Raw genomic sequence first — 57,671 nt, forward strand, 5'->3', positions numbered from 1 at the left:
TACCATTCCGCATAAAGAAGTGCCCACTCAGAAATCACCAGCCATTTTTGCACAAGGCGTCACTATGCAGGAATGGCAAGCCCTTTCAAATAGTGAGAACGAAGTGCAAGAATGGCTGGTGCTTCCCCTTTAGGGCGAGTTTTAAAAGGGCTTACTCTGCGTTGCTCGAATTCGCAATAGAATAACTATTACTTCATTCAAGCGCCTTGATTAAGCCCTTTTAAAATCTCGCTGAGAGGTCACTTCTTTATGCGGATTGGTATTAAAGGTAGGTTTGTTGTGAATAGTGGTTCGCAGTTACTCATACTAGATAATGAATCATTAACGGGTAACTCATTTGTTTTCTTACTGCTTTGATAATTAATGTTCACAGCTTTTGATTCAAGCTGTTAGTAAAATAACAAATGGAAAAAGTGGGTTTGAAATCTACCTTGATGGATAGGCTACGTACGTAGTTTAAACTCAAAAAAGCACAAGGTTTGATTATAGAAAATCGTTTAAAGAAGGTTGGTCACTTTAAGTCAGATGTTTTCTTATACATTGTTCAAGTTATATAACTAATTTGATTTTTTTATTGTTATGGGTTATTACAGCAGTACGGTTTTTGTACTGTCCCAATAGCCGTATCACTAAAACCATGGAGAACAACACATTGAAACTTAAAAATATAAAACTAAGAAATGCAATACGAAACGCACTTGTGTTAGCTGTATCAGCAAATGTAATGTCAGCAGCAAATGCACAGGATAATGAAGATAAAGATAATCAAGAAAAGATAGTTATCACGGGTTCTCGTATATCAAATAACGAATTTGCATCACCATCACCCATTCAAATACTTAATGTTGATGATGCTAAACAAGCTGGTATTACGAGTGTAGCAGGCATGCTACAACGTCTTTCTCTTGTTAACGGTACGCAGATTGATAATACAATTAATACTAACTCAGGAAACTCAAATGCCACAGAGGCCCCGCCGTCCGGTGGAGTTGGTTCCGTTAACGTTGGTCTACGTGGCTTAGGTGCTGAGAGAACGTTAATACTTCTCAACGGGAGTCGATTAGGTGCATCCGGTGTTCGTGGTGCTCCATCACAGCCTGATTTAAGTTTGATACCATTAGATATGGTTGATCGAATCGAAGTGTTATCAGACTCTGCATCTGCTATTTATGGGGCTGACGCGGTGGCAGGCGTTATTAACGTTATTTTGAAAAAATCATTTGATGGCGCTCAAATTAGCGCGAATATCACTTCGCCTTCTGATCCAGGTGGCCAAACAAAACAATTGTCGTTTGTGACAGGGGGGGAAGGTGAACGTTTCAAGTTTATCTTTGGTGGCGAATATTATGAGCGTGAACGAATTTCTTTAGGTGACCGAGTTGACTGTATTGAACGGAGAGAAATTAACGCCGCAACGGGTGAGGAATATAACTATTGCTGGAATGGTTTCCCAGACAATGCCGCACTAACAACTAATGACTCCTCCGGTAATATTTGGAATTTTTATACTCCAGGGCAATCAAATCTAACGAATCCACTAACCGGACAGCCCGTTGCGAATTGGAGCAATCAAGCTAACATTCCTGACGTATGGAGTACTCAATATCCCTTTTTAGGTACTCAAACTGGTAATGATCGTTTTAATCTTAATCCTGATTACAGTGATTCACCGGATCGGTTACGGTCTGATCTTGTGTCGCCAGTAACTCGTTTTTCATTAATGACTAGTGGTAGTTATTTCCCTGAATGGGGTGAAAAGGAGAATATCGAGATATCATTTGCCACATCCTACTTTCACCGTCATCTAACTAATAGAGCGTCGACCGAGCAGGTATATATAGGTGTCCCAGCATTCATTCCTTATGAAAATGCGCAAGGTAATGTGGCGTTAAATGAAGATGGTACTAGAGACTTAGTTCCTAACCCATTAAACCCATTTGGGACTGATGCTTTACCCATTATTACTATTGATAACCTTAAACAGGAACGTGACGTTGAACTTGATCATTTTCGCTTTTCTACGGGTATCTCGGGTGATTTACCTGGCGAATGGGCTAAAGATAATGGTTGGACATTTGATGTTAGTATGAGTTATGACAGAGGTGATGGGGCTGCAAGTCAACCCTTAATGGATGAGAGAAACCTAATCTTTACTGTAGAAACTCTCCGTCTTGATTCAAATGGCGACTTAGCTTGCGGTGTCCCTATTTTAGCGAACAATACTTGGGGCGGTATCATTAGTGCTCAAGATTGTGTGCCTGTTGACTTTTTTAACACTGGACTTTATGGTAATTCCGGTGACAGTACTGGCTCTCTCACTGCAGCAGAATCAGACTACCTAATTGGTGAACGTGTTAATAGAACTGTTGTGACACAGTCAATATTATCTGGTTATGCTACTGGTGAGCTGTTCTCATTCGATAATGGTGGAACAGCAAGTTTAGTATTGGGTGTTGAAGCACGTCGAGATACTATCGACTCACAAGCTGATTTTAATGGCGCTAATGGTCTTCTAGTGGCAGAAAGCCCCGGAACTGAAGGTATTACAGCTGGTGCCCGTACAATCAGTGAAGTATTTGGTGAATTGAGTTTACCGATACTTCGTGAAGTTGATGGAGCACACGAACTAACGGTTGATTTAGCCATGCGCTATACCGACGAGTCTAACTTTGGTGGCGAAAATACCGAACGTCTTCGTGTTACTTATGCTCCTGTAGATTGGGTGTCTATTAGTGCTGCTTATGGTACCTCTTTTCGTACACCAAATTTACGTGAGCAGTTCCTAGGTAATCAATTCACTGGTACTGGCGGTGGTAGTGATCCTTGTAATGCCGCTGCTTTTACTGATGGCTCTCCAGCGGTATATGACCCAAGTTTAGAAACGCGTACCCAGCAAACTTTGGATAACTGTGTATTAGATGGTGCTAATCCATTTGTTCTTGGTACTCAAGGCTCTACTACTATACCAGTAAGAGTGGGGGGGGCAGTTGATAACCTACTACCGGAAACATCTGACCAGACAACATTTACGGTGAAAGCGCAGCCAATTGATAACGACGATATGAGCTTCGATTTCTCAATAACGTATTTTGATATAGAAATTGAAAATACAATTCAATCTGTATCGGCTGGATTCATTTTAACCCGCTGTTTCGAAGATTTACCGGGGTTAGCAAGCCCGTTCTGTGATTTAGTTGGCCCTAGAAATCCAGAGCTTGGGGAAGCTTCTCGATTTGTTGCAGATGTCGATGCATCGTTTGTTAATATTGGTGCTGAAGTATCAACGGGTTATGACGTGAATACACGTTTGGGACTAAACTATGAAGGTTTTGATATCGTTTGGACAGTACAAGCAACATTCCAGGACGAGAGAAGTCAAACTATTATCAAAGATGAATCGCTGGTAAATGGTGGTAAAGATGACTTTGTTGGCACTTTTGGAACGCCTGAAATACGACTAGTTACCCAGTTAATGTTCAATATGGGGGATTTCTCAATAGTCTATAGTGGCCGATTCATTGATGAAACGTCAGTCTTTATTCGTGATCCCTCGACTTCAGGAAGTTCATGTCTTAAAAGCAATGCAGGTGCAAGTGCTGCGACTATTACAGGTGACCCTGATGTATACAGAGATTGCGTCGCAGAAGCCGCATTTTACTCAGATTTATCTTTAACCTGGACGCCAAATGATACCTTTAGCACGACAGTTGGCATTAGTAATATTACGGATGAGTCGCCTGCGCAAGTTTCTAGTGGTTTAGGAAACGATCGTGGTGGTCGTATGACTGGTTCTGGTTATGACCAGGTTGGACAAAGCCTATTCTGGTTGGCTAAGTACAAATTCTAATCAGGCATCAATGTAATAGCGGCTCATACTTAGTTTAGGAGCCAGAAAAACCCACGTCTTCTTTGGATGTGGGTTTTTTTTGTGATTTTCTTATTATTTAGCGAGTTGTTTAAGTGTGTTAAGTGATTCAAGGTGCGAACTATAATTGGATCCACAGCGTTGAATGAAATTATCCAGTTCGTCCATATTAACAGATTGATTGCCTATATTTTGTGGCTTTACATTTTCAGGTGGTGGGAAAACGCCATATCCAGCAAATAATATTTGCCAAGAAGCTAGAGGAAAGAAACTGCCGGTATCATACTTTTTAATTTCATCAGCTAAGTTATTCTGTGACGCGCCTAACCAGCTTTGTACTATGGCCAAAAACGAAGGCGTTATGTTTTGATTTTCAGCATTATCACGCCAATAATCTGTATCACGTCTAGAGTTCATCCGATAATGGGCTAAAATATAATCGACTACACCGTCAAATGCGCGGTCATTGATTGAGTTATATTGTTGTTGATTTTGATTGCTGAAATTTCCACTCTCAAATTCAGTTATAAAGTGACCAATGCTGTTGTAAACAAGGTGCAGCGCCATTGCCTCAATAGGCTCTATAAACCCTTGTGATAGTCCAATGGCTAGACAATTTTTACTCCAACTTTTTTCAAGTCTACCTTGCTTCCACTTTACTGTTCTAACGTTAACATCTGCATCCAATAGTCCTAAATGGGTCCTAAATTCAGTTTCAGCATCATTAACCGAACAGTACCTTGAACTAAACACGTAGCCATTACCGGTTCTATTGGTAAGTGGGATATCCCAAGCCCAACCATATTTTAAAGCGGTACTTTTAGTTTGTGAATTTAAGTCATCTTTATTTACGGGGGTGGCGACTACAACAGCGGTGTCATTGAACAACACTTTATCTAAATTGATAAAGGGTACTTTTAATGTCTTTTGTAATAAAAGACCTGCAAATCCCGTGCAATCAACGAAAAAATCGGCCTCTATTATTTCTCCCTCTCTAAATTTCAGACTGCTAATGTCCCCATTTTCTTTCTGAATAACTCCGCTAACATGTCTTTGCAAATGCTCAACACCGCGTTGCTTAGCTTTCTTTCTTAAAAAACTTCCTAATAAATTTGAATCAAAATGATAGCCATTAGGGTGATCAAATGGAAAATTATGATTGGCTTTAGGACTTCTTTGGTTTTGTGATAGATAGGATCCGAGGAAAAAACGATCTGGATGCGCCTCCACATCAAAATTATGCCTTCTCAATTGACAATTGTTATCAAACTTTGGAAAAGTATGGATATCCATCTGTGATGGGAAAGGATGACAATATTTTTCAAATCCTGGAATGGATGTCCAGCCCTCAAAGGTAATCCCATTTTTATATGTGGCATTACATTCGGGCATCCATTCTGATTCTTCTACGCCTATTTCATGAAAAAAGTTTTGCATGGAAGGTGTCGAACCTTCACCAACACCGACAATACCTACGTCAGGCGATTCGATTAATGTAAAATGTATATTTCTATCTTTCCATCTAGCAGCCATTAGATTAGCAGTCATCCAACCTGCTGTGCCACCACCCAGAATGACTATTTTTAGCTTTTCATGATTCATTATTGACCTCTAAATAGACGTTTTCCTTCACTGCTAAATACTATAGGTTACTGTCTTGAATTAACAGGTCACGAACTAACTTGTCAGCTAAGATAAATGTTGTTTTTACATGTCTTTTACTGGCTTAAATTGAGGTCGTGATGCTTATTAATCTTAGAAATAACATAGTCAGAGTCAGCATGATTTGTAATCTAGTGAAATATAATGGTTAGCTAAAACAATAAGAAGTCTGGGCATAGGCAAGATAAGCCTGAAGACACATCGCTAGGTATTAAACATATTCTTGAACTGCTAAAGAGTCAGTTACCTAACACAAAAGTTTAGTTGCTGGCTATATTCCCCGTGGTGCTAATGTGGATTATCCGCTTCGTAAAATAAACAACGATATTAATGACATTATTAAAGATTATGGTGATGCCAAGCGTGTTTATTATTTAGATATAAATCCTATATTTCTTGATGAGAATGGCAATTTAAGTCAATCGGTGATGCAGGATTTACTGCACCCCAATAAAGACCAATATAAGATTTGGGCTGATGCAATGGAGCCTAAAAATACTGCTTTAATGGCACAGAATGGTTAACGAACCAACCACAATACAGCCTGTGGCTCATTGAATATTGCAGGGGGCGCGTTTTATCATGAAACTAATTTGCTCTACTTTTTCTAGCTGTAAGGAGTCATGTATTTCGGTGATTTGCATTAAGACTGCATAGCCATAATATTCTCTCAAATAAATAAGTTGATCAAAGTACTTAAAAGATTATGTCACAGCAAACTATTTAACTCATAGGCTTGCGGAGCCAAGCTCGCGCTTGCATCTTGGAAATTCATAAACCTCCCCTGAGGTATTTAATTTTTATTTACTGATAACTTCGTCATCTAAGACCAAGTTAGATTCCTAGATCGTGGTCATATTCATACTGAATCGCTAATTCATCAAAAGGAAAATTTGACAAGTTATATTGATTCGGAGTTAATGATAGCCGAAGGGTAATTTAATTTATCGATTAACTGAATTTGCTGTGAAAAAATATTTTCTAAAATATAAATCTTCACAGCTTCTTCCTAAAATAAAGACACCGACTTGGTGCAAAGAGTGATTATTTAAGTAACTGGAGGTTAGAGTGGCTCAATCAACTGAATCATATAAATTTTTAGAAGACTCTGCACAAACTCCAGAACCATCTCGAAGGCAGGTTAACCTTTGGAAAGTTCTCAGTGTTGAAGATGATCTAGATTATCAAAGTGCCCTTGTTTCCAGCTTAGAATCATTAATTTTACCTAACCACTCCAAGCTGCAAATACTTACAGCCAATTCTGCTTTTGAAGCCTCAACGATCCTAAGTACTCATAAAGACATCGGTCTTATTTTATTAGATGTGGTGATGGAAGAAGACGATGCCGGACTGCGTTTAGTCAGTATTATCAGAGAAGAATTGGGCAACGCCCTTGTTAGAATTGTATTGCTAACGGGTCAACCTGGTTTTGCCCCAGAAAAAGAAGTGATGAGTGCCTTAGACATCGACGAATATTGGAATAAAGCCGATTTAAAGTTGGATAAATTGCATTCTATAGTCGCCAGCAACATGCGCACATGGAATTACATGTCAGAACTTGCTGAAGCCAGTCAGGGGCTGCAAATAGTACTTGATGCCGCAAAAAGTATAAACAGTCGCTATGACCTAACCACCTTCACTCGTACAGTATTAGCTGAAATCGGCAATATTATTGGTGTCAAAGAAGGCGGCTTATTTTGTATGGGAAATAGCATGAATCCATTTGACGATGCTATGGTATTAACTGCTACAGGCTGTTTTGCAGATCTGGAGGGACTCAAACTTGCCGACGTTCAACTTAGTGAACTGTTCGAGGATTTACAAGCGGCACTAAGTGAAAAACACCATGTCATTACGCCAAAACGCTCAGTATTTTATTTTGAAACTAAAGACATCAACGAACAGTGCTATTTAATTGTGGTGAATTCCACTACGTCCGTAACAGAGGCTCATATTAACTTACTCAAGGTGTTTAGTGAAAATATCAGCAGTGGTTTTACCAACATAGCCCTACTTAATCGTGTTACCGAGCTTGCCTATACCCACAGTGATCTAAACATCCCAAACCGCAACTGGTTAAAAAAAGAAATTCAGAGTATGTGCCGTTTGGAATGGCAACAAACTCGTTTATTAATGCTTGAAGTGAATTATTTTGATGAAATGAAGTTCACTTTTGGCTATGAGTTTACTCAAAACGTATTGATTTATATTTATCAAAATTTAGTGCAATTATTGCCGACGGGCTCACGGATATCATTATCTGGGCACAAGCAATTTTCTATTTTGCTCGACAGTAATTTTGAGCTATCGCACGATTTGATTGATAAACTGACCTATAACGAAGTTAAAGTTGATGGCGTGGCACATGTATCATCCTTTACTTTATTAGATATACGCTTTGATACACTTAAGCAAATTCCAGCCGAAAGAATAGTCAGTATGGCGGAATCGGAACTCAAACAGGCCTCTATCAATAATATTAATTATCTGCAGCATTCACAGCAAGAAACTGACTTAATAGACCGCCGTTACCGCTTAATGGACGAATTACGCAACACTATTCGAGGGGGCAAACTGAGCGTTATGCTGCAACCCAAAGTGTGCCTGTCAACTGGTAAAGTTGTCGGTTTTGAGTCTTTAGCTAGATGGCAGCGTGATGATGGTTGTTTTGTACCACCGGATGAATTTATCGCTATTGCTGAAGCATCAGGACTGATTATTAAACTTGATTGCCTAATATTTGAAAAAACCATGGAAGCCTTAAAAACTTTGATTAGTTTGGGTTACAGGATCCCTGTGGCTTTTAATGCTTCTTCATTTGATTTGTTACACCCTGACTATTTCAACTTTGTCGCAAACTGCCTTGTTAGCTTTGATATAGCTCCGGAGTTACTTGATTTAGAAGTCACAGAAACTCAGTCCATGTCAGACTACGAGAGAATTCAAAAATGCTTACAACGTTTTGTCGCCTTAGGCATAAAAATAAGTATTGATGACTTTGGCACTGGTTATTCATCCCTTGCCCATATATCGAATATCACCGCCAACAGCATCAAAATTGATCGCAGTTTTGTCAGTAAACTGGAAACGGATAAAAACAGTGAACATGTCATCAATATGATTTTAAAATTAGGTAAACAATTCGATTTCAGTATAGTGGCAGAGGGTATAGAAACTGAATATCAAAAGCAGTGGCTTAGCAATGCTGGCTGTGACATTGGTCAGGGGTATTTATTTGCTAGGCCTATGGGCATACACGATTTAATTGAGTGGTTAGCTGCAGATAAAAGACGATAGTAGGCTATATTTATGACTTCATCGACTCACTACCTAACGAAACTTAAACGCCGTGTGTTGATGAATTTTGCACTGGTGCTTATCCTTGCATTATCACTTTCTTGGTTAACTTATCAGCTTCTGTATATCAATAAAGTGGACGAACTAAAAAATATTCAGGGCCAAAAGTTGTTTATTGCGACCAACTTGTTTAGTCGTGAGATAGGCAATTTAGGGGATTTATTGACTTTACTGGCAAATGGTCAAGCACTTTCTCATAAAAGTGATGAAACTAAGGGAACTCAAAACTTATCCCTAAAAGTACAACAACAGATCCAAGAGCATTTTATTGAATTTGGCCAAGCGTCATCTAAAATTGCGCAAATTCGCTGGCTTGACCAAAACGGGCAAGAAGTGGTTCGAGTTGATTTTACTGGGGGTAAGGTTAAGGTGTCAGAGGCCAACAGCCTACAAAATAAACAAGCACGCTATTATTTTATTCAAGGCATGAAAGTAGCGGCGCCGAATAAGTATTTTTCTCCGATAGATCTAAATGTTGAACACGGTGAGGTAGTACAACCCTTTGAGCCTACCATCAGAGGTACGATTCAAACTTCATCTGGGACACATTTATTTCAAGGTTTGATTTTAGTGAATTATCGACTAGACAATTTACTGACAACTATTAGAGACCACAGTATTTCAGACGCCCAAATCTCTATCGTCAATCGAGATGGATATTGGTTGTTACACCCACAGCCAGAGAAAGAATGGGGCTTTATGCTCGATAAACCTCAATTAAGTTTAAAAACGGAATTACCAAAATTATGGTTACACCAAACTAAGTACCCTGAGGGGGGCTATGAGATTACCAATAATTCACTTAGTAGTTTTATGCCACTAACGACTTTTACTGGTGCGGACTCAGGGGCAAATAGCAATCAACTATTTGTGTATGCGACCAGCAATCAAGTTTATTTAGCACTAGCAAGTAGAAGTGCATTGTACTTTGCGTTAGCGATCCTTTTGACTTTAACCTTAGGTGGTTCAATCATCATTTGGCGTGGATATCGTTATCACAGTAAGCTGATTGAGCTTTCCTTAAAGCTTCAGCATGAACACCAAAAGTTAGAACAAGCCAATGACGCCTTAGTTGAAAACATTGCCAGGCAACAGCTATTACAGGACGAGTTAGTGGAAGCTAATAAATTATCATCCTTAGGTTTAATGGTTGCAGGTGTAGCCCATGAACTTAACACGCCTATAGGCGGTGCAATTATATGTGTCTCTAATGCTGATGATGCCAATAACAAATTAAAACTTGCCATGGTAAAGGGCATATCTAAAAGCCAATTTAGTGCTGGGGTTGATATAATCAACCGTAGTCTGCACTTAGCAATTATCAATTTGGATAAAGCAGTTAACCATATAAAACACTTTAAGCGCTTAGCTATTGACCGGGTAAATGAGGATTATCTAAATTGCTTACTAGGTGACATCGTCAGTGACCTGAGCATAAGTTTACGACCATTGTTTAAGAAAGGAAAAGTGTTGTTGGTTGAAAATATTGAGGCAAATTTGTCATTAGTAAGTCGCCCTGGCATTATTTCCCAAGTACTGGAAAATCTAATTGTGAACAGCTTAAACCATGGTTTTGAGCCTGGACAATCAGGTGTCATTGAAATCAAAGCACGTAGACAGAGGGAAAATCAAATCTGTATTACAGTTTCAGACAACGGTTCGGGCATCTCATCAGCGATGCAAAGTAATTTATTTGACCCCTTTGTAACTAGCGGTAGAGGTAAGGGGAATATTGGGCTCGGCTTGTATATGGTCAATCAATGGGTAACTAAACTTTTGGCAGGCAAACTGAGCTTTATTTCTGAACCAAACTGCAATAAGGAATTTGCCACTCAATTTACAGTTTTGCTGCCAATCAATTCGAGTGATTCCGAAACAAAAATACAAATTAGCAATGACAGAGATCCCATTGTAGCTATTGAAAAATGAATACCATGAAGATTGGAATTCGTGGGATCAGAATTACCGAAAGTTACTTTTTTCTCTGTATAGCGAAGCGCTCTGTGTTAAATCCCTTAGAAGTGAATAACAATCAAACATTTATTCGTTGATCTGTTTTTGGTAAGGCATCAAAAAAATAGATTGTGTAAAAATGGGTATCATATTTAGACATACCCATACTTAATCTCTAAACTTCTTATTTATTCAATGAAATATGCAGGTTGCTTTAGAATGAATGTGAAAATAATAATTTCAATCTTGTTAATTATTACTGTTTATTTAGTGTTTAAGCCGACCTCTGAGGCACCTCAATCTATGAATTACACCACTGCCGCTTACGGAGCTTGGCAATCACCTATTACTGCAGCGAGTATTTTTGAGGCGTCAGATAACGTTTCTTATCTTAGCGTTGAAAATAATCAACTCTATTTTGTAGAGTCAAAAGCATCCGCAAATGGCAAAAATGTTCTTTTCAAACTAAGTCCGCAAAATACAGCAGTTCAATTAACGTCAAATGAAGAAAGTGTTAGATCTCGAGTCCATGAGTATGGCGGACGTCCTTATTTAGTGGATGGAGACGACATTTATTATTCTCAATTCGCGGATCAAAAAATATACCGCATCTCACAAAACAGTACACCTGCAGCCATTACTGAGCAAAACCTGCGGTATATGGAATGTATTGCGGATCAAAAGAATAACCGTCTTATTTGTGTCAGAGAGGATCATCGAGGCATTGGAGAGCCAATTAATACTCTAGTGGCTATTAGTTTAAGTGACACAAACCAAGAAACCCTCTTATTTTCAGGAAGCGATTTTGTCAGCGCTCCGCATTTATCGCCAGATGGTAATTCAGTTGCTTTTATTACTTGGTCGCATCCGAACATGCCATGGGATGATACCCAATTACGGGTGATAAATTTTACTGAAGATGGTTCAGTAGCAAATATTGTTGAAGTCCCACAGAGTGGTAATGTGTCAATAAGACTCCCTCATTATTCTGCAGATGGCACTCTTTATTTTGTCGCTGACTTTGAAAACTGGTGGACATTATATCGTGTCGATACATTATCTGGGAAACCACAAAAGGTGCTCGATAAAGAAATTGAAATTAACAGTTATGGCATAGAAGATAACAATAACGGCATTATCGCCTATTCAAAGGAGGGTGTTGATCACATTGCTAGGGTTAACTTAGCTACAGCTGAAATGACCAATATCGGAAACACATTTTCATCAGCCGATTCAATTTCGGTGGCAAATGATAGAGTTTATTTCAGAGCGTCAACACCTAGTTCTGGTAACGCCATTTATCAGTTAGTTGACAATAGTTATGAAAAAATTTATCAACCTAGTGGACCTGTTATAGAGAAAAATTTCCTTTCTGTACCCCAGCCAATTGAATTTCCTACTGGAATCAATGAAATAGCCTATGGCTTCTTTTATCCTCCTCAAAATAATGATTTCACGGGCGCCAAAGATACTTTGCCACCCCTTATTGTTAAGGTACATGGGGGGCCTGTCGGTGCTACCGATTCGAGTCTCAATCCTGGTATTCAATTTTGGACCAGTCGCGGATTTGCTGTTTTTGATGTCAACCATAGAGGTAGCACTGGGTATGGTAGAGCGTTCAGGAAAAAACTCTATCCTAATTGGGGATTAGTAGATGTTGAAGACGCTTCAAATGGCGTTAAATGGCTTGCTTCTGAAGGTTTTATAGATGCAGATAAAGTCGCTATTCGAGGCGGTAGTGCTGGTGGATATACCACCTTGGCAGCTTTGGCCTTTCAAAATGTTTTTAAGGCAGGTACTAGCTACTATGGCATCAGTGATTTAGGCGTTTTAGCCGGCGATACTCACAAGTTTGAGTCTCGGTATCTTGATCAACTTATTGGCCCTTACCCTGAGATGAAAAATATATACGATCAACGTTCGCCTATTAATAGTGTGCAAAATATAACGGCTCCCTTGCTTTTACTTCAAGGGCTGGATGATAAGGTTGTTCCTCCTAATCAATCTGAATTGATATTTAATGCCTTAAAAGAAAATTGCATTGATACCGCATACATTGCTTTTGAAGGAGAAGGACATGGCTTTAGGCAACCGGCGAATAATATTAAAGCTCTAAATTCTGAGTTAAGTTTCTATGGTCAAGTTTTTGGTTTTGTGGCTGCGGGGAATATTGAAGCTGTGCAATTGATAAGCTGCGATAGCAGTAAACTAGTTGACTAATATACGTCTATTAAGGAACTTGCCTAATAAAAAACTGAAAATCGGTTATTTATTGCTAATTGCTGGTTGTTGGCAATCGACTATCTTGTTAGCGCAAAACAATTCGATTAGTGCATGTGATATGCCATCTAAAAACTGCCTAACTTGGGTAAGTACAGAATTGGGAAATGTTAAACCAAACTCAATGTATTGGTATAACCTGAAACTTATGCAGTTAGACTCCTTAATGATAATTAAAGAGTTCAAATTATTAAAACATGAACTCAGTGCATTTAATGACAAGGAAAATCTCAAACTCCCTGCGGTGTTTGCAACTCATCTGAATATATACTTAGCAAAATTATATCTTATTGATGGAAATCGGGAGCAAGCAGTAATACTTTTGAAATTGTCTTTAGCAGACTTACAGCAATTAAATCAATCATTTTACAGTCCCATGCGTATGATAAATATTGCAAACTTGATGCTTAATTTAAATCAATATGAGAAATCGTTAGCTTTATTGGAGCGAATAGAGACTGAGTTTGAAAACAGCAGGGACTTATATTTAAAGTTAGAACTTCACGGTAATCTGGGGCATGCACATAGACTCCTAAAAAACTATAACAACGCATTAGTCCATTATAAAAAGTCATTACAATTTGCGATAAAATTAGGAGGTGAGCAACAAATTGCAAACTTACATAATCATGTAGGTAAAATGTATAAGGCGACCGATCAAATTGATCTGGCGGAATTAAGTTTTATCAATGCGCTTACTTATGCCGAAAAAGATGCTCGAGATTCAACCATTAACCAAGCAAAAATCAACTTAGCTTTTTTCTACTTCCAGCAATTGGAATTAGAAAAAGCACAAAAATTAATAAAAGGAATGGACGCTTCAAAAATAGAACCTCACCAACGAAAGAAGTGGAAAGCAATTCATAGAGCTCTAAATGCAGGTCAACAAATAGTAAGTGCTGGGTCTGATGAAGTTCAATGATAAATGTATAAAAAAAACAATAAGATAATTAGAATACAAAGTGAACATCCAGAACTGTAAAGTCATGCGGTATTTAATTGAATCTAGTCTCCGTCCTTTTGTTTTCTCTGTGTAGCGCAGCCCTCTGTGTTCTCTGTAGTAAATAGCTTTTGCTTTTATTCGTAAATATTTACTGCCTTGATTTATCTACTAATATTTGTTTTTAATCGTTCATAAGCGTTGTGAAGTTGAACGGTTTGGCCGTTATTGCCTCCTTTGTCTGGGTGATGTTTGTGCAGCATTTTTCGGTACTGCTGTTTAAGTTGTTGTGGAGAATAGGGGGAGCTTAAGTTGAGTAATTCTAATGCTTGTTGCAGCGGCATGTTGTTGACCTGAACTTGACTAGGCATGCCGGAAAAAGCTGACCAAAAGTTGTCTAGTAATGTTTCTACCTGAGATTGATCGGTGTCACTTAAGTTTGTCCAGTCAAGATAGTACTCACGAAGCTTGTCTTGTTTAATCACTCCTTTGTGCCCTACTTCCCAAGGATCACGGCGAATACAACTGCAGTGTATTTGCATTAGGGCTGTTTTATTTCCAAGCCAGGTGTCTCGTAACTGGTACAAGGCATTAAAGACGATAAAGTGGCTCTGGAATAACGACAAGGGGTCGCGCAAGGCATCGCTGGGGAATAACTCATAGGGTGGAGATTTTAACAGGTTAAATAACTCAAACTCCGACAGACCATGGTTATGATTTAACAGAATATCGTGCAAAATAGCTTGCAGAGGCGCCCAACCGCTTGGAGTGTGTAACATGCTACAAAATCATGCTGGTGACTTGCAAAGTCGCCACAGATGCAATTTGTTGTTCATTAAACTCTCACTCAATTTTAATCTCTGATGGTTAAGCTGCATTACACTCAATAAATTAACAGACACAACATAAAAATTAAAGGTTTGGCAGTACTGACTTAAATTATTAGATGACTTGGTCTTCAATTAAGTTGCTTACGACCCCGATTAACTTTGAGTTAATAATATACAGTCTTTTGCTCTTGTATTTATTTTGGGGCAAGCTATTATCAGTAACATATTTCGAGGAAATCATGTTCATAAACAGCCATACCAACGTTATAAAGAGTAACTTACTCACCTTACCAAATTAAGCCGAGCGTAGTCCTTACGCTCGGCTATTTTCCCATGTTTTTTTATTTGTTTTAGTAAACTGTTCGGTTGGAGATTTAGCCGTGCTTAAGCGTATTTTTAGGTTTTGCAAAACCCTAATCTGTCCCTCTAATTCTATACTTCAAGAGGCCGGTTATAGGATTTTATTGAATCCTATTTCATTGTTTTTTTTACTGGATCGTCTTGAGTTTTGTAATAGTCAAACCTCGCGTGTAGAGAATCGTATTCGTCTTGGAAGTACAGTTTTACTAAGAAACGAGTCTACACGCGAATATTTGACGTTACGCATAGTTAAAGATGAAAAAGCCTATCCATCTAAGGGCATTGTGTCATTCACCTCAGTCATTGGTGTTGCGCTATTAGGATTACGTTGTGGCGATGTGGCCCACATAAAAACGTTTAAAGGTGAGTTTGATTGGCAAATTTTCACCGTAAGTCACAATGAGAAAAAGACAATTATTTAGAAAATTAGCAGTCAGTAAATGGAGGGTAGGGCCTTGAAGTAACCAATCTTTGAAAAAGTATTTATGCAGTTAAATATATTAAATTTTTTAGGTGAAGGTGAACTCATGTACAGAGAAAAAGATAACAAAAGACCACAAAATTCATTAAAAGAAAAATGCAGAAAACCTAAAGATTAACAAAAATAGCCAATTACATAGAGGGGCTCATTTGAGCCCCTTTTTTTTATATCAAAATGCGAGAGAGAAATTATGGAAAAGCAACCCGATATTATTATTTCAACTGCTGATCTAGCAGAACTAGAATATCAACTTGAACGCTCTAAATTACCGCCAGAGTTTATTCGTGCGATTGAAAATGAGTTGGATAGAGCGACGGTAGTCGCTACTAAAGACCTGCCAGAAGATGTGGTCGCCATAGGCAGTCAGGTCACATTTAATATTTTGGATACCCAGAGAACCTTTACCAAAACCTTATGCTTGCCGGCTGACACCATCAAATCTGAAGACAGTATCTCAGTGTTTGCACCAATAGGCGCTGCGTTAATTGGATTAAGAACAGGTCAGTGTATTAAATGGCAAACCCAGCGTGGTCAACAATCAGTAGAAATAGTCAAAGTGAATGGTAAGACGCGGTAATTTGCGGCAAACTAAAAAGTCGAATTTAACTGTACATGACATAAAAAATAAATAGTAAACGTGAGATTAGTGGATTTCTATTTAAGTATTTCTAATAAAAACAAGGTTGTAATAGATGACGTATATTCATAAAACCATATCTGACTTAAAACGCAGTAGTCCGGCGCAAGCAGAGTTTTATCAAGCCGTTGAAGAAGTATTGAACTCGCTGGGACCCCTGTTAGAAACTAACAGCCATTATCAGCAGCAAGCGATTATTCAACGCATGGTAGAGCCTGAGCGGCAGATTATGTTTCGTGTTCCATGGGTTGATGATAATGGTGATATACAGGTGAATAAAGGTTACCGGGTAGAGTTTAATTCTGCACTTGGTCCCTACAAAGGAGGCCTGAGGTTTCATCCGTCTGTTAATGCCGGTATTGTAAAATTTCTAGGATTTGAACAAATCTTTAAAAACGCATTAACTGGCTTACCGATTGGTGGTGGCAAAGGCGGTGCCAATTTCGATGCCAAAGGACGCTCTGATGGTGAAATTATGCGTTTTTGTCAGTCATTTATGACTGAATTATATCGCCATATCGGACCAACTAGCGATGTGCCTGCTGGTGATATCGGGGTTGGTGCCCGTGAAATAGGCTATATGTTTGGACAATATAAGCGTTTAACTGGACGTTACGAAGGTGTATTGACCGGTAAGAGTTTGTTAGCGGGCGGATCGTTAGTGCGCAAGGAAGCAACCGGATATGGCACAGTCTATTTCGCTGACTATATGCTGGATGAACGAGGAGATAATTTACAAGGTAAACGTTGTTTAGTTTCTGGGGCTGGTAATGTTGCCATATATGTCATGGAAAAACTCTATCAACTGGGTGCGACTCCCATCAGTTGCAGCGACTCTTCAGGTACACTATATCACGACAGCGGTGTTGACCTTCGTTTGGTGAAGCGTCTCAAAGAGAGTCAAAGTTGTGACTTAGTTGCATATCTAGATACCTATCCTGAAGCGATACATACTCCGATTGCTGATTACCCAAAAGATGGCAATGCAGTATGGCGCTATGCAGCGGATGCGGCGTTTCCTTGTGCGACCCAGAATGAATTAACCTTAAGTGATGCTAAAGCTTTATTAAAAAATGGCTGCCAATTAGTCAGTGAAGGAGCCAATATGCCTTCTACCCAAGAAGCGGCAGATGCATTTATAGATGCCGGTATCGCTTATGGCCCGAGTAAAGCAGCTAATGCAGGAGGCGTGGCAACCAGTCAACTGGAAATGGCCCAAAATGCCAGTATGCAAAGCTGGACGTTTGAGCAAGTCGATCAGAAACTCAAGCAGATCATGAAGGACATATATGTGCGTGCCAGCGATACTGCTAAAGAATTTGGACAAGACGGCAACCTAGTGTTGGGAGCAAACATTGCGGGTTTTCGCCGAGTCGCCGATGCCATGATCGAACAAGGCGTTGTTTAGTCTAAACTCGAAATAATGAGTAATATGGTTTTTATATTATTTAAACAAAAGTGCCAGAATCGCGTTATTCGCTGTGGCTTTTAGCGAGTGGTGGTTAAACACTGGGGGTTGGCATTCCCTAAAAGCAGTTTGTTATTTGTTCAATCCAGCCTACTGATTCAAACCTCTGATACTTATCAATACATAAAGATGCTTGGTAGTTGTGGTCATTATTGGGTCTAATAATGGTTAATCCGAATTTAGGTTAGATAGGTGATATGGGAATAATTGAAGCAGAAAATATGCAAGTTACATTTATAGATACTCAAATACCAGAACCAGGCACTCTGCAAGAAGTGGCCTCTGGGATATTTTGGTTGCGTATGCCATTACCCTTTGACCTTGACCATATCAACTTATACTTGCTTGAAGATAATCAAAATGGCCAAGAAGGCTACGCACTAATTGATACTGGTATTGGTACCCGCAAAACAGAACAGTTATGGGATACCTTGCTCGATATCTTAGCTAAACCTATTACTAAAGTGATAGTTACCCATTTGCATCCCGACCATATTGGTATGGCTGGGTATCTGGTTGATAAGTTTCGTGTTCCATTGTATATGAGTCAAGCTGAATATTTTACTGCTAGAGCTATATCAGCCGGTGCTTGCGGCGCGTCTGATTGGCAAGATGACCAGTATTTAGAGCGTTGTGGTTTGTCTGAAGAGTACGTGCACAATGCGCAACAAAATAGAAAAGATAAAAAGGGTATGGGGTCAGTTATTCGGCCTATTCCGGTACAATTTTATCGTTTACAAGCGGGTGATACGCTGCGTATCGGGGAACATAATTGGCAGGTATATATTGGTCGTGGTCATTCACCTGAACATGTTTGTTTATTTAATGCAGACACCAATATCTTGATTTCTGGAGATCATGTTTTGCCGGGTATTTCCCCGAATATCGGTGTGTATAGTACTGAGCCTGATGCTAATTCATTGAAGATGTATTTAGACACTCTGCCACAATTTACCCAGTTACCAGCAAATACCTTGGTTTTGCCTTCCCACAAACAGCCGTTTTATGGTTTACATACTAGAGTTAATGATCTGATTAGTCATCATCATGTGCATTTAGACAACCTTAGAGTTTTTTGTGAGCAGGGCAAAACTATTGAGCAATGTTTACCTGTGTTATTCAAGCGCAAACTATCTGCTCAGAATATATTTTTTGCTATTGCAGAAGCGTTTGCCCATCTCAATTATTTATACTTTGCTGGTGAGTTTAGTCGCGAACTTAATGCCAAGGGGCAGTTTATTTTCACTCTAAAATAACCTGAGCTAGGGTTAAAAATTCCTATCAGTTATAGCCAAGTAATTAGATTTATCAATTAGCTACTGTATGCAGGGCAAACAGGGTATTTTACAGATTGGTTACTGAGTCTTATTGCCGATCAGTGAATACCACTAAGGTAAATAAATGCAATGGTATAAGCACTAAGGAAGCTTGATTTTTATTACCGATAATTGATCCAAGTCAACACCACAAGCTGTCATTGCATTAGGTTTCTTCATACTACAGATTTTTTGAGATGGCTATGAAGGTCACAAATTTGGATCCACGCAAGGTTAGCTCCGGCGATTTTCCGTCAGCAGGGACGGCTAAAGCACAGCTTCATTTTTTACTCAACTATGCAGTGCTAGCACCATCAGGAAACAATGCGCAACCTTGGTTATTCCGGCTTACTGAAGAGGGACTAGAGCTTGTTTTTAATCGAAGTCGAGCCTTATCGATTGTCGATCCTGACAATCGAGAAATGATAATCAGCTGCGGTGCCGCCTTGGGGAACTTAGAAGTTGCAGCACGCTATTTTGGCTATCAAGCAAATATTCAGTTGGGCAGTTTTTTAGGGAACTCCGACTCCTTAGCAAAAGTCACGCTTAGCAAAGGAAGTTTACCTACGGCACATGATATTTCACTGTTTAAGGTAATTGGAGTACGCCAAACGAATCGTAGCCCATTCACTTCTGAAAAAATATCTGAAGATGTACTTATTCAATGTGTTGAACTTGCTGCCGCATTTACTGTGGAATTTTCTTATCATAGTGATGAGAAAACAAAATCGGAAATTGCAAAATTAACCATGTTTGCAGATAAACATCAGTTTTCAAAGCCTTGGTTTAGAGTCGAACTTGCTTCCTGGATGCATTCAAATAAAACCGCTGGAAAAGATGGAATGTCAGCCTATCGTTTTGGTCTACCCGATGTTTTCACACCTATTGCTAGTTTTATGATTAGAACTTTTAATATTGGTAACCGAGTCGCACAAATTAATAAAAGAAAGATTGAAGCTGGCTCGCCTGTTCTAGGGGTGTTCGCTACTCAATCAGATCAACAAAATGACTGGGTTAATACCGGAAGGGCCTTAGCTCATGTGTTATTGGTGTTAACCTCTGTGGGATTTAGTGCCTCTTATCTAAACCAATCCATTGAAATCGATTCTTTTCGAAGACGACTGCGCAAAGAGTTTAATGCCTTAGCCTATCCACAAATCATGCTTAGAATTGGCCGCGCAGACCAGGCGGAGTTTTCCGTCAGGCGCTTGGTTGATGATTGTCTTATTGATTAACCTAAGTTAAATGCCAGTTGCTTGATCCACATCAATTCGCCGCAAACAGATCTCTTGATACTAACAATAGGAAGTTCCCTAAAAACAATAAAAGGTTACCCTATGAAAAGATCACAGATAACAGTTACGTTTTGGTTATTACTACTGGCTGGGATTTCAAGTGTTTATGCACAGGATAAAAATTTAGTTACCGAACCGGCAATTTTAACCGCGCCCCCAATGGTGCCACCACCTATAACTAGAGATTACAGCGCAAAAGTTGTGATCAATCTGGAAACCAGAGAACAAGTAGGGTCCATTGCAGATGGCGTGGATTATGTATTTTGGTCATTTGGGGAAACCGTTCCTGGCAGTTTTATTCGTGTTAGGAAAGGCGACGAAATTGAGTTTCATTTATCCAATCATCCCAATTCAAAAATGCCACATAATATCGATTTACATGCAGTAACTGGCCCAGGAGGTGGAGCCGTATCCTCATTTACTGCACCAGGACACACTTCTACCTTTAGCTTCACTGCTCTTAATCCGGGTTTATATATTTATCACTGTGCGACAGCCCCTGTGGGAATGCATATCGCCAATGGCATGTACGGCCTTATTTTGGTTGAACCTGAAGGTGGCCTGCCAAAAGTTGATCGAGAGTACTACGTAGTACAAGGTGATTTTTATACCAAAGGAGAATATGGAGAAGCCGGTCTACAACCTTTTGATATGGAAAAAGCCATTGATGAAGATGCCGATTACGTGGTGTTTAACGGTTCGGTTGGTAGTACCACTAATGAAAATTCTTTAACTGCCAATGTAGGTGAAACCGTGCGTTTATATGTTGGTAACGGCGGCCCGAATTTGGTTTCTTCTTTCCATGTGATTGGGGAGATATTCGACACAGTATATGTTGAGGGCGGCGACCTGAAAAATCACAACGTACAAACCACGCTGATCCCTGCAGGCGGTGCCGCTATAGTGGAGTTTAAAGTGGACGTGCCGGGTACCTTTATTATTGTCGATCATTCAATTTTTAGGGCCTTTAATAAAGGCGCCTTGGCGATGCTAAATGTAGAAGGGCCAGAAGAACCTGCCATTTATTCTGGCAAACAAGCTGACAATGTTTATTTACCTGAAGGTTCGGCTATTCAAACCTTGGATGAAGACTACATTGTGGCCAAAGCTAATACAAAAGAAGAACAAATACGTTTTGGTCAACGGGTTTACGAAGCAAATTGCCTTGCTTGTCATCAATCCAACGGACAAGGTATTCCTTCTGCTTTCCCGCCATTAGCAAAATCTGATTATTTGAACGCTAATCCAATTTTAGGTGTTGACGCTATAATGAAAGGCTTGTCTGGTCCAATCAAAGTTAATGGCACTAATTACGACGGTGTAATGCCTGCCATGCGTCTAAGTGATCAAGACATTGCTAATGTTATTACTTTTGTTCTTAATAGCTGGGATAACAATGGTGGGCAAATGTCTGCTGCAGAAGTTGCTAGTAGACGCCATTGATATGATATTGACATCCCTTATATTAGCGGGAGCATTAAACATGGTGGCTATCCCAGATGGGGATTACCGCCCTCTTTACATGAGTAAAGACAGTCCACAAACACAAGTGCGGGCTTTTACCATAGATGTAAGGCCTGTCACTAACCAGCAGTATTTGTTGTTTATCGATGCTAACCCGCGTTGGCAACCGTTGACCATAGCGCAAATATTCGCCGAGCCTCAATATCTGCAACATTGGAAGCATGAGGGTAAAAATATACTACCCACTGACGAGCAACTTAACAGCCCTGTTATCAATGTTTCATGGTTTGCAGCCCAAGCTTATTGCCGTTCACTGGACAAACGTTTGCCCACAGTTGCTGAGTGGGAACGGGTTGCTAGCGCCAGTGAAACACATGCCGATGGTAGTCAGGAAAAAGGCTATCATCAGCGTATTTTAGAATGGTATAGCCAACCTAGTCGCAAGCAATTAGCTGACGTTGGTGGTAATGCGCCTAACTTTTGGGGCGTACAAGACCTACATGGACTGATATGGGAATGGACTGAAGATTTTAATTCAGCTTTAGTCAGTGGAGAATCACGGGGCGATAGCAATATAGATCAAAGACTTTTTTGTGCTGCGGGATCTCAAGGTGCAGCCGACCCAAGCGACTACGCCGCGTTTATGCGTTTTGGTTTTCGCTCCAGTTTACAGGCAAAATTCACCCTACCAAACCTAGGGTTTCGTTGTGCATCTTCACAGGAACAAACAAATGATAAAATTTAATCCAGTTATTCTAGGCAAATTAATAGGACTGGCATTGTTGCTAGTTGTTTCACAGGTAAACGCACAAACCGTGCCTCAGGATTCGATTTATCAACTTAACGGCATTTGGTTAGATCAAGACGGTAACGAGCGTTCACTCAGTAGTTTTAGCGGTAAAAAGCAGGTGCTAAGTATGATTTATACTCACTGCTTACATACCTGCCCAACTATTGTTTCTACCATGCAATCCATCGAAAATAAGCTTAGCGATGATGAAAAACAAAACGTTGGATTTATTCTGGTTTCATTAACCCCTGACACTGATACCCCTGAGGTTATGCGGGACTTTGCGCAAAAAAGAAAACTCAATTTGGAAAATTGGAGTTTATTAACTGGCAGCGCCGAAGATGTGCGCAGCTTAGCCATGGCATTAGACGTCAAATATCAAAATGTTAAAGACAATGAGGTCAATCACTCCAACCTAATTACTGGGCTTGATAGTCAAGGTAGGATTAAATTTCAAGAAATAGGTGTGATGGATAATGCAGTAATGGCTGTGGAGAAACTTAAAACATTCTAAATCAAGTCAAACTCGATTTATTAAAAACGCCAAATGAAAAAAGACCTAGGCAACTTTTTAAGTAACCTAGATCTATAAATATTCAAATATTAGTGGTTATGTTCTTCTTCAGCAACACCTAGCCAGGTAATGGCTTCAGGCGCAAAATCCAGTTCTATGTCACCTTCAATTTCCTTATCTTCCAAATGAATCTGCAGGACATGCTGAGCAATGGGATCCGCCACATACACATAATGGCCGTTTTGCGCCACAGTCATGCTGAATGACATGCCTTCAGGCATAGTTGCTACATCTTCTTCAGTAATATCTAACTGACTTTCTAATTCCCAATGCATATGACCATCGTGTTCATGGGCACTAAGAATATTCAGGTAACCTGCGTCATCCAAAACCAGAAAATGTGCCCCATCATGCGAAAATGCGTAAGCAACCGGGCTGGCATCTGGTTGCCATTCCAGCGCTTCCATTTCATTTTCCTCAGGATTAACACTCAGCAAAATGGCTGGTCCACCACCGTGTCCTGAAGCTATACTGATAAAAGATTCACTCTCTTTATGGGCGTATAGTGTGCCGATGCGCAGCCCATCTAGGATGTCAATATTGGCAATTTTTTCTGCTTCGTATTCTTCGTCGTGTTGATTAGCAACTAACACGCCATCGCTACAGCCAAATACCACATATTCACTATTTTGCGCAGCACCATGTAAATCTGGACAATTGATTTCTAATACCTGTTCCAGTTCATATTCATCATCATGTAGGTGATACACACCCACTTGATCAGGTAGTATTTTAGCTGTCGACGTGCTCTCGGCATCATCGCGGCGCACTGTAGACAACAAATACTCACCACGAGGTTTAGCGACGCCATGCATGTTCATGGTGTAGTCCAGAGTAGGCAGAACACTGGTTTGATTGCTAATGTCGGTATCTGAGAGAACCTGTACTGAAGCAGGGATCCCAGATTCGGCATCACCATCATAAAAAATGGCCATCTGACCATCATGCTTGATGACGTGGGTTGGACGACTTGCGGCCAACTCATAGTCGCTCATCACTGGGGCTTGTTTATAATCATGTAGATGTTCACCGTGATCTTCTCGCCAAAAGCCTCCATCAATAAAACCCACATAATCCTGAGCGCGACTGGAAATCACTGCAAAACGATAATCTGCTGATACGCTTAAAGCATTGGATTCATGTACCAAAGCAAAGGTATCTAGCGCGTCATTATCGTCTAAATCAAATACAGTCAAGTCGGCACTTTCAGCCGATAGTACTGCTAAGCGCCCCATAGACTCGATAGTATAACTGTCATATACATGGTCGTGATCATCATGATCGTCATCTGTTTCCTCAATAGGATCTTTTTCAATTATGGTTGTTTCTGCATCGCCACATGCAGTTAACATTAACGCACTGATCGTGACCGCCAGCAGGTTAAGTGGAAATGGTTTGAGCATAGTATTTTCCTTATTATGTAAATGTAATTCTCAGATTAGAAGTAGCCACGAATGCCCAAAGCAAAGCTGCGGCCCGGGCGTGGAGCAATATCTTTAATAAACGAGCTATGCACTCTTGCCTCGGTATCCGTTAGGTTGCTGCCTTTGAGATAGATAGCCATATCCTGATTAAAGAGCGGTAGGTCGTAGGAAATACTGGCATCAACCAGCGTATATCCATTTGTTTGGGTTTCTTGGGCAGCAACACGGTCTTGCTTCTGATAGCGGGTAATATCCAGATGCGCACTTAATCGCTCGTTTTCATAGCTAAACTGGGTGCCAAAACGCATGGGGGGGGTGCGAGGTAAATCACCACCGTCTTTTAAACGGGCTCTGACATAATCGGAAAACACTGCGGCTTTAAATTCATCGCTAGCCTGCCAAGCAAGCTGTGCCTCAAAACCATGGAGGATCACATCATCGGTTTTGAAAATGTATACAGGTAGTTCATCGGTATGTTCATCACTTTCTTCTTCATGATCATGTACATCTTCTTCACCATGGTCATGACCACTTTCGGCAAATAGACCTGTATCAGTTTGATAGTAGTAATTGTCCACTTGGTTATAGAAGGTATTAAAAACAAAGCCGAGATCACCTTGTGTTTTCCGCAAAGTCAGGTCGATATTATTGGCGGTTTCAATATCAGTGTTTTCGTCGGTTAAATCAATATGGGTATCACCGTCATCCTCATGCAAAGCGAACAAGGCGCCTACCTCATAAGAACTGGTACCAATATGCGGACCAAACGACATTAACTCAGATGCCGAAGGCGCACGCTCTGAGCGTGAGATTGAAATTCCTAGATTATAACCTGGGGTGAAATCCCAAACTAAACCTGCTGATAAGCTGACTGGAGTGAATTGATGTTTAACAGCAAATACACGGGTGGTACTGGTTTCCACTTCATCTTCTTCATGATCATGCTCATGCTCATGCTCTTCTTCATCATGGTCGTGAGCTTCCAAAGTTGGCAGTAGCAGGTTGTTTGCCTCTAGGGTCACGCGCTCAATGCGGGCACCTAGCTGAAACAGTACCTCGCCAAAGTGCTTTTCTTCCATCATAGCCAATGCAATAGTTTGGGTTTCTGATGGGGGAGTAAAGGCTTCTTCTCCCTGGGCCGCCACTTCACTGCGTTTATAATGCAAGCTGAGGCCACCATTCCACTCTGAAAAAGGGTTATGATGAATATCTACTTTGAGTTCTTGAGTTTCGTTTTCGAATAAAGTACCTGTTTCACCATTTTCAATTTCGGCATGTTCATATTCGGTAAAGCCACCTCGAAAATTGACTTTATTAACCACCTTCCCGGCAAAATTATACTCACCCAATAATTGTACTCGGGTTTGTTCTAAGTCGGCGAAGACACTTTCTTCTTCTTCTTCGTCGTGATCGTGATCTTCTTCCTCTTCTGAGTGACTATGGCCAGGAATGCCGTATTCGCGGTTAAATTGCTCTACCGCAACACCAAAATAGCCTTCATCAAATAAGTAACTTGCACCTAAAGTAATGCCATCGGATTTTTCACTGCTGTTTTCAACGACAAAATCATGGGCTCCATTTTCTTCATCGTGACCTAGCTCTGGTGCGATAGGCACCTCATAATCACTGGATTCTCGATAATAACCATCAGCATAAAAGGCAAACGAGTCCATACCTGTTGTTAAATTAAAGGAACCCAATTTTTGTTCATCAGCAGAGTTGCCTTCCAGTAACCATTCGCCTTGTGTAGTGTTATCGGTAGGCACACGCCCATCAACCACATTAACTACACCACCTATTGCGCCGCTACCATAAAAGAGTGTTGCTGGGCCACGTAACACTTCTATTTGTTGTGCCGTTGACGCTTCGGATGCAACTGAATGGTCTGGACCAACTCTAGACACATCGCTCACATCAAGCCCATTTTGTGCAATCAATACACGAGGGCCACTTAAGCCACGAATAATAGGGGTACTGGCCACATTGCCATGGAAGTTGGTATTCACCCCTGGCAATTTTTCCAGACTATCACCCAATGTAGACGCTTGTTGGCGACGCAATGCTTCACCGGCCAAAACGCTTACCGGTGATGCAGACTCCATAATTGACATATGTATAGGTGTGCCAACGATATCGACTACTTCAATGGGTGAGCGACTGAGAGACAAGGTTAAGGTTTTAACTTTGTCATCGGCCAACATTATGTCTTGATGCAGGTGGGCATAATTTGCCGCAGAGATATGGATTTCATTTATGCCAGTACTTAATTTGTTGAAAATAAAGCGCCCTTTACTGTCTGTGATGGTTTGAGTATTTTCCCCATCCACTCGAACCGTCGCACCAGCAATCGCTTTACCATCACTATTTATTACTACCCCTTCTATTGATTGTGCCATGGCAACAACAGGTAGCAGTGTACTTATAACAGCCGCAATCCGTGATATTTTGTACATTTAAACTCCAGTGTAATGTTATACTATATCATTAGTTTGATGTTATGTTATATTGTATCAAAATGAAAATCAAACAGGTCTTCAATACCATATATGTTTCATATGATTATTTTTTTGCGTGGACTGCTGAAACGGTTATTTTCATCAGTCTGCGATGTATCGTTTTTAGTAGAGAGTCAATCTAGTAGCGGGGGAAACTTAGTTTTGTTTATGAATAAGGTATGGGTTCGGCTGTCTCTTATATTCCTGTTCAGTATGGGATTTTCAGCCAACGCCCAGCAGCATACACATGGTCAAGGTCAGCTTTTGATATCCCAGGATGGAACAGAGTGGCATATGCAATTGATTTTACCGGCCGCTGATAGCTTAGGGTTCGAGCATGTTCCAGAGACTCAAGCACAGAAAAATAAGATTGAGTCACTTGCTAAGAAATTACAAGAAAACGCAGCTGTTATTGAAGTTGATGGTCGGTGTGCCCTAATAAAAGCCGCACATTCCTTGGTAAACCAACATGGGGATGAGCTCCATAAAAATCATGAACATGATAACGAGCAAGATCACCATGATATAGAAGTTGAATATCAATTCAGCTGTAAAGATGCGATTACTCAGGTATATGTGAAAATCTTTGAAACTATGCCATCACTTAATGCCATAGAGCTGCAGTGGCTGCTGGAAAATAGTCAGGGAATGCTGACTCTTACCCGCAGCCATCCCTATATAGAGTGGTAATTATGAATACTATGGACGCTAGGGATTTTATCCAGATTGCCAAGAATATTTGTGAAAAGACGGGGTCTAGACTCACGGAAACACGTCAACATATGTTGGAAGTGTTATTCACAGTAGAAACACCAAAATCAGCCTATGAGCTAACAGATGATTATAACCGGCTAGTTAACTCACCCATTATGGCGATGTCGGTTTACCGGATCCTAAATTTTTTGGCATCTATTAGACTAGTTCATCACCTTCATTCAATAAATAAATACATTATTTGTAAACATCCCATTGGGAGAAGTGAAGACCAAGTACCGCTGTTTCTGATTTGTACTTCGTGCCAACAGATAGAAGAAGTTGCCATAGCGGCAGATCTTATTTATGCATTATCAGACCATGCTGAAAGCCGCGGATTTATCAGTGCGGGTTCACAAATTGAGCTCAATAGCTTATGCAAAAAATGCCAATCAAATATTCATCAACACTCACCAGGAGACTTTAATGGTCAAAATCCAACAAATAAGTGACAAAGCAGCAGTGGGGTTATCACTATTATGTGTGGTTCACTGTCTTTTTTTACCTATTCTTCTAATTCTAATCCCGTCATTATCCGGTGTATTTGCCTTTAACGATGAGCTATTCCATACATGGTTGCTATACGCAGTTGTCCCAATTAGTTCGATTGCCATGCTAATGGGATATCTACATCACCGCAGTCATCGGGTTTTTTTAATTGGCGCCTTGGGGTTAATAATGCTTATTTTGACTGCTTTCTGGGGGCATGAACTTTTTGGTGAATTCGGTGAAGTGGCTTTTACTGTATTGGGTTCAAGCATCATTGCCTACAGCCATATTCGTAACTATCAACTGCGCTCACAAAACAAGCGTCCAGAACCTCATCATTAGGAGTCAAAAAATATGCAACAACCTAAACTGCCGGTCACTGTCCTATCAGGATTTCTCGGTGCGGGAAAAACAACGGTACTTAGCCATATATTGAACAACCGTCAAGGCAAAAAGGTTGCCGTCATTGTGAATGATATGAGTGAGATCAACGTAGATGCATCAATCCTAAAAAATGAAGTCACTTTAAATCAAAGTGAAGAGAAGTTAGTTGAAATGAGCAATGGCTGTATTTGTTGCACGTTACGGGAAGATTTATTGTTAGAGGTGGGCAAGTTGGCAGCAACGGGAAAGTTTGACTATTTGGTTATCGAATCGACAGGTATATCGGAACCTCTTCCGGTAGCTGAAACCTTTACTTTTGCGGATGAAAACGGTATCTCGTTATCCGACGTTGCAGATCTGGATACCATGGTCACAGTGGTCGATGCCCTTAATTTTCTCAACGATTATGATGAAGCAAAGTACTTACAAGAAACAGCTGAACATCTTGGTGAAGAAGACGAGCGCAGTGTCACAGACTTACTGGTAGATCAGGTCGAATTTGCCGATGTTATTTTAGTTAGTAAAACCGATCTGGTGGGAATTACAGAGCTTAATCGATTAATCAGCATCTTAAAAAATCTGAATTCGCAGGCGCGTATTATTCCAATAAGTCATGGACAAATTAATGTGGAAGAGGTGCTTGGTACTGGGCTTTTTGATTTTGACAAAGCGCAACAAGCCCCCGGATGGTTGCAAGAATTACGTGGTGAGCATACACCTGAGACCGAAGAGTATGGCATTGCGAGTTTCAGCTATTTAGCCCGTCGGCCTTTCCATCCTGAAAAATTTCATGAGTTTCTGCACGGCACAGATAAATTCGGTAAGTTAATTCGTTCTAAAGGGTATTTTTGGTTAGCTTCGCGCCCAGAGTTTGCTGGTCAATGGAATCAGGCTGGTGGTATTGCCCACTATGGGTTTGGCGGTATGTTCTGGAAAGCAGTGCCCAAATCTGAATGGCCTAGCGACGCAGATTCTTTGGCATCCATAGAAAAACTATGGGAAGAACCTTTTGGTGATATGCGACAAGAATTGGTGTTTATCGGACAAAATTTAGATCAGGAGGCTGTTACTGATGCATTGAATCATTGCCTGTTGTCAGATGAGGAGCTTTTGCAAGGAAAATGCCACTGGAAAACCTTAGCCGATCCTTTTCCTGAATGGGAGAGCGAAGCATGAACAATACATCAGTCTTGACGGAAATAGCGCAACCTCCAGAAAAAGTAAGGAGGTCCTCGGAGTCACACAGTCCCGCTGTTTTGACCGATATTTATGCCCAAGACATCAACATGTGCATCTGGAAACGGGAGTTGTCAGCAGAGCTGCTCACAGATATTGAACAATATCTGCAGGGCAAACCAAACTTGAGTATCACCAAAATCATTAAGTCTGATGCAATTAATCAGGAGCTGAATGAAATTCTGAAGGATTTTCCAAACCTTGCTGCCCTGCGGGACAACATCGCCGAATTAATCGACATGTTTTCTTGTCTTTTTGACCTGAAACAAGTCGGTTTTCGCCTTAACGTTCTCGAACATGCTATGTGTCCGCGTTTTCATGTAGACAAAATTCCCTGCCGTTTAATTACCACATACAGTGGCAACGGCACACAATGGCTTTCCCATGACCGAGTCAACCGCGACAAACTGGGATTTAAAAGTCAGGGGCTTGGTGATGAACAGTCTGGATTCTATTTGAACGCCGATGATATTCAAATTGTGACGACGGGACATGTCGCCTTACTTAAAGGGGAGTTATGGCAAGGCAACGAAGAGGCAGGGTTAGTGCATCGTTCCCCTCCTGCAAGCTCTGATGAAAAACGGCTAGTGATGACATTGGACTTTGTTTAGTAAGTGATACATGAGCACTCAGTTAAGTAAAAATGCCTTGTTGACCAATAATAATTTCATTGTGGCTGGACTCCTGTTGCAGGTACTCAAGTTTCAGCAAAAACATGACGAAACTGGGTTAACGGTTAGGAGGGGACGGGCAAAACTAGCAAATATTATCGAACTAAATCGGCTGTAATACCTGGTCATTACTCACAAATAACATTCAAGGAATTGGACTATCCATGACTAAAAATAATCAAATGCCTGCTTCTGAGTCAGAAATCAACCAAGCATCCTGCTGCAGTCGCTCTAGTTGCTGCGCCCCTCCAAATCCTGTTGTTCGCGTCGAGCCCAAAGTGGGTCGTAACGACCCTTGCCCTTGCGGCAATGGTCGCAAGTTTAAAAAGTGTTGCGGCAAAAATAGATAAACTCTGAATTGGCATCTTAAGGGCAAGGATAGCCTATTCAACCAACCGCTATCTGAGTACTGTCATTGTTGCAGCTTTGTGAGTAAATTAATAAATATTTCAAAAACCTAAAAAGGGATAGGTTGAATGTTAAATTGAGTTTATATCTTATTAAGAAATTATACTCATCATTCTAAAATACCTAATAGGGAAACATGCTTTGCAGTGGGCCTTGTAGCGTTATGCAATAGTCAGTTATACCTCTTACATATAACGAAAATATAACGAGCGAAAATGAACACTGAACACTTAGCTATTCGATCTGTTCCCACCAACATCATTAGCGGATTTTTAGGTGTGGGGAAAACGTCTGCAATTTTGCAGCTACTCAAACATAAACCAAAGGGGGAGCGCTGGGCAGTGCTGATCAATGAATTTGGTGAGATTGGTGTGGATGGAAGTTTGCTTGAAGGCCAATACACGCATGCTGAGGGTATTTTCATTCGTGAAGTGCCGGGTGGCTGTATGTGTTGCGCCGCGGGTCTGCCTATGCATATTGCATTAAACCAATTGTTGGCCAAAGCCAAGCCCGATCGCTTACTCATCGAACCCACAGGTCTCGGGCATCCCAAAGAAGTGTTACAGACACTCTCAGCAGAACATTATCAGGATGTATTATCATTGCATAAAACACTTACTCTGGTAGATGCAAGAAAACTCTCTGACCAGAGATATACTAGTCACGATACATTTAATCAGCAGATCGCCATTGCAGATGTTGTTATTGGTAATAAATTGGATCTCTATAAAGAGGAGGAACAGTCAAGGTTAATCGCTTATGTCAAACAGCACGGGCAAACTCACGCTGAGGTAATATTTACTCAATATGGGGAGATCCCATTATCAGCATTGCAAGGTTTAACCACAACCACCCCTATACCAATACATCATCACCATCACAAAACTCAAACAAAACCACTGGTTTCAGAGCTAGCGATACCAGCATGCGGTTTTGTAAAAGCGATGAACGAGGGAGAGGGGTTTAGTAGTATTGGTTGGCGATTTTCACCCAAAAAAGTTTTCAATCATAAATTGCTGTTTTCATTTTTAGCAGGTCTACGGGTTGAACGAATGAAGGCCGTCTTCATTACGGATGCAGGTGTGGTTGGCTATAACCTGACTGGTGATGCGCTAACTGAGATCCCGCTAGATGATTGCCTAGAAAGTAAAATAGAAATTATATCGAATGGGATAGATGACACATGGGAGTTGGCATTAATGCAATGTTTGCAAAATCCAGAGTAGCTTCTTATTTAAAAAAATACGCCTAAGCCTAATAGTTATTGCACACTTTATACATCAAAACGACCGATAATCCTAAGTATTGAATTCCTCCCGAAACGGGCACGTCAGTGTTGGCGTAAGTCGTCAGGTTGCCCTTGATAGGGTTTGATATTAACTAAATTTAATCGATAGGCCGAGGTTCCTAACGGATCCTCGAATAGACCCTGACTCAAAATACCTGACAAGGTAAAGGCCTTATGTAATTCAATGTTTTTAAATCCATCTATGAGCTGCACAAAAATCATCTGATTAGGCGGTGGTGGCGGATAATGAATACAGGCACCGAAATAAGGCACCAGAAAAAAGCTTTTAATACTCCTGTCGGCACTGACGTCAATGGGCAGGATAAATCCAGAAATAGACACCGCTTGCTCAAGTGTTTCATTGACTGTATTCGTTGAATACAAGGCTGAATTATAAGCTGGATCACTGCTTGCTTGCAGTGACAGAGCTAACTGCTTACTAAAGTCGTTTTCAGTTGTTTGATAATGAGCGAGTACCTCCTTTTCTGCCACGGGGATTAGCGCCTCCCATCCCAAGAGCGATATTTGCTGAGTGTTAAACGCTTTTAGCAATGCTTGGTCGGGCGTGGCGTACCACACTTTTTCGGCATTCCAAAAGGCGCTTATCGCTGGGCTGACTTTCTGAAAAAACATAGTCAATAGTATGCCAGCTACAAAGAACAAACCTAGAAAAGCCACAAACTTTAATCTGTTATTGAGCATTGGTTTTGACAACTTCTCATGGCAAGGCGCTGCAAACATAGGGAATAAAGAGTTTACAAAATTTCATTCATTCGGGATAAGGAATAACATTATCGAGCCGCATTCGGTAAGCGGATGCACCCAAATCATTCTGTATAATCTCAGTGGATAACACGCCTTCAAACCAAAAAGCATCATATAAATTATCCAGTGCAAAACCTTTTTCTAGCTCTGCATAAATAATTTGGTTGGGAGGAGGTGGAGGCATATGCAGACAGGCTCCAAAATAAGGCACAATAAAAAATTCAGTGACCAATTGCGCTTCATTTGTTTGCAGGGGTACGATAAACCCCGGCAAGCGGATCGCCATATTATCATAAGTATCAATGACTTGTGTTGAGCGTAAGGCTTGCTGAAAACGTTGGGTTTTCAGATCATCTGGCGATATTTCACCAAAAGTTTCCATAGAGTCCTGTTCAGAGCCATCTTGAATATCTAACAAAAAATCCGGTGGATCCATCAGTGCATCAAGGTCGTCCTGTGGCATGAGTGCGATCCATTCTAGTGTCTCGTATTTTTGTACTTGTTGCGGCCCCGCCACAGAAAATCCTGGCAAGACACTCAATATTAAAGCCATAAACCCCATTGTGATGTGCTGAAAACTGAGCATGTTACCTCTGTAAAAAGAATAGATTAGCTAAGTGTGATTAATATGTTATAACATATCATCTATGGGGTGTATATCCACAACAAATAACAAGAGTACGGCTCGGGAATTAAATTGATATCAAGTGCTTTAAAAATTAAAGAGTCTCTGGCGATTGACGTTAAAGGTGTATACCACCGCTACTCAAAGACTAAATATGCCGTAGGAATATTCATTCCCCGATGGACCCTAAAGCGTGGAGAACGAGTCTTTTTGCATGGCGCATCCGGCTCTGGTAAAACCACCTTGCTGAATCTTCTTGCGGGCGTGCTAAGTCCGACTCAGGGTGGAATACAACTGCTAGAACAAGAATTTTCTAGTCTTTATTCCCGTCGCAAAGATAAGTTTCGGGCACAACATATAGGCGTGGTATTTCAGCAATTTAATTTAATATCGTACTTAAGTGTGCTCAAAAACATTCAGCTTGCAGCCTATTTTGGTGGTAATGCAAAAAGTAAGGTTGAACAGAAAGCCAGTGAAATGCTAAGGAAACTCAAGCTCGACCCAGATGTGTTGCAACGACCCGCAGGCTCTTTAAGTGTCGGACAACAGCAACGTGTTGCCATTGCTCGGGCTCTCATTAATGCGCCTGAAATATTGCTAGTGGATGAGCCGACTTCTGCGTTAGATGCCGCTGCTCGGGATGCTTTTATGGAAATCTTGATTGAGATCTGCCAACTCACTACCACTACTCTGGTTTTTGTCAGCCACGACATGTATTTACGGCGTTTTTTTGACGCGAGTGTTGAAATATCATCACTGCTAAAACCAGTGGAGACTGTAGAATGTTAGTATCTGTTGCGTGGAGTAGTTTAAGAAGCCGCCGTAAATCGGTTATTTTGACGTTTTTTTCCTTGTTGATTAGCATCAGCGTATTACTCAGTGTTGAACATATTCGTCAAAATGCCAAAGAAAGTTTCAATAGAACAATATCCGCTGTGGATATTATTGTAGGCGCACCTAGTGGCCAGTTAAATTTGTTGTTGTACTCAGTATTCAGAATGGGAAACCCCACCAATAATATAGCTTATGAGAGTTTTGAAACCCTGAGTAAAAACCAACACGTCGCTTGGACTATTCCAATTTTATTAGGTGACTCTCATCGTGGATCCCGAGTGATGGGGACCAATGAAAATTATTTTGCACATTTCAAATATGCTAACAAGCAAGCACTTGAGTTTGCTGCCGGCGTGCCATTTTCCAAGCTATTTCAGGCTGTTATAGGTGCAGATGTTGCGAAACAATTAAAATACCAAGTCGGTGATGAAATAGTCATAGCCCATGGTATAGGGAATGTTAGTTTTGCCAAGCATGACAATACACCTTTTGTCATAAGCGGCATTCTCAAAGCAACCGGTACACCAGTTGATAAAACAATTCACGTAAGCTTAAACGCGATAGAAGCCATTCATTTGTCGCCATCTCAACAAAAGAAACTGCTAAGTGACCCCACCTCAGTTAACTTAACCCCCGAAAGTATGACAGCGGTAATGTTAGGTTTGAAGTCACTAATGGCTACTTTCAAACTGCAACGGGAAATCAACAATTACCAAAAAGATCAGTTAATGGCTATTCTGCCTGGTGTGGCGATGACTGAGTTATGGCAAATGATGGCGACAGTTGAAAACCTGTTACTGGTGATCAGCATCTTGGTGTTAATTTCTTCACTTTTTGGCTTGTCTACTATGTTGCTGGCATCCATGCAGCAACGGAAAAATGAAATTGCAGTGTTGCGAGTGTTAGGTGCAAGCCCAAGCGTTATTTTTGCATTGGTACTGATAGAAGCTCTGCTCTTAATTGTTCTAGTCATAGTGGCTGCAATAGGGCTTATCAGTTTAACCTTAACCTTGTCGAGTGATTGGTTGGCATCCGAATATGGCTTGTTTTTGAGTGGCAACCTATTGTCAATAGACTCTCTCAAGGTAGTCGCTGTTATTGTGGTTACCTCTATTATAACCTCGCTGCTTCCCGCTATTGAAGCCTATAAAAATGCCTTAAATGTGGGGTTGTCATCAAGGTGTTAATTATCATCATTAATATTGGTGTTATGTCTGTGTATAACTGTAAACATTAGAAAAAGGACAATTATGATTACTCGTCGGAAGTTTAATTTAGGAGTGGTTTCCCTGGCTTTTTCAGGACTTGCAAAAAGCGCATTGGGCAACAATCTCAACGTGGAAAAAGCAACTTTGGGCTATGGACCTTTGATTGTCGACGATAAAGGTTTATTGGATCTACCTGCAGGTTTTAGCTATAGGATTATTTCGACCTTAGGAGAAAAAATGTCGGATGGTTTGGACGTGCCAGATAGGGCTGACGGCATGGGTTGCCTGCCGCTAGATGGGGAGCGCGTGGCATTGATCCGTAATCATGAATTACACCCTGACCATATCGCTAAGTTACCACAATCCCTGCAAAACCATAAAAGTAACTTTTCCTATGATACTTATTCTAATGGGGTCGCTTTACCTGGGGGGACTAGCACTATTGTTTACAATCTAGGTACTGGCAAAAAAGAACAGGAATTTCTCAGCCTGATTGGCACAATTCGTAATTGTGCTGGTGGTGTCACGCCTTGGGGGACTTGGCTAAGCTGTGAAGAATCGGTCGATATACCTAATGGCACTATTAGTCAGGAACACGGATATATTTTTGAAGTACCGGCAACGGCCAAAGGACCGGTTGAACCCATCCCACTTAAAAAAATGGGCCGCTTCAACCATGAAGCAGCTGCTGTGGATCCAGCCTCTGGTATTGTTTATTTAACTGAGGATCGCGGTGACAGCCTTTTTTATCGTTTTATTCCAAATGCTTATGGAGATCTCGCCAAAGGGGGGAAATTACAAGCTCTGGTAATAAAAAGCAAAGCTCAATACGATACACGCAACTGGACCGGCATCACCATGAATAAGGGCCAATGGTTAGATATCGAGTGGATTACCCTCACTAACCCTGAAAGTCCAGAAGATGATTTGCGTTTGCAAGGTTATTCAAAAGGGGCTGCGTTGTTTGCCCGTGGTGAAGGGATCCATTGGGGAGAAAAGGAATTGTATTTTTGTTGTACTAATGGTGGCTTAGAGCAATTAGGACAAATCATGCAATATGTTCCTTCACCCTATGAAGGAACAGATAAAGAGGATCTTCAGCCAGGAAAAATACAATTATTTGTAGAGAGTGAAGATAAGTCTTTATATAACTTTGGAGACAATTTGACCGTGATGCCAAATGGACATTTATTAGTCTGCGAAGACCAATACACAGAGGTAGTAGACAATCATCTTCGTGGCGTGAGCGAAAACGGCGAATTATATGCCTTTGCCAAATTGCGTGAACAAACCGAACTTGCCGGAGCATGTTTTTCTCCTGACACTAAAACCCTATTTGTTAATGTCTATTCCCCAACCAAAACTCTTGCAATACAAGGCCCTTGGACGTGGTAGCGCTAGCTAGCGCTTTAGTTTTTTAAATTAATAGTCTGAGTGTTTAAATATCAATAGTGGATATTGAAGCTACAGTGTAAGAAGATTTTGCCTCGCCATTTAAGGCGAGGTTTAAAGCTCTCAAATAAATTGTTTAATGCCGAGTTGTGTAAGTATCGTAGCGTTAATGGGAGCAATTAATAAAATTACCGACTTAAAAAGCAAAAATTTCGAGCAATGTAAACCAAAGCGTACTATTTACATAACTATTAAGTTAAGGGTGTTGCATTAATTGTTTTTCGAAAAAAGAAAGCATCTCTTGGGTATATTCCGCCGCCTGATTGCCAGTTGAGCCAATATGCACGCCTTTTTTCATAAATCCGCCTGTGGCAGCATAAGTAAATAATTCTTTTGCTGTTAAGGATGGGTCCATTTTTCCACTTCTTGGATCGAAATATTGACCATGATTGTTGATATATAAAATATGAAAATTTACCACTGATGTTGCGTGAGCAATTTCAGTCGGCGGTACTCCTTCTCTGTCGAAAGCATGTCGCGCGTCTGGAAACATCATTATCTGGGCATCATTGCCACCAGACTGCAGTGCCTGCACTGCGCCTTGGCATTTTATAGGTGAAACCCAATCATCAGCATCACCGTGCAAAACAAGGAGGGATGCTCCTTTGGCTAGTTGCGGGCGGTTGAATTGCACGCCGCACCAAGGATAACCAGCCATAACAGCTCGAATGGCTTTGTCCTCACCGAATACTACTTCGCTAAGTGGCGCTGCTATGGCCATCATCACTGCGGTACCGCCTCTGCTTCCTCCGGTTGCACCTATACGTGTTGAGTCTATCCCGGGAGAGTGACGTAGCTTTTCTACGGCTGCAAGCACATCATAAGTACTAGCGGCAAAACTCATTTGACCTTGGTCGCTAATAGTATCGGTTATGCCTCGGCCATAAAAAGGGTCGATCACTAACGCGGCAATCCCAGCTGAGCTGAGTGTAACCGCTTGATGAATATGATGAGGGCCAATATTTCCACTACCGGGGTTGATAATTACCGCTGGCACTGACGAGGATTTGGTGTTGTTGGGCATAAATAACTGCGCGCTTAATTCTACCGCTGGACCAAGATTACCATTAATAATATTGGCGTAATCAGCAGGGGAGTGGCTGCTAAATGTAACCAGAGTGCCACTTATTCCATTGGCTAATTTAAGAGGCTCAGTAGCAAAGGTTTTACTATCCACTTGTGGCACTTTTAACGTTTCAGCGAAAATCGTGCAACTGCTAGTCAAAAGTATAAACAACAAACCAAACTGTCGTAACAATGGTTTAAATATGAGTGTGTTCTGATTGAACAATGTACGGTGTTTCATAATCTTTTTTCCTACTGTTAAATTCTATTTATTAGCTGAAGTCGCTAGTAAACTTAGCGAGTGTTTATCGAGCATGAAATCCTGCTTTATGGGCAGAATCGTGAGCCTTTTTTGCAACGGATAAGTTGGTTCACTACAGGTTTTACACTGGCTATCTGTTCAGCTCGCATTTTTTGTAGTGCTGTTACCACTTCAGGATGGTTTTTTGCAATGTCATACTTCTCGCCCGGATCAGCATTTAAATCGTAAAGTATGGGCTGTTGGTACTCGATAACCTCTGGATTGCCGTATGCTTCTTTAAACAAGAAATGGGCTTTATATTGGCCTTTACGGACAGCATAAATTTGATCACCTCGATAATAAAAATATTCATTTCGAATGCCAGTTTTTCCTTGCAACAAGGTATCTGATAAATCATAGGCATCGGAATTTTCTGGGGCTTTTCCACCGGCTACACTCACAAGTGTGGGTAATAAGTCGATTGTTGAACCTATGTCATGTACCAATTCAGGTTTGATATGTCCCGGCCACCAGAAGAATCCAGGGACCCGCAGGCCGCCTTCTAAAGTTTCATTTTTCCCGCCACGAAAAGGTCCAGCACTACCACCCATAGTTTCAAACAATAACCACGGACCATTGTCTGAACTGAATACCACTAAAGTATTTTCTGCAATGCCTTGCTCACGGAGAGTTTGTAAGACTTGGCCAACTGACCAATCAAGCTCTTCCATCACATCACCGTATAATCCTTGGGTACTACGGCCAGTAAACTCTTCAGAAGCAAAAAGTGGCACGTGAGGCATGGCATGAGCTAAATAAAGAAAAAAGGGTTGTTGTTTATTTTCCTTGATAAAGGCTGTTGCCTTGTCAGTATAACGTTTTGTTAACTCATGCTGATTGGGTCCATATTCCAGTACTTTTTCATCCTGCATCAAGGGTACTTTGAAATACTCTGGTTTGGGATGAGTCCATTGCTTGCCTTTACTCCAGTTAGCTAAACTCCAATCGTCACCATTTAGCTTTTTGATCAAACCCCAATCTTGGTTCATATCATTGGAATAAGGAACGCCGAACCAACTATCAAAACCGTGATGTGTAGGCAGTGCCTCAGGCATATGTCCTAAATGCCATTTACCTACCATGGCAGTTTTATAACCTTGGGCTTTTAACGCTTCGGCAATTGTCAGTTCGCTATCTGGTATTCCGCCAAGTGAATCTTCACGGAAAACGTTTCGATACGGAGCTGAAGACGCCAAACCAGCCCTGACAGGATATTTACCCAACATTAACCCCGCACGGCTAGGTGTACAAACTGGCGCTGCAACATAAAAATTAGTCCACTTCTGACCTTCAGCCGCCATTTTGTCGAGGTTAGGGGTTTTAAGTGTTGGGTGCCCATTGTTGCTCATGTCCCCGTATCCCATATCATCTGCAAATATGATGATGATATTGGGCGGTGTCACCTTGTCGAGATCTGCTGCATAAATGTTCGTAGAATATATACTTGCGAACCACAGTATTGCGTTACAAATTAGGGGTGATTTTACTTTCTTCATCATGATAGATCCCAGTTACTTATACTAAATACAGCTTCGGTATTGCTTGATCGGTTTGGTTTTTCATTATTTTAACCACTTATTAACAATAGCAGTATGGCTCTTAAGTTACAATCGTTGTCTTTTGGGGTTTCAATAATGGGTATATAATAAATTTATTTTAAATCAGTAGTTTAATATATGTCTCTGTATAATAATTGGTTATGTATATTAATAAGTAGTAACGTTGTCTTTTGTTTTTCTTGAGACAAAAACATACTTAATAGGTTAAAATGCAGTAACAATAGCTGGCTTTAATTAGCGCTAAACGGAAAGTAACGGTAAATGGAACATGAAAGAAGCAAAAAATAATACTATTCATGATGTAGCCAGAGTGGCTAAGGTTTCAATTAAAACAGTGTCCAGAATACTGAATAACGACCCGCGCGTTCGAGAAGCAAATGTAGTCAAAGTAAAGAAAGCGATCATCGAACTTAATTATAAAATGGATTTTAATGCGCGGCGTTTGCGTACAAAACAATCATACCTTATTGCCGTGCTTTACTTTGATTATCGAGGGAACTTCTACGCAAATATGGTAATAGGCGGGGCTATAAGTGCCTGTGATGAACTCGGGTATGACGTCCTGATCCGTCCTATCAAATATAGCGGAGAGAACCTTATGTCCAGTGTTATGCATATGATAGAGCGTTCTAATCCAGATGGTTTCATATTACCCCCTCCACTATGCGAGAATCAGTTACTCTTGGAGCTTTTAAATAAGAAAAATATTCCATTAGTGCGCATTTCTCCTTGTGACATTAATGGTAACGACTTGGTTTATTGTGATGAGGTGTCTGCAACGCAGAAAGCTATTCAACATTTAATTTCACTTGGGCATACTGAAATTGGTTTTATTAATTATTTGGTAGGTCACGCCGCAGGGAATTGGCGATACGAGGGTTATAAAAAAGCCTTAGCCGAAGCTGACATTAAGGAAAGACCAGAACTAGTTGAGCAGCATGAGTATCAAGCCAATATTGTTGAACATGCAGCACGTCGATTATTGAAATTGCCAAATCCACCAACAGCTATATTCACTACTAATGATGCTAGTGCCTCAATTATTTATCGCGTGGCTTCACAGCTCAATAAAAAAATCCCTTATGACCTGTCTGTGATGGGGTTTGATGACGACCCAGTAGTCGAATACCTGTGGCCACCCTTGTCGACTGTAAGGCAACCAGTAACAGAATTAGGCTATGAAGCTGCAAAACTACTCATTAGGAAATTCATTCAAAAAGAGGATGTTACTGAGATAGTTAATCCTAAATGCGAATTGTTAATTAGAAACTCATGTGGACCGTTAATTTCCTAAAAACCGATACAGGAATCGATTTCCGGCCCAGTAATCTTAATGTGGTTTTTAATACCTTAGCCTCTAATGCTAGGCACCGCATGTTTTGTTTGGCGCTCAATCTTAATGAAATACTCTTTTAAATAATCGAGTAACAGTCGTAGCTTTTTGGAGGTAGCGCTGCCAGGTGGGAAAACGCCATATATGTTGATGTCTTTTAGCTGGTAATCATCTAATACTGATTCTAACTTACCCGCTTGGATCTTGGGCCATGCGTCATATACTGGCACCCTGCCTATGCCATGCCCCCCTTCAAGAAAAGCAGTACGTGCAGCAGCATTATTGGTACTGATCCCGCCTTTTACTGCAACGCTGTATGAAAGATTGTCTTTACTTAGCTCAATGGTTCCCGCGGTCAATTTATACACAACCCACTGGTGTTGTTGTAAATCAGTGGGAACCTTTGGCCGACCTCGCTTTTTGAAATAATCTGGCGATCCGCATAAGCAGGTCTGTAGTGTAGAAAGCTTACTTGCTTGTAAACCCGAATCAAGCAATGGAGCACCTCGGATAGCCAGGTCGATGCCTTCTTGCATGATATTCACCACCTCATCAGTGAGCATTACATCTAAGTCAATTTTGGGATACAAATCGCGAAAGTTATTCAGTGCGGGTACTACCATTTGCAAACCCACGTTGACAGGGCAGGTTATTTTTAACAAGCCTTCGGGTTCGTTTTTAAGATTCTCTATTTGTTGGTTAGCAGTGGTGGCCCGCTCGGCGATGATTCGGCATGACTGGTAATACTCAGCACCAGCTTCAGTTAATGAAATTGATCGCGTAGTACGGTTGAGTAGTTTCACCCCAAGCTGTGATTCCAGCTTTTTAATGTGATAACTGACCACAGCTCGGGATAAACCTATATGTTTGGCAGCCGCCGTGAGATTACCTTGCTCAATAACTTGAGCAAATACCACCATGCTTTTGAGTTGTTCAAAATATAAGTTCATGTGCCATTATAGCAATATTGTATCAATTGTTCGAACAATGTTGTCTAATTTCTCTGTATTGTTAGAAGTTTGATAGAGGTTTAAACTTGTTTCAAATTCAAGACAGATGAGAAAAGATAATGAAAACACAACAAACAGCTAAGCACATCTTAATGGTGTTAACTTCACATGCTGAGCTAGGTAATAGTGGTGAAAAGACGGGATTCTGGATAGAAGAATTTGCCGCCCCTTATTATGCTTTTATCGATGCAGGTATAAAAGTGAGTATTGCTTCTGTAGCTGGCGGCCAGCCACCTATTGATCCTAAGAGTGAATTGGAAGATTTTCAAACGCCAGCAACCAAGCGTTATGATGAGGATAGCGAAGTACAAAAATTAATGGCTAATACTGCAAAATTACTTGATGTTGACGCTGCTGACTATGACGCAGTGTTCTATCCAGGTGGTCACGGACCATTATGGGATCTTACCGAAAACGTAACATCAATTTCTTTAATTGAAAACTTCCTAGCTGCCAACAAGCCAGTAGCCGCAGTATGTCATGCAACTGCTGCATTTTTGAATGTTAAAGATGCTAATGGTGAATATGTGGTTAAAGGCAAAACGGTAACGGGTTTTACTAATAGTGAAGAAGAGGCAGTACAATTAACCGAAATTGTGCCTTTTTTACTAGAAGATGAATTGATTAAGCGCGGCGGTAAATATCAAAAGGTTGCTGACTGGAGTGCATTTGCAATACGGGATGGTCTATTAATTACCGGCCAGAATCCAGCAAGCTCAGAATTAGCCGCAGAAAAATTATTGGCAATTTTAGCTTAGGCTTTAAGTGCTGAAAAATATTAGAAATAGTGAGGAATATTATTCATGTTAAATTTTAGTTTTCAAAATACTACCCAAATTCGTTTTGGTGAAGGTCAAATCGCTTCATTAAGTAAACAGATCCCTAGTGATGCCAAAATATTGGTGACTTATGGTGGTGGCTCCATCAAAAGCAACGGCGTTTATGATCAAGTTGCAGCAGCATTAGCTAATCATACTTGGTTTGAATTTTCGGGCATCGAGCCAAACCCAAGTTACGACACGTTAATGAAGGCTCAAGATATTATTAAAGAGAATAATATCAATTTTATTCTAGCGGTCGGTGGCGGTTCGGTGGTTGATGGTTCTAAATTTATCGCAGCTGCAGCTTTATTCGAAGGTGATGATCCTTGGGAAATAGTGAGCAAACAGACACGTATTAAAAAAGCATTACCTCTTGCTTGTGTACTGACTCTACCTGCAACTGGATCTGAGTCGAATACAGGTGCGGTAGTAACTCGTGATGGTAATAAACTGCCTTTCAACAGCCCGTTGGTTCGTCCTATATTTGCAGTGCTTGATCCTGCGGTAACTCTGTCATTGTCGGATCGTCAGGTAGGCAATGGTGTTGTGGATGCGTTTGTACACACTATGGAGCAATATCTAACTTATAGCGTCAACGCTAAAGTACAAGACCGTTTTGCTGAAGGACTTTTGCTAACCTTAATTGAAGAAGGGCCAAAAGCACTGGCGCCTGAAACGTCCAAAGATTTAGATATTCGTGGAAATATTATGTGGGCGGCAACTATGGCGCTTAATGGTTTGATCGGAGCAGGTGTGCCGCAAGATTGGACAACACACATGATTGGACACGAATTAACAGGTACTCACGGCATCGACCACGCACGTACGTTATCAATAGTATTACCTGCTGTGATGAAAGTATGTAAAGAGGCGAAACGTGAAAAATTATTACAGTATGCTGAGCGTATCTGGAATTTGACTGAAGGTGATGAAGATTCACGTATTAATGGTGCAATTGAACATACCGAGCAGTTTTTTGAAAAGATGCAGGTGCCAACACGTTTATCTCAGGTTGATTTAGGTGAAGCGGATATAGATTTATTAATCGAAAAATTGACGCGACACGGTATGCTGAAGTTGGGTGAACATAGCGCAGTAACACCTGAGATTAGCCGTGAAATATTAGTCACTGCACTTTAATTTTTAGTTATTCGAATAGTAAATAAAAGGGGCGCTTGCGCCCCTTTTGATGTAATGACTGAGTAACTCAGTCATTTGTTTGATTACTCTAGTTGCTCAGTCACAGTCAATGTTGGACTGCCTAAATTACTGGCATCTAACTCGAAAATTAGATCTGCAGTGTTTTGTATATTGATATGCAAATTATCGTTTGAACCAGGGTACAGGGTGACGACTGTATGCAATTCAACATCAGTATTGGCTCCCAGATTTAAACCACCACTTCCGCCCCAGTCTTGATCGGCAATTTTGAAGTTATAGCTGCCTGCGCCGATATTAAATACTCCTCGATAAATACCGTTACCCTCGTAACTTAGAGGTGAAGTAGTGCCCCAGCCATTCATGTCGCCCCGTAACAAAGGCACATGGTTCCCATAAGGCGCAGGAATGGCATTAGGGTCCTCCGGAATGATGGTTAAGGTTGGGTTGTTGCCATTGGCAGCATCTAATACAAACTTATAGTTGCCATCAGCAATCAAACTCAAGCTTAAATTGTTGGCTCCATTGGTAAGGGTTGCCGGGGAACCCACTGGCATAGTGAATTGACCACCTATGTTGACCGCAGCAAAATCTTGATCGGCAATTTTGAACTGATAATCACCTTGCAATAGGGCTGCATCTAATGCGTAGCTGTCGTTACCTTGGTAGCTAAAGGGCAATGACGTGTCCCACGAATTAAAATCACCACGTAAATAGATACTTTGTTCACCATAAGGGGGCAGGGCCGATAGTCCATAACCTTGTGAACCATCTTGTGGTTTAACAAACACCGCAGTGGTTAACGGGGGTACGGTAAAAGTACCGCTGTTGAAAGTAGCTGTTTGAACTATTGGGTCGGCTGATTGTTGCTGACTTTGATGTAATACAAAAGCATTGGCGTTATTCACCTCGACAGATTGTGTTGAGGCACTGCCATTGATAATCACGACTATCGCGTCATTATTGTCATCTATATCCGCCAAGCCAATACCATCGTCAAGACTCATCACTATCAGGCCTTGAACTTGCTGACTTCCAGTGTTGTAGAACTTAATACGCTGGGCAATATCCTCGGCGCTATTTAAGCGGAATAACTTACTGTCGCTGCGGATCTGTAAAAACTCTTTAAACACAGTCGCTGAAAGCTGCACATCAGTGGTCGTAAAGTCAGAATTGGAATTAGCGCTAATTGGACTGATGTTACCCCAATTGTTTTGGTTATCTTGAGCCAGAGGCAAACCTATATTCCAGTTGTTACTGGCATGGGTAAAATCAACACGATTGAACCAGTCACCAGCATCATAAGTATTTCTGTCCATAGACTTAGAGCGAATTAAATCTGAACCCATATGTAAAAAAGGAATACCTTGGCTTAATAAGGGTATAGATAGCGCCACATTCTGAATACGTACTCTGTCTTGTACGCCTAAATTGGCAGGCAAAGCGTATTGCAGTTTGTCCCACAAGGTTTCGTTATCATGTTTAGATATGTAGTTAATAGTATCGGCAGGATCAATGCTGTAGCCTGCTGGCTGACCATTCCACTGGTAATCGTAAGTTGATATATAAGCATCGCTAGCTGCAACAAATTGATAGCTGCCAACATTACCCACCAGACCAACACGGATCACGTCTTGCTCGCTAATGCTGCCGCCGGTAAACATAGCGCCGTCGCGCACTGCATCACGCTGGCGATCAGAATAAGTGCCTATTTCAGTGCCGGCCATATTTAATTGTGAGGCTTGCTCAAAACGGCGGTTATTTGCCACTTCTCCAAAGTTCCAGCCTTCACCATAAAAGTAGGTATCGACATCGACAGTGCGTACCGCTTCACGTGCATCTACAATAGCCTGTTTGGGAATATGCCCCATTAAGTCGAAACGAAAGCCGTCAAAGCCAAAATGTTCGGCAAAACTCACCAATGAATCATTCATTAATTTGGCCATCATTTTGTGTTCTGTGGCGGTGTTTTCACAACAGGTGGAATTTTCAATTTGGCCACTGGTTTCGTTCAGGCGGTGATAGTATCCAGGCACCACTTTATCCAATACCGAGTTATCGTATAGGCCAGATGATGCCGCATGGTTATACACCACATCCAATATCACCCGTAGGCCTATTTGATGTAAAGATTGGTTCATGGCGCGCATTTCTAGAATACGGCTGACTCCATCAGCATCTGTTGCATAACTACCCTCTGGGGCGGCAAAATGTTGCGGATCGTAACCCCAGTTAAATCCATCAAAGGCACGCATAGACTCAACCAATGCTTGTGCATCTGTGGTGGAGGGATCGTAACTTTCCAATACCTGTAATAAAGTTAATTGATTATTTTCTACTCCACAAACCGGTGCCGTGTTATTCAGTTGGCAAAGTTTGGCAACGGTATCGGTTACATCCACTCGTTGGCTGGTATCTTCTTGGATTGAGGCAATATCGTTGGCCGGTAATAGGTGAAAGTGAGTTAACCCTGCTTGCTGCAAACCTTGTAAATGCTGCATAGGCGCAGAGTTGAGTTCGGTAAAGGCCATGTATTTGCCACGATGGGCCACACTGGTACTTTGATCCAGAATACTGAAGTCACGGATATGCCCTTCGTAGATCACCGCATCTTCGGCGTCTATGATGGTGGGCACAACGTGATCATCCCAATTAGCCGGCTTTAAGTCCGCATCTTGAAGACTGACAAACTGACTGTAACGTCCATTGGTCGCCAAGCTAACAGAGTAGGGATCAGTAGTGGTTAATTGTTCAATTTGTTCAGTAAGCGGATGGTATACAGTGACATCGTAGCGATAAAACTGCCTATCTAAGTCTGCTTTTGCCCCACTGTAAGACCAAATCCCGGTTGTATCATCCAAAGTCATAGCATGGTTGGAAAGGGCTTGTTTATTGCTGTTAAACACCGCGATATTTACTGCTTGAGCAGTAGGTGCCCAAAGATTAGCCGTAATACTGTCATTGCTGTACGAGACTCCTAATTGGGCTTCATCGGCATCGCTCGCAGCGCTGGTATATAAATTATCTAAGAGTCTGGGAAGTTGTACTCGGGTGGCTTCTATTAGTTCGCCTTGGGCGTCGAGTGCCACAGCAAGTAATTGCTGTTTGGCCCATTGTTTTGCCTGTTCTGCGCTGAGGTTCATGGTAAACCCACTAAAGCCATTAAGTTGTGGATCTTGGGCATACACAGCTGGGTCGACAATAGCCATAGTTAATGGGGTAAAGCTGGCAGCATCTAACGTTTCATCATTAACCTGAGACAAACTGGCATCGGCAGATGTGTATAAACGATATTCAACTGCATTGCCTGTAGTTAACCACACCAAAGTATTGGTATTTATCCAGTGAGCTTTGGCACCATCAACAGTAAAAGGGCGAGAGACAAGGGGTTCATACCATAACTCTGGGTAGCCATGAAAAGTAAAAGCTTGCTGGCCATTGGCGGGTTCAAATCGACTGTTATCATTGCCAAGGGCTTTGTTATCGCCGTTGTGCATAATGAAGTTGTAACAAGATGCCCCAGGAATAATGGTTAAAATATAATAAGCGCCATACACAGGGTGTTCGCCATCAGCAGGGTAAGGATCGCCCCAGTTGCCAAAATGGGTACTGTCACTAGTGGGCGCTGCATAGTCACCGCAGTCTTCGCCGTTCCATAAATGTAAGCCCCAGCCTTGATAGTTAGCGTCTTCTCGTTGATAAAATAAAGCGATTTGATTTTCTTCAAGTTGCAAACCAGTTCCTGGCGCACCTACAGGAACAAGATCGGCCTGTAGACGCATTTGCATGGATAACGCTGCACGGGTCAAACTCAACTTAACAGTGAACTTATGTGTCGCACCCGCTGCTAGTTCATTGATGTTTAAGGTAATAAAAGGTAGATCGTTTTCAGCACCTTGGCTGTTCATAATTTGAAGACTGCTGGCATCAAACAGTACCCGCATAGGCGCGCTGATATCACTACCTGTGTTGGTGAGAGTGACTATTGAACTGTACTGACGATTGACCCGATCAAAAATTGGCCGCGACGAATAGCTAAACTCTGCATTTTCAGCATCTTGCCAGGTTGCATGGGCGAAAGGCGTCAATAGCAACATCAGTAGCATATTTATGTAAATAAATGATTTCATATTAACGAGTCCTGTTGGATTGTTTGCGTCGCGAAAATAGGGCCGCACTACCAAGCAGTAACAAGGCTGTCATCGGAGGCGCTGGCACTTCTGTGGGTATGGCTAAAAGTGTCACATTGTCGATTAACAAAGTTGAGGAATATGAATCAGGGGTATAACCAGCTTCTAAGTTAAAATCCAAAAACCAGCCCGGTTGATTATTAAAACTGCTATCAAGCATCATAGAGAAAGTGCCAGAACCGTATGCACTAGTCGGGTCAATTAAGAAGCCGAGAGAGCCATCAGCACCTGTAATATTGCCGAGATCATCAATAAAATTGACAAAAAATACATCGGCGAATTCACTACCATCGTCAAATCCAGAAAAATCCCAGTCAAAACTTAGCCATAATTGCGAATTAGCCGCGACACTTAAATCAAGTTCAGTGGACAGGGTGTTGGCATAAAGCGCGGTAGTACCGTTATTAAGATCAATATTGATCTCGGCCTGACAGTCGCCAGCATTATTAATTATATTAAAATCGCCGCTTTGCACGGTATTTACGTCACTGTCAGTGTAGGTATCCCAACCGTTAAAGTTACAACTTTCGAATCCACCATTGGCAATTAAATTGGCATGAGCGCCAGATGCGAACAGTAAGCATAATAATGTCAATATTTTTGGTGCAGTTTTCACGATTAAAGCCTTTGTTGTTAGATGCTAAATACACTTGCGCAACAGTTTGTTGACAAGTTGTTTACAGAAAACTCTAATCGAAAAAAAAACATTCAACCATTAAATTTACCGCAAAAAGCCATGAATACGTATGCAGCAAAAACATCAAGATGGCTTAAAAATTTAAAATAGCAGTGATTTTTTTGTTTCACACTTTGGCTGATAATTGTGCAATTTGGTCAATTGCCTTACTTGTATTTGTGATGCTTTTATTTGCAAGAAATCTTGGCTGAAGATGTAGGTTTTAGAGTATTATCTCGGTGCATGTTCGTACACAAAATTGGAACATTTTTTGTACTTAAAATAATTTAGAGGTTATGGGTGTTAATGCTAGAAGAGCGAAGTCAATTGAATCGTCATTATGACTCACAAGGTTATTTTGTGCTTAAGGATTATTTTACCGAGTTTGAAATTTTATCACTTAGAAAAGTCATCTTAAAATTTCATGAATTATGGAAACAAGACCATGCAGAATTCTATCAGCAAGAAGCTTTCAACTCTTCATTAATTACTGGAAGCCAGTATTTGGCGTGTGACGATCGGATTAAGCTGTTTAATTTTATCAGTTCAAAAAAAATAATGGATGTTGTCGAATCGGTTCTAGCAACTTCTCCTGCGTTTATGAATACCCAATTATTTTTTAACCCCGTTAATCCACAACAAAAAGATTTTTGGCATCGAGATTGCCAATATGATCATGATGTTGCAGGGCAAAAAATAGCCATTCAGGAAACACAAGTTGTACACCTTCGAGTGCCTTTATTTGATGAACTTGGCATGGAGTTAGTACCTGGAACCCATAAGCGTTGGGATAATGATGAAGAATTTAATGTGCGACAAGAAGAAAAGGGCAGAGTGAGTAGTGAAGATCTCTCTAGCGGCAAAAAAATTCAGTTAGCTGCGGGCGACTTGTTAGTTTTTTCGGCTGATATGATCCACCGAGGTTTATACGGATTAGACAGGTTAGCCTTGGATATTTTAGTTTTTGATCCGTCGGCTGATTTTATTGATTACGTCGACGACGATTGTTTGCCGATTGATTCCATGCTGGATAAAATTGATGACCCAAGGTTATTTATCAATACTATGCAGCTAAAATCAAAACAGCAGTGTGAGTGATTGTGTATTCCTCTTAAAAGGCTCATAAAGAAAAGCGTTTTAGCACTTTTGAGTAATCATAGATAACCATTAGTTTTTCTAATCATAGATGCCCATAAAATGTACGTTGCATGTTACTTGTAGTATTACTAGAATCCACGCCTTGTTAATCACCATAGAATATGCAGGTGGCTTTTTTTAGAGCTACTAGTATTACGTTAATTATTGAAGTTGTAGTAAAAAAATGGACAAGTTAGAGTTTATTCAAATCCGTCGTTTTATCCTTAATCTGGGTAAAATGTTACACAAATATGGTTCACCATCGTTTCGTTTGGAAGCCTATTTAACAGAGATTGCGACGCATTTTGGGCTGCATGCCTCTTTTAACTCTACACCTACCACTTTAACTATAGTGCTGTGGAGTGATCATCACGAAGATGAATATAACCACTCTGCGCGCATGCAGCCGGGTGAGTTAGACATGAATTCCTTGTCTCGAACTGATGAATTAGCCCATGAGTTGTTGTCTGGTCAAATCTCACTTACGGAAGCCAATAAACAACTGGCTGAGATTGACGCTATGCCTAGCCCTTATGGTAAAAGCCTAACGGGTGTCGCCTTTGGTATGTCTACCAGTGCATTTTCAATGTTGATGGGAGCCGGTTGGTCAGAAATTATTTATTCTGGTTTGTTGGGCCTGATGGTTTACTTCTGGACTCTTTGGGCACTTCGTTCGAAACGAGTTAACTTGATGTTGGAACCTGTGGCTTCTTTTACAGTGGGCTTTGCGGCCTGTGCTATTAACCATTATTCATCATCAGGCCTTAATATCTGGCTGGTCATTCTTTCCTCTTTAATCATTTTAGTACCGGGTTTGTCATTGACCATGGGGCTAGCTGAATTATCCTCACGCAACATGGTATCTGGAACCTCTAGAGTCATGGATGCCACCATGCAGCTATTCAAACTGTATTTTGGTGCTTTTTTGGGGGTGAGTCTGGGTTACCAATTATTTGGGCAACAAGAACTGGCAATGGCAGCTACCTTACCTTTTTGGGTCAACTGGCTGGGTGTACTAATGCTTAGTGTGGGTCTGGTCGCCATATTTCGCACCCGTATGAAACATGTTCCTTGGGCAATAGCATCTACTTTTATTGCTTATGGGGCATCTACTTGGAGTTCTGGGTTTCTTGAAAATGGACTTGGCGCCTTTGTGGGCGCATTTGCACTGGGTGTGTTTGCCAATCTGTTTTCACGTATTGCTAATGCCCCGTCTACCATAGTTGCTATGCATGGTTTAATTGTATTGGTACCAGGGTCAAAAACCTATATTGGGCTTAATTCGTTTATCTCTGGCCAAGATATTATTAAGATAGATCATATTGGCCAGGAAACCTTCTTGATCTTGATGTCGCTGGTGGCAGGGTTAATATTTGCAAACGTGGTGATGCCGACTAGAAAGGCGCTGTGACAATTGTCTAAATTACGTACCTATTTTGAAATTAGCAGTTACGGTATTTATCAATCTTGGGATGAAAAAAGTAAAAGCCTTCCAAAAATCAAAGCTCTTGCTACTAAAATTCCTGCTGAATTGGAAATTGAATTTGGTTTTATCCTTAGCGCTAAAAAAGCCAAAGGAAAAAAACTAGATTGGACTATTTTTCATCCCGATGTTCTGGATGAAAATGGACTTGTCATGCCTCCATTTGAGGGCGTGGTGTACGTTCGAAATAATGATTGGGAGTTTTATTTAGGCGATACAGTTTGGGCGCCCATTCACGATAAGCTTGGGGATTGGCTTATGGTGATAGAGTGTGATGGAAAAGTTATTGCTCAGAAAACTTTTAGTTTATTGGTTGAACATGGCGATGCTGAGCTGCAATTTTGGAAAAAAAGGGGCTATTAAGACGCTACTTGGTCGATCAGCGAAGTCTATTTAACTCCCCTAATCGACCTTTTATAGATACCCGATAACACTATTACATGTTTGTTAACTAGCGTTTGTACTCTCAAATATTTTATCCGCAGATCCAGTAATAAATCCGCTAAATAGAGAGCCGTCAGGTTTTGCATAGCGACGAGCAAATTCGTAAAAACAGCTTGGGATTTCTTGAACACCATCACTAAATTTAACCGGATGACGGTCGGCCATAGTAGAAGATTGTTCCAACATTTGCTGCGGAGTCCCTTTTATTTCTCCACCAGAGGTATTTAAAGCAATACCCGCTTTTTTTACTGCTTCGTTTATTTGTTGAATTGAGTCGAAATTTAATAGCGAATTGTTACTAACCGTAAAGTGGTTTGCTCGAAATCCCCATGCCGCTACCCATGCTGCAAACTCTGATTCTTCAAGCAGCTTTTGGTATGTTGAAAAATCAATATCCCAATGGGTTCCAGAGTACAGGAAGTTAGCGGCTGAAGTTGTAGCTACATCTATATTGGCTGTCATACCTTTTACAATTGCTTGTAATTCTGGTGAGAACTGTTCAGTTAACAACTCTGAAATAAATACTTTGGGGTGGGCCGGATTGGGATGCTCAAAGTGTTTCGAATAAAGTTTTTTGGCTACAAAATGATATTCACCACATTCTTGGTAACCCAAATTTAAAAAATGAGCTGCCAGTACGTCTAAGCAAACATTACTGATATTAAATGTTCGCAAGGCGATATGATCATTGACCACATCTTTTTGCTGAGTAGAGCCTAATAACGAATGGATTATTTTTGCAGAACGTGTGACATCCACATAACTGTTCCACAAATTTTCAAATAATTCATCGATCTTGGTGCGCATATAGTTTTAATCCTAAATAAGTGAGTAAATAATAACGTCTAGATAACCAGACCAGGTGAAAGTGTTGCCGGCAGGCTGACGTTTGTAGCTTCAATTGAAGCCACTGGGTAGGCGCAGTAATCGGCGGCATAGTAGGCACTTGCTCTATGGTTTCCACTGGCACCAATTCCACCGAAAGGTGCGGCACTGGAAGCCCCAGTAGTGGGTTTGTTCCAGTTAACAATACCGGCTTGAATATGAGTAAAGAAGAACTGATAGTCGGCATTATCGTCAGCCAAAAGACCGGCAGATAAACCAAAAGAGGTATTATTAGCTTCTTTGATGGCGACGTTAAAGTCACTGTAGCGATAAATTTTTAATAAGGGCCCAAAGTGCTCTTCGTCAGGTATTGGCGCAGCATCGGTAACATCAATAATGCCTGGCGATACAAAACCTGTAGCTGCTGTCAGATGTTTAAGTTCTACCAAAACCTTGCCACCTAAAGCTTTAATTTGTTCTTGTACTTTAACCATATGTTCAGCCGCAGCAGCAGATATCATTGAGGCGATAAATGGCTGTTCCTGATTAAAAGGATCGTTAACCTGAATGTTAGCTGTGACCTCAATTAATTTACTGAGGATGGCATCACCATTTGGGGTGTTTTCAATAAACACCCGACGAGCGCATGTGCAGCGCTGACCTGAGGTAATAAAGGCAGACTGAACAATATCATGGACTGCGGCATTGATATTTTGCACGTCTTTGACAATAAGTGGATTGTTGCCACCCATTTCCAGCGCCAGTATTTTATCTGCTTGCCCGGCAAATTGTTTATGTAGTAATTGGCCTGTTGATGAACTGCCAGTAAAAAATAAACCATTAATATCAGGATGGGCCGCAAGGGATTTCCCAGTTTCTACCTTGCCTTGCACTAAATTTAATACCCCTTCAGGCAAACCTGCTTGTTGCCACAATTGCAGCATATATTCAGCTACTTTTGGGGTTAAATCCGAAGGTTTGAATACTATGGTATTGCCGGCGATTAACGCTGGCACAATATGCCCGTTTGGCAAATGCCCTGGGAAATTATAGGGACCAAATACAGCAACCACACCATGGGGTTTATGACGAACAAAGGCCGTCGCACCTGGTAGTGCATTTTCTTTGGTGCCGGTGCGAACATTGTGTGCATCTATGGATATTGCCGATTTTCCTGCCATTGCAGCAACTTCAGTACGAGATTCCCACAAGGCTTTACCTGTTTCCTTGGCTATTGTGATGGCCATTTCTTCACTGTTTTCTTTTAATAACTGAGCAAAAGACTCAACTATTTCAATTCGTTTTTCCAGACTGGAATACCCCCAAGTATTAAATGCCTGACGGGCCGCTGCAACGGCTTGGTCAACTTGTTCAGCGTTGGCACATTCACCTTGCCATATTGTTTCGCCATTGGCTGGGTTAATCGATTTGAAACTTAAGTTATCGTCAGCCAGTTGATGATTGCTGTTGGTTTGAATATTCATATTAGATCCTTAAAGGCATAAAAAGCGGACGTTATCGCCGGTTTTGAGCAGTAATGCTGTGGCAATATTGGGACTCAGCGTTAATGTATTGCTATCAATATCGTAGCTCGCTTGGGCTGTTGACATAGCTCGAAAATCCTTGACTAGGTCATTACATATAAAGAAAGACTGCTCACCGCTGGCTTCTGCAATCTTGACTTTACAACTTTTGCTTTGGCTGACAGAGCGGATATTATTCAGGGATATTTCTACTGTTGGACCGGCATCAAACAAGTCGACATAACCTCTAAATTGAAACCCTTCCTTTTCCAGAAGCCGTAATGCGGGTGCTGTTTTGTTATGAACTTGGCCAATAACTGCCTGAGCATCTTGGCTGAGTAAACTCACATAAATGGGATGTTTAGGCATTAATTCCGAGATAAAAGTCTTGTCACCAATCCCTACAAGATAATCGGCAGTGGGAAAGTCGATACCAAAAAAATGCTCTTCAAGCCATGCCCAAAAAGGAGAACGCCCTTGTGCATCTGATACGCCGCGCATTTCAGCAATAACAGTATTTGAGAAACGTTCAGGATGATTAGCCATAAACAGAAATCGAACCCGAGACATCAATTGCCCAGCGTTGCCTTTGCGGTATTTTTCCCGTACAAACAGGGTACAGACTTCGGTAGCACCGGTGTAATCGTTACAAAATGTCAGAGTCTGAATGGATTTGTTTACGTCCAAACTGGGTGAGTGATTTTTAATTGTACCCAGATGGTAATGATGCAGCGGTACAGACATACCTACAGCAGCTTCAATACCTGCAATACCAACAACTTGATTGGTTTCAGTATCTTCGAGAACAAAAAGATAACTTTGATTACCTGGCGCACTTACATCAGCCGAGAAACTGGCCTCGGCTTTTTCAATTTTGCCTAGTAATAACTCATCGTTGTTAGGCAAGGAGGTAAATCCATGCCCAGACTCGACGGCAATTTGTTTAAGCGCGCTAAAATCAGAGGCTACAATTGGACGAATTAACAACATAATGGCTTAGATCCTGTGCTTAATCTAAGCATTAACGACTTGAGCTACAGCCTTTTCAAATCGTTTTAAGCCTTCTTTAATTTCATCTTCTGAAATAATTAATGAAGGAGCAAAACGAATAACATCCAGTCCTGCGATTAAGCTCATCAAGCCATTATCAGCCGATGCATTTAAAAATTCACGAGAACGGCCTTTATATTGTTCATTTAGTACAGCACCCAACAATAGACCTTGACCTCGGACTTCACTAAACACCTTGTATTTGCTATTAATCCCCTCCAAACCGGTTCTAAATAGCTGCTCACGAGCTTTTACACCCTTAAGAGTATCAGCTGTATTAACCACATCTAATACCGCTTCGGCAACTGCGCAGGCTAAAGGGTTTCCACCATAGGTTGAACCGTGAGTACCTATTTTTAAATGTTTTGCAATTTCAGTGGTGGTCAACATCGCACCAATTGGAAAACCGCCGCCCAAGGCTTTTGCGGTCGTTAAGATATCTGGCGTGACGCCCAATCCCTGATAAGCATAAAGATCACCGGTACGGCCGACACCGGTTTGTACTTCATCGAAAATAAGTAGTGCATTGTGCTTATCACAAAGTGCGCGTACACCTTGGATAAAGTCTGCTGTTGCTGGGATGATACCGCCTTCACCTTGTAATGGTTCAACCATAACAGCACAGGTATTGTCTGATATCAGCTTTTCAACGCTGGCGAGATCGTTAAAATCGGCATGTACAATATCACCAGGTTTTGGGCCAAAACCGTCAGAATAAGCCGCTTGACCACCAACAGTCACAGTGAAAAAAGTACGACCATGAAAGCTTTTGTTGAAGGAAATAATTTGGGTTTTATGCTCTCCATAATTATCAATTGCCCAACGACGAGCCAGTTTCAAAGCCGCTTCATTGGCTTCACCACCGGAGTTGGCAAAGTAAACTTTTTCTGCAAAAGTGGCATCAGTGAGTTTTTTAGCTAAACGCAAAGCAGGTTCGTTAGTCATAACATTTGAAAGATGCCAAAGTTTTTCACCTTGCTCTTTTAATGCATTGACCAATGAAGGGTGACAATGGCCTAAACAATTCACCGCAATTCCGCCAGCGAAGTCGATAAACTCGTTACCTTGCTGATCCCAAACTCGCGACCCTTTGCCTTTAACTGGAATTATTTTTGAAGGTGCGTAGTTTGGCACCATAACTTCGTCGAACAGTTCTCTTGTAATTTGCACTGATAGAAACCCTTAAGTCGATATGATGTTAAAAAGTGAAAGATGCAAAAAGACGCCAATAAACGCGAAAAATTGTATAAACATCATTGATTTATAATGGGGGCTATTATGGTAAAACTAACTTTAAATGTGCAGTGTCATTATGATTAATATGAGCCTATAATTTAGCAAAATAATCATATGAATTATCAAATTGCTAACAAAACAAGAACAACAACTACTTTCTATATTGCGCTCCAATGCACGAGCAAGTATTTCGGATTTGGCGCGAGTGCTGAATCTTTCCCGTTCGACCATACAAAAACGCATTACTAAGCTGGAAGAATCGGGAGTCATTAGTGGTTATGTTGTTCAATATGGCAGCGAGTACCAAAATAATTTGGTGTCGTCCCATGTATCTATCAAGGTGAAACAAAAGCTTACAGCTCGTACCAATGTAGAATTAAGGCAGATCAGCGAAATTTCTGAGTTATACGCTATTAGTGGTGAATATGACTTAATCGCTATAGTGCAAGCTCAAAGCCTTGAGCAATTAAGTCATATTTTGGATGGCATAGGTAATCTAGATGGTGTTGATAGAACCAATTCCGCTGTGGTGCTGGAAACCAAATTTAAACGCTAA

45 protein-coding genes and 1 pseudogene are annotated in these 57,671 nt (G+C 41.0%); 31 read left to right on the top strand and 15 right to left on the bottom strand.

The features are described from left to right. Positions 1-652 precede the first annotated feature (652 nt). Complete coding sequence (locus GARC_RS19645; protein WP_007623566.1) at positions 653-3,847, top strand: TonB-dependent receptor domain-containing protein; 3,195 nt, start codon at positions 653-655, stop codon at positions 3,845-3,847. Positions 3,848-3,940: 93 nt separating this feature from the next. Here GARC_RS19645 and GARC_RS19650 read toward each other — a convergent pair whose 3' ends face one another. Further along, complete coding sequence (locus GARC_RS19650) at positions 3,941-5,467, bottom strand: tryptophan halogenase family protein (RefSeq protein ID WP_007623568.1); 1,527 nt, start codon at positions 5,465-5,467, stop codon at positions 3,941-3,943. A gap of 353 nt (positions 5,468-5,820) precedes the next feature. Here GARC_RS19650 and GARC_RS26060 point away from each other — a divergent pair, with 353 nt between their 5' ends. The 5 genes from GARC_RS26060 (at position 5,821) to GARC_RS19675 (ending at position 14,039) form a co-directional block, all read left to right on the top strand. Then, positions 5,821-6,051: an SGNH/GDSL hydrolase family protein gene (locus GARC_RS26060; RefSeq protein WP_007623570.1), complete on the top strand. Its 231-nt coding sequence runs from the start codon at positions 5,821-5,823 to the stop codon at positions 6,049-6,051. 544 nt (positions 6,052-6,595) lie between these two features. Continuing rightward, positions 6,596-8,824: a GGDEF/EAL domain-containing response regulator gene (locus tag GARC_RS19660; RefSeq protein WP_007623574.1), complete on the top strand. Its 2,229-nt coding sequence runs from the start codon at positions 6,596-6,598 to the stop codon at positions 8,822-8,824. A 12-nt stretch (positions 8,825-8,836) separates the two neighbouring features. After that, positions 8,837-10,813, top strand: coding sequence for a sensor histidine kinase (locus GARC_RS19665; RefSeq protein ID WP_007623576.1), 1,977 nt, complete (start codon positions 8,837-8,839; stop codon positions 10,811-10,813). 327 nt (positions 10,814-11,140) lie between these two features. Next, a complete protein-coding gene (locus GARC_RS19670) occupies positions 11,141-13,057 on the top strand; it encodes a S9 family peptidase (protein ID WP_007623578.1) in 1,917 nt (638 codons plus the stop codon). Continuing rightward, positions 13,050-14,039 (top strand): tetratricopeptide repeat protein, encoded by a 990-nt coding sequence (locus tag GARC_RS19675; RefSeq protein ID WP_007623580.1) that lies wholly within the window; start codon positions 13,050-13,052, stop codon positions 14,037-14,039. Before GARC_RS19670 ends, GARC_RS19675 begins: the two co-directional genes overlap by 8 nt. Before the next feature lie 182 nt (positions 14,040-14,221). Here GARC_RS19675 and GARC_RS19680 read toward each other — a convergent pair whose 3' ends face one another. Continuing rightward, positions 14,222-14,836, bottom strand: a complete 615-nt coding sequence (locus tag GARC_RS19680; RefSeq protein WP_007623582.1) for a DNA-J related domain-containing protein — start codon at positions 14,834-14,836, stop codon at positions 14,222-14,224. Positions 14,837-15,351: 515 nt separating this feature from the next. Between GARC_RS19680 and GARC_RS19685 the strand changes: the two genes are divergently transcribed. The 8 genes from GARC_RS19685 to GARC_RS19720 all read left to right on the top strand — a co-directional run bounded on the left by GARC_RS19685 (position 15,352) and on the right by GARC_RS19720 (position 23,212). Beyond that, positions 15,352-15,669, top strand: a complete 318-nt coding sequence (locus GARC_RS19685; protein WP_226989236.1) for a GreA/GreB family elongation factor — start codon at positions 15,352-15,354, stop codon at positions 15,667-15,669. A gap of 249 nt (positions 15,670-15,918) precedes the next feature. Beyond that, a complete protein-coding gene (gene rnk, locus GARC_RS19690) occupies positions 15,919-16,305 on the top strand; it encodes a nucleoside diphosphate kinase regulator (protein ID WP_007623588.1) in 387 nt (128 codons plus the stop codon). Positions 16,306-16,420: 115 nt separating this feature from the next. Beyond that, positions 16,421-17,773: an NADP-specific glutamate dehydrogenase gene (gene gdhA / locus GARC_RS19695; protein WP_007623590.1), complete on the top strand. Its 1,353-nt coding sequence runs from the start codon at positions 16,421-16,423 to the stop codon at positions 17,771-17,773. 281 nt (positions 17,774-18,054) lie between these two features. After that, positions 18,055-19,089, top strand: a complete 1,035-nt coding sequence (locus GARC_RS19700) for an MBL fold metallo-hydrolase (protein ID WP_162832683.1) — start codon at positions 18,055-18,057, stop codon at positions 19,087-19,089. A 263-nt stretch (positions 19,090-19,352) separates the two neighbouring features. Next, complete coding sequence (locus tag GARC_RS19705; protein WP_153810974.1) at positions 19,353-20,384, top strand: Acg family FMN-binding oxidoreductase; 1,032 nt, start codon at positions 19,353-19,355, stop codon at positions 20,382-20,384. 102 nt (positions 20,385-20,486) lie between these two features. Next, the gene (gene nirK, locus GARC_RS19710; protein WP_007623603.1) at positions 20,487-21,887 is read left to right on the top strand and encodes a copper-containing nitrite reductase; all 1,401 of its coding nucleotides are present in this window, start codon (positions 20,487-20,489) and stop codon (positions 21,885-21,887) included. A 1-nt stretch (position 21,888) separates the two neighbouring features. Next, positions 21,889-22,653 carry a formylglycine-generating enzyme family protein gene (locus tag GARC_RS19715; RefSeq protein ID WP_039990111.1) on the top strand — a complete coding sequence of 255 codons (765 nt, stop codon included), beginning with the start codon at positions 21,889-21,891 and terminating at the stop codon, positions 22,651-22,653. Continuing rightward, positions 22,640-23,212, top strand: coding sequence for an SCO family protein (locus tag GARC_RS19720; RefSeq protein WP_007623605.1), 573 nt, complete (start codon positions 22,640-22,642; stop codon positions 23,210-23,212). Before GARC_RS19715 ends, GARC_RS19720 begins: the two co-directional genes overlap by 14 nt. An 89-nt stretch (positions 23,213-23,301) precedes the next feature. Here the strand turns inward: GARC_RS19720 and GARC_RS19725 are convergent, their stop codons facing one another. Continuing rightward, a complete protein-coding gene (locus GARC_RS19725; RefSeq protein WP_007623607.1) occupies positions 23,302-24,675 on the bottom strand; it encodes a hypothetical protein in 1,374 nt (457 codons plus the stop codon). Positions 24,676-24,710: 35 nt separating this feature from the next. Beyond that, complete coding sequence (locus GARC_RS19730) at positions 24,711-27,149, bottom strand: TonB-dependent receptor (protein ID WP_007623609.1); 2,439 nt, start codon at positions 27,147-27,149, stop codon at positions 24,711-24,713. 210 nt (positions 27,150-27,359) lie between these two features. On the opposite strand from GARC_RS19730, the gene GARC_RS19735 reads away from it, so the two are divergent. The 7 genes and pseudogenes from GARC_RS19735 to GARC_RS19760 all read left to right on the top strand — a co-directional run bounded on the left by GARC_RS19735 (position 27,360) and on the right by GARC_RS19760 (position 32,358). Beyond that, complete coding sequence (locus GARC_RS19735; protein WP_039990113.1) at positions 27,360-27,881, top strand: ZrgA family zinc uptake protein; 522 nt, start codon at positions 27,360-27,362, stop codon at positions 27,879-27,881. A gap of 2 nt (positions 27,882-27,883) precedes the next feature. After that, the gene (locus GARC_RS19740; RefSeq protein ID WP_007623613.1) at positions 27,884-28,396 is read left to right on the top strand and encodes a Fur family transcriptional regulator; all 513 of its coding nucleotides are present in this window, start codon (positions 27,884-27,886) and stop codon (positions 28,394-28,396) included. Continuing rightward, positions 28,371-28,775 carry a MerC domain-containing protein gene (locus GARC_RS19745; protein ID WP_007623616.1) on the top strand — a complete coding sequence of 135 codons (405 nt, stop codon included), beginning with the start codon at positions 28,371-28,373 and terminating at the stop codon, positions 28,773-28,775. The genes GARC_RS19740 and GARC_RS19745 overlap by 26 nt, the downstream gene beginning before the upstream one ends. Positions 28,776-28,787: 12 nt before the next feature. Then, a complete protein-coding gene (zigA, locus tag GARC_RS19750) occupies positions 28,788-29,993 on the top strand; it encodes a zinc metallochaperone GTPase ZigA (RefSeq protein WP_007623617.1) in 1,206 nt (401 codons plus the stop codon). Then, positions 29,990-30,664: a DUF1826 domain-containing protein gene (locus tag GARC_RS19755; RefSeq protein ID WP_081587591.1), complete on the top strand. Its 675-nt coding sequence runs from the start codon at positions 29,990-29,992 to the stop codon at positions 30,662-30,664. Before zigA ends, GARC_RS19755 begins: the two co-directional genes overlap by 4 nt. Positions 30,665-30,966: 302 nt before the next feature. After that, positions 30,967-31,074, top strand: a pseudogene (locus tag GARC_RS27830) (SEC-C metal-binding domain-containing protein); the annotation flags it as partial. Between the two features lie 273 nt (positions 31,075-31,347). Continuing rightward, positions 31,348-32,358: a CobW family GTP-binding protein gene (locus GARC_RS19760; RefSeq protein WP_007623626.1), complete on the top strand. Its 1,011-nt coding sequence runs from the start codon at positions 31,348-31,350 to the stop codon at positions 32,356-32,358. Between the two features lie 104 nt (positions 32,359-32,462). On the opposite strand, the gene GARC_RS19765 is transcribed toward GARC_RS19760, so the two are convergent. Continuing rightward, positions 32,463-33,122 carry a DUF3299 domain-containing protein gene (locus GARC_RS19765; protein ID WP_007623628.1) on the bottom strand — a complete coding sequence of 220 codons (660 nt, stop codon included), beginning with the start codon at positions 33,120-33,122 and terminating at the stop codon, positions 32,463-32,465. A gap of 67 nt (positions 33,123-33,189) precedes the next feature. Then, complete coding sequence (locus GARC_RS19770; protein ID WP_226989238.1) at positions 33,190-33,738, bottom strand: DUF3299 domain-containing protein; 549 nt, start codon at positions 33,736-33,738, stop codon at positions 33,190-33,192. Positions 33,739-33,882: 144 nt separating this feature from the next. Here GARC_RS19770 and GARC_RS19775 point away from each other — a divergent pair, with 144 nt between their 5' ends. From GARC_RS19775 to GARC_RS19785, 3 genes are all read left to right on the top strand, one after another. Continuing rightward, complete coding sequence (locus GARC_RS19775; RefSeq protein WP_226989240.1) at positions 33,883-34,599, top strand: ABC transporter ATP-binding protein; 717 nt, start codon at positions 33,883-33,885, stop codon at positions 34,597-34,599. After that, positions 34,593-35,831: an ABC transporter permease gene (locus GARC_RS19780; RefSeq protein ID WP_007623632.1), complete on the top strand. Its 1,239-nt coding sequence runs from the start codon at positions 34,593-34,595 to the stop codon at positions 35,829-35,831. The genes GARC_RS19775 and GARC_RS19780 overlap by 7 nt, the downstream gene beginning before the upstream one ends. Before the next feature lie 63 nt (positions 35,832-35,894). Then, complete coding sequence (locus GARC_RS19785; protein ID WP_007623633.1) at positions 35,895-37,247, top strand: alkaline phosphatase PhoX; 1,353 nt, start codon at positions 35,895-35,897, stop codon at positions 37,245-37,247. 253 nt (positions 37,248-37,500) lie between these two features. On the opposite strand, the gene GARC_RS19790 is transcribed toward GARC_RS19785, so the two are convergent. Next, entirely contained in the window at positions 37,501-38,610 is a 1,110-nt protein-coding gene (locus GARC_RS19790) for a dienelactone hydrolase family protein (RefSeq protein ID WP_007623634.1), read from the bottom strand. A gap of 86 nt (positions 38,611-38,696) precedes the next feature. Continuing rightward, entirely contained in the window at positions 38,697-40,169 is a 1,473-nt protein-coding gene (locus GARC_RS19795; RefSeq protein ID WP_226989241.1) for a sulfatase family protein, read from the bottom strand. A 328-nt stretch (positions 40,170-40,497) separates the two neighbouring features. On the opposite strand from GARC_RS19795, the gene GARC_RS19800 reads away from it, so the two are divergent. Next, on the top strand, positions 40,498-41,523 hold the full coding sequence (locus GARC_RS19800) for a LacI family DNA-binding transcriptional regulator (RefSeq protein WP_007623636.1): 1,026 nt from the start codon (positions 40,498-40,500) through the stop codon (positions 41,521-41,523). Positions 41,524-41,579: 56 nt separating this feature from the next. Here the strand turns inward: GARC_RS19800 and GARC_RS19805 are convergent, their stop codons facing one another. After that, positions 41,580-42,512, bottom strand: coding sequence for a LysR family transcriptional regulator (locus tag GARC_RS19805; RefSeq protein WP_007623637.1), 933 nt, complete (start codon positions 42,510-42,512; stop codon positions 41,580-41,582). A gap of 119 nt (positions 42,513-42,631) precedes the next feature. Here GARC_RS19805 and GARC_RS19810 point away from each other — a divergent pair, with 119 nt between their 5' ends. After that, positions 42,632-43,330: a type 1 glutamine amidotransferase domain-containing protein gene (locus GARC_RS19810; RefSeq protein ID WP_007623639.1), complete on the top strand. Its 699-nt coding sequence runs from the start codon at positions 42,632-42,634 to the stop codon at positions 43,328-43,330. Between the two features lie 45 nt (positions 43,331-43,375). Further along, entirely contained in the window at positions 43,376-44,533 is a 1,158-nt protein-coding gene (locus tag GARC_RS19815) for an iron-containing alcohol dehydrogenase (RefSeq protein ID WP_007623641.1), read from the top strand. A gap of 83 nt (positions 44,534-44,616) precedes the next feature. On the opposite strand, the gene pulA is transcribed toward GARC_RS19815, so the two are convergent. Together pulA and GARC_RS19825 are read right to left on the bottom strand one after the other, a co-directional pair. After that, positions 44,617-48,681, bottom strand: a complete 4,065-nt coding sequence (gene pulA, locus GARC_RS19820) for a pullulanase-type alpha-1,6-glucosidase (protein ID WP_007623643.1) — start codon at positions 48,679-48,681, stop codon at positions 44,617-44,619. A 1-nt stretch (position 48,682) separates the two neighbouring features. Then, positions 48,683-49,357: a hypothetical protein gene (locus GARC_RS19825; RefSeq protein WP_007623645.1), complete on the bottom strand. Its 675-nt coding sequence runs from the start codon at positions 49,355-49,357 to the stop codon at positions 48,683-48,685. 366 nt (positions 49,358-49,723) lie between these two features. Here GARC_RS19825 and GARC_RS19830 point away from each other — a divergent pair, with 366 nt between their 5' ends. The 3 genes from GARC_RS19830 to GARC_RS19840 all read left to right on the top strand — a co-directional run bounded on the left by GARC_RS19830 (position 49,724) and on the right by GARC_RS19840 (position 52,400). After that, positions 49,724-50,515: a phytanoyl-CoA dioxygenase family protein gene (locus GARC_RS19830; protein WP_007623649.1), complete on the top strand. Its 792-nt coding sequence runs from the start codon at positions 49,724-49,726 to the stop codon at positions 50,513-50,515. Between the two features lie 223 nt (positions 50,516-50,738). Next, complete coding sequence (locus tag GARC_RS19835) at positions 50,739-51,965, top strand: threonine/serine exporter family protein (protein ID WP_007623651.1); 1,227 nt, start codon at positions 50,739-50,741, stop codon at positions 51,963-51,965. A 3-nt stretch (positions 51,966-51,968) separates the two neighbouring features. Next, positions 51,969-52,400, top strand: a complete 432-nt coding sequence (locus GARC_RS19840) for a DUF3859 domain-containing protein (protein WP_007623652.1) — start codon at positions 51,969-51,971, stop codon at positions 52,398-52,400. Between the two features lie 84 nt (positions 52,401-52,484). Here the strand turns inward: GARC_RS19840 and GARC_RS19845 are convergent, their stop codons facing one another. The 4 genes from GARC_RS19845 to GARC_RS19860 are packed head-to-tail and all read right to left on the bottom strand — an operon-like array spanning position 52,485 to position 57,049. Then, positions 52,485-53,288 carry a DUF1338 domain-containing protein gene (locus GARC_RS19845; RefSeq protein ID WP_007623653.1) on the bottom strand — a complete coding sequence of 268 codons (804 nt, stop codon included), beginning with the start codon at positions 53,286-53,288 and terminating at the stop codon, positions 52,485-52,487. A gap of 38 nt (positions 53,289-53,326) precedes the next feature. Continuing rightward, on the bottom strand, positions 53,327-54,790 hold the full coding sequence (gene astD, locus GARC_RS19850; protein ID WP_007623654.1) for a succinylglutamate-semialdehyde dehydrogenase: 1,464 nt from the start codon (positions 54,788-54,790) through the stop codon (positions 53,327-53,329). Between the two features lie 9 nt (positions 54,791-54,799). Continuing rightward, positions 54,800-55,819, bottom strand: a complete 1,020-nt coding sequence (astA, locus tag GARC_RS19855; protein ID WP_007623655.1) for an arginine N-succinyltransferase — start codon at positions 55,817-55,819, stop codon at positions 54,800-54,802. A 24-nt stretch (positions 55,820-55,843) separates the two neighbouring features. Next, positions 55,844-57,049 (bottom strand): aspartate aminotransferase family protein, encoded by a 1,206-nt coding sequence (locus tag GARC_RS19860; protein WP_007623656.1) that lies wholly within the window; start codon positions 57,047-57,049, stop codon positions 55,844-55,846. A 193-nt stretch (positions 57,050-57,242) separates the two neighbouring features. Here GARC_RS19860 and GARC_RS19865 point away from each other — a divergent pair, with 193 nt between their 5' ends. Continuing rightward, a complete protein-coding gene (locus tag GARC_RS19865) occupies positions 57,243-57,671 on the top strand; it encodes an Lrp/AsnC family transcriptional regulator (RefSeq protein ID WP_007623657.1) in 429 nt (142 codons plus the stop codon).

The organism is Paraglaciecola arctica BSs20135 (assembly GCF_000314995.1).
GTDB lineage: Bacteria > Pseudomonadota > Gammaproteobacteria > Enterobacterales > Alteromonadaceae > Paraglaciecola > Paraglaciecola arctica.

Excerpts from the sequence above, each read along its gene's own strand:
- GARC_RS19650 (WP_007623568.1), bottom strand. The coding sequence starts at position 5,467 with ATGAATCATGAAAAGCTAAAAATAGTCATTCTGGGTGGTGGCACAGCA.
- GARC_RS19665 (WP_007623576.1), top strand. The coding sequence starts at position 8,837 with ATGACTTCATCGACTCACTACCTAACGAAACTTAAACGCCGTGTGTTG.
- GARC_RS19670 (WP_007623578.1), top strand. The coding sequence starts at position 11,141 with ATGAATTACACCACTGCCGCTTACGGAGCTTGGCAATCACCTATTACT.
- GARC_RS19680 (WP_007623582.1), bottom strand. The coding sequence starts at position 14,836 with ATGTTACACACTCCAAGCGGTTGGGCGCCTCTGCAAGCTATTTTGCAC.
- rnk (WP_007623588.1), top strand. The coding sequence starts at position 15,919 with ATGGAAAAGCAACCCGATATTATTATTTCAACTGCTGATCTAGCAGAA.
- gdhA (WP_007623590.1), top strand. The coding sequence starts at position 16,421 with ATGACGTATATTCATAAAACCATATCTGACTTAAAACGCAGTAGTCCG.
- GARC_RS19700 (WP_162832683.1), top strand. The coding sequence starts at position 18,055 with ATGCAAGTTACATTTATAGATACTCAAATACCAGAACCAGGCACTCTG.
- GARC_RS19705 (WP_153810974.1), top strand. The coding sequence starts at position 19,353 with ATGAAGGTCACAAATTTGGATCCACGCAAGGTTAGCTCCGGCGATTTT.
- nirK (WP_007623603.1), top strand. The coding sequence starts at position 20,487 with ATGAAAAGATCACAGATAACAGTTACGTTTTGGTTATTACTACTGGCT.
- GARC_RS19715 (WP_039990111.1), top strand. The coding sequence starts at position 21,889 with ATGATATTGACATCCCTTATATTAGCGGGAGCATTAAACATGGTGGCT.
- GARC_RS19720 (WP_007623605.1), top strand. The coding sequence starts at position 22,640 with ATGATAAAATTTAATCCAGTTATTCTAGGCAAATTAATAGGACTGGCA.
- GARC_RS19725 (WP_007623607.1), bottom strand. The coding sequence starts at position 24,675 with ATGCTCAAACCATTTCCACTTAACCTGCTGGCGGTCACGATCAGTGCG.
- GARC_RS19730 (WP_007623609.1), bottom strand. The coding sequence starts at position 27,149 with ATGTACAAAATATCACGGATTGCGGCTGTTATAAGTACACTGCTACCT.
- GARC_RS19735 (WP_039990113.1), top strand. The coding sequence starts at position 27,360 with ATGAATAAGGTATGGGTTCGGCTGTCTCTTATATTCCTGTTCAGTATG.
- GARC_RS19740 (WP_007623613.1), top strand. The coding sequence starts at position 27,884 with ATGAATACTATGGACGCTAGGGATTTTATCCAGATTGCCAAGAATATT.
- GARC_RS19745 (WP_007623616.1), top strand. The coding sequence starts at position 28,371 with ATGGTCAAAATCCAACAAATAAGTGACAAAGCAGCAGTGGGGTTATCA.
- zigA (WP_007623617.1), top strand. The coding sequence starts at position 28,788 with ATGCAACAACCTAAACTGCCGGTCACTGTCCTATCAGGATTTCTCGGT.
- GARC_RS19755 (WP_081587591.1), top strand. The coding sequence starts at position 29,990 with ATGAACAATACATCAGTCTTGACGGAAATAGCGCAACCTCCAGAAAAA.
- GARC_RS19760 (WP_007623626.1), top strand. The coding sequence starts at position 31,348 with ATGAACACTGAACACTTAGCTATTCGATCTGTTCCCACCAACATCATT.
- GARC_RS19765 (WP_007623628.1), bottom strand. The coding sequence starts at position 33,122 with ATGCTCAATAACAGATTAAAGTTTGTGGCTTTTCTAGGTTTGTTCTTT.
- GARC_RS19770 (WP_226989238.1), bottom strand. The coding sequence starts at position 33,738 with ATGGCTTTAATATTGAGTGTCTTGCCAGGATTTTCTGTGGCGGGGCCG.
- GARC_RS19780 (WP_007623632.1), top strand. The coding sequence starts at position 34,593 with ATGTTAGTATCTGTTGCGTGGAGTAGTTTAAGAAGCCGCCGTAAATCG.
- GARC_RS19785 (WP_007623633.1), top strand. The coding sequence starts at position 35,895 with ATGATTACTCGTCGGAAGTTTAATTTAGGAGTGGTTTCCCTGGCTTTT.
- GARC_RS19790 (WP_007623634.1), bottom strand. The coding sequence starts at position 38,610 with ATGAAACACCGTACATTGTTCAATCAGAACACACTCATATTTAAACCA.
- GARC_RS19795 (WP_226989241.1), bottom strand. The coding sequence starts at position 40,169 with ATGATGAAGAAAGTAAAATCACCCCTAATTTGTAACGCAATACTGTGG.
- GARC_RS19800 (WP_007623636.1), top strand. The coding sequence starts at position 40,498 with ATGAAAGAAGCAAAAAATAATACTATTCATGATGTAGCCAGAGTGGCT.
- GARC_RS19805 (WP_007623637.1), bottom strand. The coding sequence starts at position 42,512 with ATGAACTTATATTTTGAACAACTCAAAAGCATGGTGGTATTTGCTCAA.
- GARC_RS19810 (WP_007623639.1), top strand. The coding sequence starts at position 42,632 with ATGAAAACACAACAAACAGCTAAGCACATCTTAATGGTGTTAACTTCA.
- GARC_RS19815 (WP_007623641.1), top strand. The coding sequence starts at position 43,376 with ATGTTAAATTTTAGTTTTCAAAATACTACCCAAATTCGTTTTGGTGAA.
- pulA (WP_007623643.1), bottom strand. The coding sequence starts at position 48,681 with ATGAAATCATTTATTTACATAAATATGCTACTGATGTTGCTATTGACG.
- GARC_RS19830 (WP_007623649.1), top strand. The coding sequence starts at position 49,724 with ATGCTAGAAGAGCGAAGTCAATTGAATCGTCATTATGACTCACAAGGT.
- GARC_RS19835 (WP_007623651.1), top strand. The coding sequence starts at position 50,739 with ATGGACAAGTTAGAGTTTATTCAAATCCGTCGTTTTATCCTTAATCTG.
- GARC_RS19845 (WP_007623653.1), bottom strand. The coding sequence starts at position 53,288 with ATGCGCACCAAGATCGATGAATTATTTGAAAATTTGTGGAACAGTTAT.
- astD (WP_007623654.1), bottom strand. The coding sequence starts at position 54,790 with ATGAATATTCAAACCAACAGCAATCATCAACTGGCTGACGATAACTTA.
- astA (WP_007623655.1), bottom strand. The coding sequence starts at position 55,819 with ATGTTGTTAATTCGTCCAATTGTAGCCTCTGATTTTAGCGCGCTTAAA.